We start from the raw sequence: 50,198 nt of genomic DNA on the forward strand, positions 1-50,198 counted from the left end.
AACCTTTTTCAGGAAGGGACAAGGTACATTGACTCTTATATAGCGTATCAAATTTTCATTGAAATATGATCGATATAAAAAACATACTATTAAACAACTCACACCTGGTTCTACAGAAATGAGGCCAGGGTGAATACAGCAAGATGCATCATCATATTGCTATTAAATGAAAAATAAGGATGGACAAAAATGAAATCGGTATGTAAATCAACATTCAACTGATCTTGTGATAATATCGGGATAATATAAAAACCATCATTTGTTCATCTAGGCTTATTCATAAGGAAACATAGAGCTCTTTACTTTGAATAAATAATTCACCATGATAAGAGTTGCTTTTTTTGCCGAAATCATGATTCCAGATTTTGATGGAGCTGCACGTACAATTTTTCAGCTTGTCGACCGCATCGATAAAAATAGATTTGAGTTTTTGTTTATTTATGGCACAGGACCAGATCAAATACAAGATTTTGAATGTATGAAAATACCGTCTTTAAGTATTCCCATACAGCAAAACTATACTATGGCTATTCCAGCCTTGGTAGACCAACGTATTCGGAAAAGACTACAAGATTTCAATCCTGACATTATTCATATCGCCACACCTTCACTTTTAGGATTTTATGCACAGCGCTATGCTCTAAAAAACCAAAAACCGGTGATCAGTATTTACCACACACACTTCGTAAGCTATATTGATTATTATCTTAAACATTTTTCTTTCTTAGTCGGACCAACAAAGAAAAAGATTATTCAAACACAGAATAAATTCTATAATAACTGTGACAAGGTCTATGTACCTACAACTAGTATTGTATCTGAACTCACAAAAATGGGTATCAACCCGACCTTGATGCAGATCTGGAAACGAGGAATTGACAACAACTTGTTTTCACCGAACAAAAAAGATGAAAATTGGATGGCAGAAATAACGGGAAACAATTATCCAACAATACTATTTGCCAGTCGTCTTGTATGGGAAAAGAACTTAAAAACACTGATCGACATCTACAGCTTATTAAAGCAACAATCTATTCCCTTAAATTTTATTGTTGCGGGTGATGGTTCGGCGATGGATGCATGTCGTCAAAGTATGCCCGATGCACTTTTTTTAGGTAAACTAAATCATGATGATCTCGCGAAGTTATATGCTTCCTCAACTTTATTTGTTTTTCCTTCTCATTCGGAAACTTACGGCAATGTTGTGATTGAGGCTATGGCATCGGCTCTTCCTTGTGTTATTGCAGATGGCGGTGGTTCTGCAGACCTCGTAACTGAAGGTGTTAACGGTTTTAAGTGTAAACCTAAAGATGCCGCGATGTTTGTCGAACGCATAATACAATTTTTAAAAGATAAACAACTTAGAAATGACATTGGAAATGCTGGATTGCGATTTAGTAAATCAATGGATTGGAATTCATTAGCAGCTGTATATTTTGAGGAACTCGAACAAATGAGTATGGATGCGGCAGATTCCATGATTAAATTTCAGGCAGGTTGATACGGATAAAAATTTTAAAATCAATACTTGTTCTGCTCCTTATTACTTCTTTATCTGTTTTCATTAGCCATATCGATCTGGGAGCAGTATTAAAGGAAGTTGCTCATATGGGTTGGAACCTAGTTTGGATTATCGTTATTACTGGTCTGGCTTATCTTTTTGGAACTGCTGGATGGCAAAACTGCTTTATTGAAAAACCAAAAAGATTATCTTTATGGCAGCTATTTTGTATTCGGCACATTGGTGAAACGATAGGCTTATTCAATCCAACCAGTATAATAGGTGGTGATTATATTAAAACCGTTCTCCTAAAACCTACGGGTACCTCTCCACAAGAGATTGTCAATTCTGTGCTCATATCCCGCTTTTTAGCCATTACAACACAATTTTCATTATTTGGCATTACCGGTTTTTGGTTCTTAACCAGCTCTTTTAATAAAAATATACCTGACCAAACGCTTGTGATCTTATGGATATTGGTCATCGCACTCTTTTCAATTCCTCTGATTATCTTTTTTCTACTCAAAAGGTCTAAAAAACTACAGGTTGCATCGGCATTATCATGCAAATTTTTCAGAAGGCTCAGTATACGCCTTCAGCACGTGCTCAATGCAGTTTTGGTATTTCATCAAAGTCAACCGTATAAATGTTATCGGGCTTATCTTTATTTTTTTCTGCACTGGGTTGTTGGAGCTTTTGAGCTTTTCCTTATTCTATATTTTTCTGGCATTACGATTCCGATTGTACTGAGTCAATTTATGGACATGGGTATTGTGATTATCAAAAGTTTTGGTGCTTTTATTCCAGCTCAGATCGGTATTGAGGAATTTGGCAATAGGTTACTATTGACTAGTGCCGGTATTTATACGATTCAAGTATGGTTGATCATCGCTTTAATCAGGCGTTCACGACAAGTTTTTTGGATCATTTTTGGTTTTTTTGCTTATCTCGGACTTAAAAAAAGGTTGTCGACATCCTAAAATGGAAATTCTCTTCATCAGTCACAAGTTTCCACCAGCTATCGGAGGTATGGAAAAACAGAGCTTTGAGCTCATTAATGGGATGAGCTCTCTCACTCCAGTTCATCAAATCGTTTATCAAGGGAATGAATCTATTCTTCGATTCTTTTTTCTACTGAATAAACGAATTTTAGCAGTCTTGGATAGACATCCGAACGTCCGACTTATACACTTTAATGATAGCTTAGTTGCGAGCTTGTCTTTACGGCACCGAGGGTATGATCACTTAAAAAAAGTTGTGACGATTCATGGTCTTGATGTAGTGTTTCCTTTGAGGCATTTCCAGAAGAAAATTATTCCTCAGTTCAATCGTTTTGATAAAATTATTGCTGTCAGTCAAGCGACAAAACAAGCTGCTATTGATCGGGGAATTGACCCAAACAAAATTGATGTTATTGCAAATGGTGTGGACCATCATCTCGTTATGGATCCTCACGTTGCGATTGATGTTATTTTAAAGAAATATAAAATTGACAAGGATGCTAATAAATTGATCATTGCACTTGGAAGACCTGTAAAACGGAAAGGCATTTCTTGGTTTATAAAACATGTTCTTCCACAATTACCTGCCGGCTATAAACTTATTTTAATCGGTCCTTTTGCCATGACCGCAACTTGGAAAGAGAAATTACTATATGCCTTGCCACAGCCTGTGCGACATCTTGTATTTTTATTCCTGGGATTTCCATCAGACCAGAAGGTCATACGTCAATATTTAAGAAATCCTGATTATGAAGATCGATTACAGCACATCGGAAAAATTCCCCTTGTAGATGTACAGTCTTTGCTTTGTCATTCTGGACTTTTTATCATGCCTAATATCAAAGTTGATGGCGATATGGAAGGTTTTGGTTTAGTATGTCTGGAGGCAAGTATCTGCGGGGCGACCGTATTTGCTTCGGATCTTGAAGGTATCTCTGATGCTATTGTTCATCAGAAAAATGGATTTCTACTTCCTACGGGGGAGGCTGATCGCTGGATTTCGGAAATCAGAGATGCCCTTGATGATCCTTTGCTTCTACAGAATAGAAGCAAAGAATTTCAAGCGTATTCATTACAACATTATAGCTGGGAGAAAATGTCTAAAGCTTATTTCTCTTTGTTTCAAGATATCATTCAATGTGGATAGATCATCCACTATAAGGTGGCATCGAAGTACTTTAACCCTACAAACTAATTTGGATTAACACATTTCGATACATTCGCCTTATCATCGCTCATTAGGCGTGGTATTACAATCTTAATCCTATTATTAAATCCAACTTAAAAAGCACTTAATCCCGTGATATCATTGCCGGTGATCAATAAGTGGATATCGTGTGTTCCTTCATAAGTAATGACAGATTCTAAATTCATCATGTGCCGCATCATCGGAAAATCACCGACAATCCCCATCGCTCCTAGTATCTGTCTTGATTCTCTAGCGATTTCTAGCGCCATATGTACATTATTGCGTTTTGCCATTGAGATCTGTGCCGGCGTAGCTTTTCCTTCATTTTTCAGTACGCCCAAGCGCCATGCTAATAATTGGGCTTTTGTTATTTCTGTCAGAAATTCTGCGAGTTTTTTTTGCTGTAATTGATAAGAGGCTATTGGCTTGCCAAACTGTTCTCTTTCCAAAGCATATTTTACTGCGGTTTGATAACAATCAATTGCTGCTCCAATGACTCCCCATGAAATGCCGTAACGCGCAGAGTTTAAACAGGAAAATGGACCACGGAGTGAATTTACTTCGGGTAAGATATTTTCTAAAGGTATTTCTACGTTTTGAAAAATCAACTCGCCTGTCTTCGATGCACGTAGCGACCATTTATTAGCTGTTTCAGGAGTCGTGAATCCTTCCATATTGCGCTCGACGATACATCCTCTTATTTTATCCTGTTCGTCTCTTGCCCATACGATCGCGATATCACATATTGGGGCATTTGTAATCCACATCTTGGCGCCATTGAGGATATATTTTCCATCCTTTTTGAGCAATCGCGTTTCCATCGCTGCAGGGTCTGATCCGTGATTGGGCTCAGTCAAGCCGAAGCTACCGATGTAGGTTCCGCTGGCTAGTTTTGGGAGATAGTTTTGCTTTTGTGCTTCACTTCCAAATGTAAAGATAGGATACATGACTAATGATGATTGTACAGATGCTGCCGATCGGATGGCTGAATCACCTGCCTCCAATTCCTGCATGATGATTCCATAAGCTATCTGATCTAAACCTGCTCCACCGTATTGTTCTGGAATATATGGTCCTAATGCTCCAATAGCTCCAAGTTTCAACATCAAATTGGGAATATCATGATGATGTTGAGCCGCATCGTTTATGACTGGTTTTATTTCCGTGCTGACGAAATCGCGAATGGACTGGCGAATGAGCTTGTTTTCGTCTGATAAGAGCTCATCTATATTGAAATAATCGCATGTTAAGTTCATACTAATCATAATTTAATATCTAAATATAGCCAATATTTCGAATATAATTCACTATATTTAAAATATTAACGAACAATATAAACCAATATGATAATACAAGAATTAAAAGAATTGGGCATCCTATCGACCAATTTGGGTTCGTCTACAGGCCAAAATTGGTTTGCAACTGGTCAAAATATTATTTCCAGTTCTCCTGTCGATGCGCAGGCAATTGCTACAGTGACTTGTTCTTCTCATGATGATTATAATCAAATATGTGCACAAGCACAACAAGCGTATGCCACTTGGCGATTAGTACCTGCTCCACAGAGAGGAGAAGTGATCCGGTTATTTGGCGAGAAATTGAGAGCGTTAAAGCCTGCTCTTGGTAAACTTGTTTCTTATGAAATGGGTAAATCCCTGCAAGAAGGTATGGGTGAGGTACAGGAAATGATTGACATCTGTGATTTTGCTGTTGGTTTATCGCGTCAGCTCTACGGTTCAACGATTCATTCGGAGCGCCCCTCTCATCGGATGTATGATCAATACCATCCTTTAGGGATTGTGGGTATTATTTCTGCTTTCAACTTCCCTGTGGCTGTTTGGGCATGGAATACGGCTCTAGCCTTAATTTGTGGAGATGTCGTGATTTGGAAACCCAGTGAAAAAACACCTTTATGTGCAATCGCGTGCCAACGGATTCTAGCGGATGTGCTCAAACATAAAAATTTACCAGAAGGTATTTCGAATTTAGTAATTGGTGATAAGGTCGTCGGAGAATGGATGGTCAATGATCGCCATATCCCCTTAATATCGGCTACTGGCTCTACGCGAATGGGTAAAATAGTTGCTCAACAGGTTGCTGGAAGGTTAGGAAAAACTATTTTAGAACTCGGCGGCAACAATGCCATTATCATTACGCCTGATGCGGATCTGAATATGACCACCATTGGAGCTCTGTTTGGCGCCGTTGGTACAGCAGGCCAGCGCTGTACTTCTACCCGTAGACTCATTATTCATGAACATGTCTATGAACAGGTGAAAGCTTCATTGGTAAAGGCCTACGCTCAACTTAATATTGGGGATCCACTACTTCCCGAAAATCATGTCGGTCCACTGATTGATAAGATGGCGGTTGAACATTATTTAGATGCACTTTCGGAAATCGAGAAACAGGGCGGTAAACTTATTGTTGCAGGCGGAGTGTTAACAGGCAAAGGTTTTGAAAGTGGCTGTTATGTTAAACCTGCTATTGCAGAGGTCGAAAATCATTATGAAATCGTCCAAAAAGAAACTTTTGCTCCTATTCTTTATTTAATCAAATATAAAGGGGATGTTTTGGATGCTATCGCCATTCAAAATGATGTCAAACAAGGGCTATCCTCAGCCATTATGACCAACAATCTGCGAGAAGCTGAGCTGTTTTTAAGTGCGCAGGGTTCGGATTGCGGTATTGCGAATGTCAATATCGGAACTTCTGGAGCTGAGATTGGTGGTGCTTTTGGTGGTGAAAAAGACACTGGAGGTGGACGGGAGTCGGGTTCAGATGCTTGGAAAGCATATATGCGCAGACAGACCAACACCATTAATTATAGCACGGAGCTCCCCTTAGCACAAGGGATTACGTTTAATCTTTAATATTGACTTTTTAATTGATAACAGTATGAGTACAGTTCACGAAATATTATCCAAACATTTACTAGCCGATGGCTTTCCAATTGTCATGGATATGGAAAAATCACACGGCTCTTATTTAGTTGATCAAAAAGGAGATGAATATCTCGACTTATTTAGCATGTTTGCTTCGGTCGCCATTGGTTATAACCATCCTCATCTCTTAGCACAAAAGGAATTTTTAGGTAAAATGGCGATTAATAAACCTGCATTATCCGATATCTATCCTAAAGAGTTCGCTGATTTTATGGAAGTCTTCGAACGTGTGGCTATGCCCAAAGAATTACAGTATTGCTTTTTTATTGCTGGAGGAACTTTGGCTGTAGAAAACACGTTAAAAGCTGCATTTGATTGGAAAACAAGATTAAATTTGGCGCAAGGTATCGAAAAGGAGGCTTCTCAGGTTATTCACTTTAAAGAAGCATTTCATGGCAGATCGGGTTATACCCTTTCGTTGACCAATACGAAAGACCCAAGAAAATACATGTATTTTCCAAAATTTAACTGGCCAAGGATTACCAATCCAAAATTGACATTTCCGGTTACGGAAACAGTATTACAAGGAGTCATTGAAAAAGAAAAAATGGCCATTCGAGAAATCAGAAATGCACTTGCTCAATATCCGAATGATATCGCCTGTATTATTATCGAGCCGATCCAAGCGGAAGGTGGTGATAATCATTTTAGAAAAGAATTTTTTCAGTCCTTACGCGATATTTGTGATGAGCATGATATTCTATTGATTTTTGATGAAGTCCAAACAGGGATTGGTTTGACCGGTTCGATGTGGGCTTATCAGCATATTGGAGTTGTTCCCGATTTAGTTGCATTTGGCAAGAAAACTCAGGTCTGTGGATTGCTTGCTAACAAGGACAAGTTTGATCGAGTAGAAAAACATGTTTTTCAAGAATCTTCGCGCATCAATTCAACATTTGGAGGGGACTTTACGGATATGATGCGTTTTAAACTGATATTAGAAGTCATAGAGCAGGAAAACTTAATTGAACTTATCACGCAGAAGGGAGCCTATTTTATGCAACAGCTCGAAACGTTAGCGATTCATCATCCGCAGATCAGTAATATTAGGGGACAAGGTTTATTTATTGCTTTCGATTTTGAAAATGAACAGGTAAGAGATCAATTTATTAAAGATGCATTTGCAGAAAAACTGATCTTATTGAGGTGTGGAAAGCTTTCTATTCGTTTTAGACCACATCTCAATATCCTTATGGAGGAAATTGATGCAGCCATTGCGATTATGAATCGCATCTTATAACAGGTTCTTCTGTATAAAGCTTCGCCATATTCAATGAATCTCTTTACATTTGCGTTTATTATCAATATAACATATGGATGCAGGTAGATTAGCTTTGGTTCAATTGGTGACTATTATTCATTTTGCTTTAATGGCCATTGCATTATTCCGATTATTTAGACTCAAGGATGTAACTGGAGGATTTGTTATCTTATCTATATTGGGATTATGTGTTCCCATACTTGGCCCTTTTGGCCTGATCTTAATGGTCAATAAGAAGAAAAAAGAAGCAGATCTGGAAGAAGCTAAAAAAAGAAGCTTTCCAGTACAAAAAAAGAAAAAAGCCCGTAAATAATCTTTAAGGGCTTTTTCTTTTTATCCTAATGGGAGTTCAATTGCTTCACGTGGAACGAAATTTCCATTTTCATCCGTAATAAAACTCATGGGTTCATCTGGGTTCTTAATGATTTCAAATAAAAGAAATCCCCAAGGTTTCCAAAAATTCTCTAATACTTGTCCATAAACCTTTACCTGCCAATGATCGAAGATTGGTTTCATCGACATATCGGCCAGGGGCATCGGTTCGACATAAATCATCTTTGGTGTATTCAAATAGGTATATTCGGGAAGGCGATTAAATAAATAAACAGAATAAAAATAGCGCGCTGCCAGTTCTTCAAATTGAATGGGATGCAATGTTTGATTATCGACCAATCTTAATACATCTTCGTGATAGATATTATTGGTCGCATTGTCTTGCAAACAAGCCACGATTCCAAAATCCTTCATTCTCAACGAGAATATCAAGGTGTTGATTTCATCGCGATAATTGAAGGTCTCTAGCGGATTGTCGACTTTGCTGATGAAGATCGAAAATGGATATGTTCCTTCAAATTCCATGGGTTGCAATAGCGATTGCAACATGGCATGTAGGTTTTTGAATTTTTGAGCTAGAACTTGTGAAAAATTCATTTCCTCTCCCGTCAAGGTTTGTTGACGAATACCGGTTTGAATTTCATTGAAAACTACGCCGTACAATATTTTCGACATCCACTGAAATAAGGTAATTTGAGGTAATGCACGCACGGCATCGTAGCCTGCTGCAAAAGCACGCTCTACTTCAGATTCCATTTTTTCAATGGCTAATGCGGCATCTACTGAACAAGGAAACTTTAAACTTTTATAAGTAACGATGGATTCGTCCAACATCTTAAAAGGTTTTTCCTCGAGATCAAAAGCACGCATCATCCATACAGGGAAAACCTGAATTTGTTCGTCTAAAGAGGAAAGCTCCTGCCCTGTCAAAAAACAGGTTTTATTATCAAACTTAAATGTTTTAAATGGATTGTATAGTGATGTTGACATATAGTGGACAAAGGTACAGGTTTTATAAAAAGTTAAGTCATCACAAAATAAAAATTCAAATTATGAAAAAATGATTTGATATAAATTGACCTACTGTACTCCAACTTTGAAATTTTCAAAGATTAAGGTTCCTTCAACAGTATTTCCTTCTTTGGTCTTAATGCCTTTTAATGTTGATGTTTTACCTTTTTCAAGTAGATTTTTCATCTCCTTTTCTTCCAATAAAACACCATTTAACGTACGCCATATTTTAAAATCACAGCCTCTAGCATAATGGTCACATTGCGCAACTTTGTCAAATAATTGAATTTGTCCTGCTGCACATTTTGGACATTTTATCTTTCCTTTTTGCAGGGGCTTGATCTCTTCATGTGCGATAGAGATGCGCAGTTGGAGTAATTCTTTTGTGATGCGTTCGGTATAGTCTTTTATATGCTTCATAAAGACTTCGTATGAAACCTTATTAGCACGCATTTCTTCTAATTTCTGTTCCCATTTACCTGTTAAGGTTACTTTGGCAATGGAACGATCTTTGACCAAATTGTAAACGGTCAATCCCTTATCTGTGGGGATGAGTTTCTTTTTATCGCGTTTAATGTAGTCTCTTTGAAATAAGGTTTCGATTGTTGCTGCACGTGTAGCTGGTGTACCCAATCCACAATCTTTCATGGCTTGACGCATCTCATCGTCATCAATTTCTTTACCTGAAGTTTCCATTGCTTTTAGCAACGATGCTTCCGTATGTATGGGTTTTGCTTTGGTAAATCTTTCGGATAATTCCAGCGATAAGATTTCCAATAGCTCATTGGCTATCAATTTGGGCAATTGCGCGTTTTCATTATCTTGATCTTCGGTGTTTTTATCTTCGTCCGGCAATTCAACCTGATCTGCGGAGAGCCTCCATCCGTACTGCTTGATTACAGTTCCTTTTGCAATCAATTCGACCCCTGCTGCGTTGATCACAACTGTGGTAATATCTTTTAAGCATACATCAGAAAAACTTTCAACCATACGCTTAGCGATCATATTGTAGATATTCCGCTGTTCTTGTACTAAAGCCCCTGGTTTTTCGTCTGTTACCAAAAGGGCATGGTGATCGGTTACTTTCTTTTCATCTACGGATCTTTTATTCAACTTTGCTCCAATGAGATTTCGCGAAATCGTTGCGATACCCTCTTCCGCTGTATCGGCTAAATGCTGGAATAATTCTTCAATCTGTTCGAACACATCTTCTCCTATATAACGTGATCCAGTACGTGGATAAGTAATTACTTTTTTCTCATAAAGTGCCTGTGCTATATTCAAAGTTTGATCTGCAGAATATCCATACTTTTTATTGGCGTCCTGCTGTAAGGATGTTAAATCAAATAGTAACGGTGGTTGTTCTTTGGTTTCTTTTGCTTCAACTTTAGTTACTAAGGCTTCTGAGCCAACTGTAATTTTAGCAATCGATTCTTCTGCTAGCTCTTTTTTATCTATTTTTTCGGAAGTGGCTTTGAACTTGATATTCTCTTTTTCAAAGCCAGCTTGAATTTTATAAAATGTTTGAGGTTTAAAATCTTTATTTTCTAAATAGCGGGAACAGATCATGGCCAATGTCGGCGTCTGCACTCGACCTAGAGAAAGTAAGCCGCGATTTCCGGCAGCAAGCGTGATAGCCTGGGTGGCATTGATACCAATAAGCCAATCTGATTCTGAACGGGAACGCGCCGACATATACAAACTATCATATTCTGTTCCTTCCTTCAGATTTGCGAACCCTTCTTTAATTGCTTTGTCCGTCTGCGAGGAAATCCATAAGCGCTTAAAGGGAACTGTTGCTCCGAGGTAATAGTAAATATTCCGGAAAATCAATTCTCCTTCTCGTCCAGCATCGGTTGCTACGATCACTTCTTCTGCTTTATCTAACAAATATTTAATGGTATTCAGCTGTTTTAATGCACCGGCATCATCGATTTGCTTACCATCGCGTTTTAGCTTTTTAGATTCCAATTTAAATTCTGTTGGAATAATAGGCAAGTTAGCGATTGACCAATTATGAAATCCATAAGCTTGTGGTGTGCATAATTGCACCAGATGTCCAAAAGCATAGGTGAAAGCATAACCATTTCCTGAAATATAACCATCATTGGTTTCTTTTGCTCCCATAACTCGGGCCAAATCTCGTGCAACGGATGGTTTTTCGGCAATAACGACTTTCATATTTTATGTTTAGATAAAAAACAAGATTGCAAAAACAGATGTTTTTACAATCCTGCTATTTTTAATATTGTATTGTATTAAGCTTAGTCTATGGAAGGAATAATGATTCCTGTTATCTTACGATATAAATCTATCGCATAGACATCTGTCATTCCTGACACAAAATCCAAAACGGATCTAATTTTAGAATAAGAATCCTCTTGGTCTGTATAAAATTGATGAGGGATTAGTGCGACTAATTTTTCATCATAACTGTTTTTATTTTTTTTGAGATAAGCTGGAACAAATTCAGACAACAAAGCATTCATGACTTTATAACCTGCGACCTCAATCTGTACCACTGTAGGCGCATTGTAAATCTTCGCTACTGATATTTTATTAATCTTTTTAAGATGTGCTACAACTTCTGCATCTAACGCATCCATCAAGGCACTAGGAAAAGTTCCTTTTAATAATTGATCTTGCTCATTATAAAATACTTCAACACATGCTCTAGTTAAAGTATTGATTGCTTTTGCTCTCAAAAGCGCTACTCGGCTAGCGGTGTCGTAAAGCGAATCCAAACGAGCTCGTAGATCTTCTCCTCCACAAAGGGGGAGTAATAAATCTTCGACCTCGGGATATGATAATATTTTCAAATGATGTGCATCTTCCAGATCAATGATATTATAACAAATATCATCTGCAGCCTCTACCAAATAGACTAAAGGATGGCGTAAGTAGCCTTTGGTATTGGTCGGATCTTCCAATAGTCCTAACTCTGCTGCTATTGTTTCAAATGTTTCCCGCTCGGATGCAAAGTAACCATATTTTTTACGATGATGATTTTTTTTAATGTGTCCATCAATCGCGGCGCATGGATATTTCACAATAGATGCTAATGAGGTATATGTTAAAGCGAATCCTTTATCATCTTTGCCATTAAAAGGATGGGTCAATATCCGCAATGCATTGGCATTACCTTCGAAGTGTGTCAAATCTGCCCACTCTTCTTTGGTTACTTGCTCTTGATACTTACGACCGTCCCCCTCTGTAAAATAAGTTGAAATAGCCGCTTCTCCCGAGTGTCCAAATGCGGGGTTGCCCAAATCATGTGAGAGACATGCTGCAGAGACCATATTTCCGACTTCTTGAAGGTAGGGATAGTGTTCATCGATTTCAGGATCTGCATCTTTCATCTTGGTATAGAACAGACGCCCCAGAGATCGACCGACACTGGCTACTTCTAAACTATGGGTCAATCTATTGTGTACAAATACAGCGCCTGGTAAAGGAAAAACTTGTGTTTTATTCTGCAATCTTCTAAATGGTGAAGAAAAAATCAATCTATCGTAATCACGTTGAAATTCTGACCGTGCTATTAAATGACTATCGCTAACACGATGCTCATAACCCCAACGTTTTGCGGATAGTAATTGTTTCCAATTCATACTTGTATTTACAGACATATTGCAAATATACATTTTTTGATTTTCTAACTGCTGTGGGTTTTTGCAAATTGATTTTTTATAAATATCCAGAATCGTTTTTTAAAAAGTTAATAATCTTTATCTTTAACAAGGAATCAAAAACAATCACCATCATGAGTCATTATCATTTGCCTTCAATCCATAATTTCACCAGTACTTTAAACGAAAAAAACACCCATCTCATTATTTTGAAAAATACAAGGGGCATGCAAGTTGCTTTGAGCGATTATGGTGCTCGAATTGTCAGTATTCTTGTTCCTGATAACACAGGCAAACTTAGAGATGTTGCTTTGGGATTTAGCAATATAGGACTTTATTATCGGGCTGACGAGCAATTTCACGGCGTGACAGCTGGTCGATTTGCGAATCGGATCGCTCATGGAAAGTTTGAGTTAAATGGACAGGTTTATCATCTTCCTATAAATAATGGAATCAACTGTTTACATGGTGGTCCGAATGGATTTCACACCAAAATATGGGACCGTCGTGTGGGTTATGAATCTGAGGCAGAATTTTACCTGGTCTCGAAAGACGGTGAAGAGGGATTTCCTGGCAACCTGAACGTATCTGTCACGTATACCTTAACAAATGATAATGAAATCATCATAAAATACCGAGCGGATAGTGATCAGGATACGGTGATCAATCTCACGAATCATACTTATTTTAATTTAAATGGTGAAGGTTCGGGTGACATATTGAGTCATCAGTTAAAAATAGATGCTGATGCTTACCTTGCTGTCGATGAAAATCAAATTCCGATAGCGACTATTCCTGTAGAGGGAACACCATTCGATTTTAAAGAATTTAAATCAATAGCTCAGGATATCATTGCCGATGATGAACAACTGATTGGAGCGAAGGGTTATGACCATTGTTTTATCAACAATAACCCCATCTCTATGGCTTGTGCAACTGCCTATTCACCGAAATCGGGTATTCGTTTAGATGTTTTTACGACAGAACCGGGTGTACAGTTGTATACTGGAAATTGGATGACTGGAAATGATATTGGAAAATCGGGAACAGCTTATCTTCCTTATGCTGGTTTTTGTTTGGAAACACAGCATTTTCCGGATAGTCCAAATCAGCCTGAGTTCCCATCCACCTTGCTAAAAGCGGGATCAGAATTTACATCGGAGACACATTTCAAATTTTCTATCGAAAAATAGTATTAATTTGGTTAGAAAGTTAGATCACTTGTTTGCTTACTAACTTTCTAACCGATTAACTATCTACGATTTCACCAACTGGCTTAAAGCATTTTCTACTTTTTCAAATCCAAATGCAGATTTTACTTCTTCAAACATGCGCTGGATCTGGTCATTACCCAAGTTGCCGATACTTCCTTCGTGGGTATGGTTTACTTCTTTGGATGGTTGAAATTCGCCAGCGTCAATAGCAATTCCAATATTTTTATAGGCTTCACGGAAAGGGACACCTTTTAGCACTTCATTATTGACAACTTCTACGGAGAATAAATAATCGTATTTAGGGTCGTCTAAAACATCTTTTTTTACTGATATATGCTCGAGCATAAAAGTTGCTATTTCTAAGCAATCGTTTAATGACTTGAATGCTGGAAAAAGATTCTCTTTGAGCAGTTGCAAATCACGATGATACCCTGATGGAAGATTTGTTGTCATCAATGCAATTTCATTGGGCAATGCCTGAATTTTATTACAACGAGATCGGATCAATTCGAAAACATCAGGATTCTTTTTATGAGGCATAATACTTGATCCTGTTGTCAAATGTGCAGGAAATGAGATAAAACCAAAATTTTGATTGATATATAGCGTTACATCCATCGCAAACTTTGCCAATGTTGCCGCGATAGAACTCATCGCTTGTGCTAAAATACGTTCGGTCTTCCCTCTCCCCATTTGCGCATAAACAACATTGTAATTTAAGTCATCGAATCCTAGTAGGTTGGTGGTCATAGTCCGATTTAATGGAAAAGAAGAGCCGTAACCTGCTGCTGAACCTAATGGATTTTTATTGCAGACCTTCCATGCTGCTTTCATCAATTCTAAATCATCTACTAAGCTTTCGGCATATGCTCCAAACCATAATCCAAATGAGGAAGGCATCGCAATCTGCAAATGGGTATATCCGGGAATAAGAATATCTTTATATTGCTCGCTTAGGGAGATCAATTGTTGAAAAAACACCTCTGTGTTGCCAACCATATTTTGAATCTCGGTTCTGAAATACAATTTTAAATCGACCAATACCTGATCATTTCTAGAACGTCCTGAATGAATTTTCTTTCCTGCTTCTCCAATGCGTTGGGTCAACAGCATTTCTACTTGAGAATGGACATCTTCTACAGAATCTTCGATCTCAAACTTTCCAGCACTTATTTCTTGATAGATGTTTTTCAATTCTTTTTGTACAACAGCAAGATCTTCATCGGTCATCAGTGCGATACTATTTAACATACGAGTATGGGCCAAAGAACCTAATACGTCTGCTGCTGCTAATTGTAAATCCATCACGCGATCATTACCTACAGTAAATGATTCGACAAATGAATCAACATCTATATTTTTTTGCCAGATTTTCATTTTTTCAATACGCTATTTAAGTGCATGACAAAAATACCATTTGCAAACAAATAAAACAATTGAACTTCGGATCATCGTGCATATCGCAGTGTTTGATGTGTAGATTGTAGACATTCATTTGATAGATGAGTAGGTGAAAACGTGGAAATAAAAAATATTTTTATGTTAAATGTTTGTTAAAACTCTTCAAACCGCGATAGTGAGTAAGTAGTTACTTTGTTTTTTGTTTACCCATTGTAGCAACAATTTAATTTTTATATGTTTGTATCATAAGGGAGAGTGAAAGATAAAAATATAAGTTTTAAAGTTAGCAAACACTTACTTTTAAAACCGCACAAAAACCAAACTATGATAGACCATAAAAGTCTTTAAACTTTAAGAAATTTAACCTTAACTAATTATAAACCAAAATTATATAGGCATATCCATCCAAGGTATGCCTTTATTCTTTTTTATATTTATCTTTGTACCATAATAGTGTGAATTTTCACTAAACAAAAACTAATACGATGGGAACAGAAAGTAAAAGACAACAACGTTTTGCTGGAGTATTGCAACAGGACTTGGCCGAATTACTCCAACGTGAAGGCAACAGTTGGGCTCCTGGTGCATTTATTACGGTAACACGTGTACGCGTAACGCCAGACTTAGCTATAGCGCGAGTATATTTAAGTTTTTTCAATACCAAAACGGCTCCTGAGGATTTAAAAGCCATTCGCACTAAAACAACAGAGATTCGATACAAATTGGGTTCTAAAATTAAAAATCAGGTTCGTATCGTGCCACAACTGGATTTCTTCTTGGATGATACCAATGAGTATGTAGAGCATATGGACAAAATATTTGATGAAATCAGCAAAGAAACAAGACAACCAGATTAAACAATCTGGTTTTTTTGTCTATTTTTAAAAATGGTTTTCAATTTAGATTTTGACAGTAGCCGTGTTAGCTTTCCTCATCCAAAGCTAGCTGATGAGGATGGCTTGCTTGCAATTGGGGGAGACTTAAGTGTGGATCGCTTAATCTTAGCTTATGAAAATGGCATATTTCCTTGGTTTAGTGATGATAGTCCAATTATGTGGTATGCGCCGCATGAACGATTTGTCATCTTTCCTGAAAACCTTAAGATCAGTAAGAGCATGCGTCAGACCTTGAGAAGTAATAAATTTAATATTACTGTTGACCAAGCTTTTGGGGAGGTTATCGAAAATTGCGCTAAAATAAACCGCAAAGATCAAGATGGAACCTGGATCACAGCAGATATGATCCATGCGTATAGCGAATTGAATAAAATCAATTACGCTCATTCGATAGAGGTCTGGCAAAGCAATGAATTGGTCGGTGGACTTTATGGTGTTTATATCAACGAAGTTTTCTGTGGCGAAAGTATGTTTTCTATCGTATCTGATGCTTCAAAGGCAGCTCTTATTTATTTACTCACTCATTTTAAATTGAAATTTGTAGATTGTCAATTCCATACGCCGCATTTAGCTTCTATGGGAGGAACAAGCATTTCTCAACAAGAATATTTGTCTATTTTAACTGAACAGCATGCAAGTAAATTATAAATCATATTTTGATATTCCGGATGATGTTTGCTATTTAACGACGCCAGGATCAGGTCTATTACCGACAGCTTCCAAAGATTGGCGAAAAGAAAGAGATGCTGAATTTTTCAGTGCGATGACCGATTTACGGGAAAAACAAGGTGAATTTAATCAAGCTGTAAAAAAGAGCATTGGCGATTTTTTCACCATTGCACCTGACCATGTTTATAACACGTCTAACTTCTCGACAGGTTTTAATGCTTTACTGGGAAGACTCCCGCAACAGGCAAAAGTGCTGCTACTGGAAGGTGATTATCCTTCGGTCAATTTCTCCGTCATCTTGAGAGGTTTTGAATATGTTACTGCTCAAATTGACGAACAATTGGAGGATAATATCATTGCAGCAATAAAAAAACATCAACCTAGCATATTTATCTTCAGCATCGTACAATATATTTCAGGTATTAAAATCAATCTTGAATTTATTAAACAGTTGAAAACTCAATTTCCTGAATTGCTTATTATTGGTGATGGCACGCAGTATTTCGGCACTGAAGTGTTTGACTTTTCCCAATCTGGATTTGATATAGTGGGGGCTAGTGGCTATAAATGGCTACTAGGGGGATATGGAAATGGTTTTATTCTTGCTAGTGACTACGCAAAACACATTCTTTTTCCGGAGCTATCAACAGAGAACATTGAAATCGACAGCATGTGGGTGGGTAAAAATATCGATCAGCTGTATTTTGAGCCTGGACATATCGATACACTTGCACAGGGAACCTTACAGAAGGGATTGCAATTTCTTACTGAACTAGGCCTGGAAAATACAGCTGCTTATACGCATCGATTGGTACAGCTGGCGAAGGACGAATTGAGCAAAAGAGGGATACTGAGCCAAACTGTCATAAACAGAGCTGAGACGAGCACCATCTTTAATTTACAGATCGATCAGGGACATTTTAATATGTTAATGGAACATCAAATCAAATGTTTCCCACGAGGCAATGGCATTAGAATCGGTTTTCATCTCTACAATGATGAGTCTGATTTAGAAAAATTATTAAAAATTATTGACACTAAAATTTTAAAATAACATGGGTTTCAAAATAGGAGATTTAGTCCGGTTTGTAGATGAACCAATTGAAGGTCATATTACATCCTTTCAATCCAATGACCTGATTGGTGTAACAGATGATACGGGGTTTGAAATACCTGTACTGGCAAGTAAATTGACATTGGTACATGGCAACATGCGTCGTGATGATGACGAACTTGCTGAGCATGCAGAGGAAGTTCCCTCAAAATTTATTGAAAAGGGTATACTATTGGCTATCTCCGGTGATCACAAAGATGGTTTAGCGAAACTGCACATCATCAATGAAACATCTTACGAACTGTTGGTGAGTATTACCGATACGAATATCAATAAAGCTAAGGGCATATTTGCCGAGAAGGTTAGCAAACATGATTCTGTCCAATTTTATTCTGGAAATTTTGCTACTGTTGGTAAATGGCCTACATTTCGTTTTCAAATCATCAAGCACAGCAATACGTTACAATCCATACAGAATCCTATTGTGAAAGAACAACGTGTTCGCCCGGTTGATCTGACCAACCCCAAGGAGGTCAACAATATTCTGGGTGAAAAAGTATGGATCTACGAACTTGATAAAGAAGAGGAGGATCTAGGTCTAGATAAATTAAAATCTCATTTTATTTCGCATCGTCCGAATAAAAAATAAGCTTGGAAAATTTCCAAGCTTATTTTTTTATTCCTCCATTTGCTTGAGCTTCTTAATACTAAGCAATAAGAGGATAATGCCGACTAAATAAACAATCCATCCCCAACGCATGTGCAAAGATTTGGATAGTAAACGATCTGCAAATCCCCATCCGAAGTAATTATTGATTTTAAAATATACTGCGGATATACTGATCAAGTACCAAATGCCTAAGACACGTGTCATCCAACTGTACGCTACTAACTGCCTTACAAAAAAAAGCAAACCCGTCACTCCTATCAGCATATAGGTAATAAAAAACAAGGCGGCATCGGTCTGATAGAGATTCCAATTTCCTTTAATAGGGACTTTCAGCATGGGTAGCATTCCTGCTAAAAGACACAATATCAAACCTGATAATGCTAGGTTTTTCCTTATAATAATCATAATATACAAATTAATATCAGCAAAAATAATCATCTGCTCGTTCAGTTTTAATATTTATTTGCTAAAAATTAATGTGTTAAAGACATCATCACATTGCCTATCCCTGCTATCATGTCAAGCCTAAGATCAACTTCTCATTTATTCCATTGTATTTTCATCCTACTTAGATAATTTCGACTGAAAAAAGCGAAGATACCTTACACAGACCTCTAATCTGATGCTGCCTATACCGTTTTTATTGTGTGATCTTGCGCATATATGCAGAGGTTAAATATGATATTCATCACATAATTTTTGAGCTATCCTTATAAGTGAATAAAAATCAGATGTTTAACATTAATTTAACACTATTTGTAATCGTTCTAAATTCAGCTGTTTGACAGATTTTTGACATATAGCAAAAGCTTTTAAACTACATTTGCAGAGTTAAAATTAATCGAGGGTATTGCTTTGAAGAATCTTAAGGTATTAGCATTCACACACAAACACGTAGAACTTAAAGACTTAGGTAATCTAGTTATTTGTAATGAGGAATTAGAGAGTAGACTAATGAATCTAAAACATAACTTAGATATTCCTGAGGTTTTTTATATTGGTACTTGTAATCGTGTTGAATTTGTGTTTTATGGTGCTCATGACCTGACAAATGAATTCATTGCACAGTTTATGGAAAAACTCAATTTCTGTGTACCCCAAGAGAGATTGCAATGCTATTTAGGTCAAGTTAACAAATATGAGGGCATGGATGCTTTAAACCATCTTCTTCGTATGTCTTGTTCACTAGAAAGCCTAGTCGTTGGTGAAAAAGAAATTCTAGCGCAAGTACGTCGCGCTTATGAACGTTGTAAAGAAGCTGGTTTTACAGGTGATTTTCTTCGTTTATTGATGGATCGCCTCGTGAAAACTGCGAAAGAAGTTTATACGCATACAAAAATTTCTAGAAACCCTATTTCTGTTGTTTCTTTGGCTTACCGCAAATTAAAGGAAATAAAATCTGTTGAAAATCCAAGGATCTTGATTATTGGTTCTGGCGAAACAAATCAAAATTTAGCGAAGTATTTTCAAAAGAAACAGTCCAGCAATTTTGTAATTTTCAATCGCACGGTTGAAAATGCTGAAAAATTAGCTACTGAATTAAATGCGCAAGCTTTCCCATTATCAGAACTGATCAACTATAAAGGTGGATTTGATATCTTGATTACTTGTACTGGCGCTACAACAGCCATTATTGACAATACCTTGTATCAATCATTATTAAATGGAGAAGTCGATAAGAAGATCATTATAGATCTCGCTATTCCAAATGATATCGATGCTGAAGTTTTGGCTAAAAATGCTGTTCATTATATTGAAGTAAGTTCACTGCAAGCTATTGCAAATAAAAATATTGAGGATCGTTATAGTGAACTGTCCAATGCTGAAAAAATCATAGCGGATAATATTCAAGAATTTTTACCGATCATCAAACAAAGACGTGTTGAAGTCGCCATGCGTCAAGTTCCACAAAAAATTAAAGAAATCAAATCTGTTGCATTAAATGAAGTTTTTGCTTCTGAGGTTCAGGCCTTAGATCCAGAGGCACGTGATGTACTTGAAAAGATTATTAATTACATGGAAAAAAAATACATCAAGGTTCCCATGGTCATGGCTAAAGAGATATTAGTCAAGGTCAATGAGAATGGTGTAAATTAACTTCTCTTTACTCTTAAGGCTCTTTTTTTCATTACTTTCGGATTTATTCTGACAGTTACGTGTCATCTAATCGATACTATTTATTTATTTTTGCTTATCTTAATTAATAAAATAAGGTAAAGTATATAGATTGTGAATAGAAAACTTATCATTGGTACTCGTGGAAGTGCACTTGCGTTATGGCAAGCAAACTTCATCAAAGATCGTCTCGCTGAAATTGGCATAGAATCTGAATTAAAAATCATCAAAACTCAAGGTGATATCATTCAACATCTTCGTTTAGATAAACTGGAAGGTAAAGGTTTTTTTACTAAAGAATTAGAAGAAGAATTACTTCAGGGAACTATTGATTTAGCTGTTCACTCTCATAAAGATTTACCTACAGTCAATCCTCCAGGATTGATTATTGCAGCCGTTTCTGATCGCGAAAATCCTGCTGAATTATTAATCATTCATAAAGATTGTGTTGACATTAAGAAACGTCTTTCATTAAAACATAATGCTACGGTTGGCACTTCTTCTAACAGACGTAAAGCACAACTTTCTGCTATAAGACCTGACCTTGAATTTGCTGATCTACGTGGAAACTTACAGACGCGGATGCAGAAATTGAGAGATGAGCAATATGATGCTATCATGTTAGCAAAAGCTGGTATTTCTCGTATTGATATGGATATTTCAGATTTTCATATTGAAGAGATACCTCCTGTAGAATTGGTCCCTGCTCCTGCTCAAGGTGTATTGGCTGTTCAAATTCGTGAACTAGATGTGGAATTATTTCAGGCATTGCAACCTATCAATAATGAAGAAGTTCAAAGAACAATTGCGGTTGAACGTAAAGTTTTAAATCTCTTTGATGCAGGTTGTCACGCTCCATTGGGAGCTTATTGTCGTAAGGTTGGTGATACATACGAAGCTTGGACTTCCATCGCTGATACGAGTGATGATTTTCCTGATCGTTTTTACGTGAAAGGAAATGACCCTGCACTATTGCCTGAAATTATATTTTCTAAGTACGCTAAAGACAGAAAGCTTCCAAGTTCGGTTTTCATTAGTCGCGATTTGGATGAAAACTCTTATCTATCTCGTTTCTTTGCTAAACATAATATTCAGGCAGATGCACGTTCTTTAATTAAAATATTCCCCATTATCAATAAATTGGATCCATATATCCTAAAGCATGTAGATTGGATCTTTTTCGGAAGTAAAAATGGTATCGAGCATTTTTTTAGCTTAGAACCTCGCTTAAGTAAAAAGACAAAAATTGCTGTTGTTGGTCGTGGTTCGGAAGAAACATTGCGCAAATTTGATCGTGTAGCTGATTTTTCGGGTGAACAGTTCGGGATTAATATGGAGGAAATCGGTGCTAATTTTGCTGCAGTGGCAAATGGTGGTACCGTTTTAATTCCTCGTGCTAAAGGATCTTTAGAAACAATTCAGAAAGCGCTTAGTCCAGAAACTAAGGTGATCAATATGCCTGTGTATGAAACTGTACTTGAGGACAATGTCAATGCTACAAGCGCTGAGGTCTTAATATTTACAAGTCCGAGCAATGCTGAGGCCTATTTTGTCGACAATTTAATTGAACCTGAACAACAAGTCATTTGTATCGGCCGCTCTACTGCTGCGATATTTGATGAAATGGGACTTTCCTATACACTTCCTTACTCACCCGATGAGATCGGATTGGCGGAGGCTATATTTGGATTAGATTATTCTTCATAATACGATTGGAAGAACTTGATGTTCTTCCAATCTTCTTTAAATACATATATCATGTTACAACGTCCGAGAAGAAATCGTAAATCTGCTGTGATTCGCGATATGATTCAAGAAAACCGTCTAAGTACGGGTAATTTAATCTTTCCACTCTTTATTGTAGAAGGGCAAAATCAAAAAACAGCAATTTCATCTATGCCTGGTATCTATCGCTATTCGATTGATAACTTATTGCGTGAAATTGAAAGTTGCATGAAACTGGGATTAAATTCATTTGATCTGTTTCCTGCTGTTGAGGAGTCTTTGAAAGATAAGTTCGCCACTGAAAGTTATAGAAAGGGTACTTTATATCTTCAAGCCATTGAAGAGGTTAAGAAAAACTTTCCTGAAGCTTGTGTGATTACTGATGTTGCGATGGATCCTTACAGTTCGGACGGTCACGATGGTATCGTCGAAAATGGTGAAATCTTAAATGACGAAACATTAGTTGTTTTAGGAAAAATGGCTTTGGCTCATGCACACGCTGGTGCAGATATTATTGCTCCCTCTGACATGATGGATGGCCGCATTGGCTATATCCGTAATATCTTGGATGAAAATGGATTTACAAATGTGTCCTTGATGTCCTATACGGCAAAATATGCTTCATCATTTTATGGGCCATTTCGTGATGCCTTGGGTTCTGCTCCTAAAAAGGGAGACAAAAAGAGCTATCAAATGAACTATGCTAACAGTAGAGAGGCATTGATCGAAGCTCAACTTGATCTGGAGGAAGGTGCAGACTTTTTAATGGTAAAACCTGGTTTGCCTTATCTGGATATCATTAAATCACTGCATGATAACTTTGATCTACCCATTGCCGCTTATAATGTTTCTGGCGAATATGCGATGATCAAAGCCGCTATCGGTAACGGCTGGCTGCAAGAGACGGCTATACTGGAAACGTTAATGAGTTTCCGCCGTGCAGGTGCTACAGCAATTTTAACCTACCATGCCAAAGAAGCAATAGAAAAAGGTTGGATTAAATAAGCAACTTTAGATATAACAAATAAAGCCCAAGTGCAATGCTCTTGGGCTTTATTTGTTATATAAGCATAGCGGATTATAATGACCTATATCGTGTTTATTATTATGCTATTCCTTACACTGAAATGAGAGATTTTAGTAAATAATTGGATACTTTTGTAGTGTAAAAATGAATCAATATGACACAACAAAATAGCGCTCACACGAAAACTGCTGATATTTCTAGAGAAAAGTCTGCTCAACTTTTTGAAAAAGCGAAACAATATTTTCCTGGTGGAGTAAATTCTCCTGTCCGTGCTTTCAAATCTGTATATGGTACTCCTTTATTTATTGAAAGAGGAGATAAAGCTCATATCTGGGATGCGGATGAAAATGAGTTTATCGATTTTTGTTGTTCTTGGGGTCCTCTTATTCTAGGCCACAACAATGATCAAATTCGTGAGGCTGTAACGGCACAGTTGAGCAAAGGCTTAAGTTTTGGAGCGCCTACTGCTTTGGAAAATGAATTGGCAGAATTGATTATTTCCAATAATAGATTTATCGAGAAAATTCGTTTTGTAAGTTCGGGAACAGAAGCTGTTATGTCGGCAATACGTTTGGCTAGAGGCTATACTAAACGTGATAAAATCGTAAAATTTGAAGGTTGCTATCATGGTCACTCGGATTCTCTTTTGGTAAAAGCTGGATCTGGATTGGTTACTTTTGGTGAGACTTCTTCTGCTGGTGTACCTAAAGCATTTGCGGATGAAACTATTGTGATAGCATTAAATGATGAGGAGGCTTTGGCAGCTGTTTTTGAGCAATTTAAATATCAGATTGCTGCTGTTATTATTGAGGGAGTCCCTGCCAATAATGGTCTTTTACTTCAAACAAAAGAATACATTCATTATTTAAGAGAGATCACCAAACAAAATGGGGCTTTGCTCATCTTTGATGAGGTTATTACTGGGTTTCGTTTAGGTTTTGAGGGCGCCGCAGCTTATTATGAGGTGAAACCTGACATCATCACTTATGGTAAAATTATCGGTGGTGGTATGCCGGTAGGTGCCTATGGTGCCTCTCAGGAACTGATGAGTTGTATATCTCCAGATGGTGCCGTATATCAAGCGGGTACTCTTTCTGGCAATCCTGTTGCTATGGCTGCTGGAATAGCAACATGCAAAATCTTAACACAGCCTGATTTTTATAAAAACCTGAATGCAACAACTGCTTCTTTTGTTTCGGATATTCGTAACTACATCGAGGAGAAAAAATATGAAGTAAAAATCTTTACGATAGCTTCTATTTTTTGGTTTGCTTTTACGGATCAAGATGCCATCCTAAAGGCGAGTGAAATCGACCCTAATTCGATGGATTTTTACAAAAAAATGCACCGAGAATTATTAAACCGTGGTATCTATTTTGGTCCTTCAGGTTATGAGGTTGGCTTTATTTCTCATGCGCATACGGATGCTGATTTAGCTACTGCTAAGGAACATATTTTCGCTGCTTTGGATTTAGTTTTTGGATAATTGTAAACTTTTTCATGATTTAACTGTTTATATTTATTGTAAGATCAATACATAATAATTATGAAAAAAAATATCTTAAAGTCTGCTGTAGCTGTTTTAGCTATCACGGGAACACTAGCTTCATGTCAAAATACCGCAACTAAAACAACTACGGGACAAGATTCTATTGTATCGCATGATACTACTGCTCATACAGAAATTACAGTTACACCTGTCGCGGACTCAAAAGCATTCCCTGGAGCAGATCTAAAAGTTGCATCAATTACTTCTGAAAAAGTGGGAACAGATTCGGCAAAAGTAATGGTAAAATACACGGTTAGTAATTTTAAACTAACGGAGCAAACGGCTCATGATCATCATATGGCTAATTCACATGATGGTCAGCATATTCACTTTATTTTGGACAATAAGCCATATGCTGCTCTATATAAACCTGAACATACGGTGACTGTAGCATTGAATTCTGAGCACTATCTGATGTCATTCTTATCTCGCTCTTATCATGAGTCGATTAAAACAACTGAGGCATCTAAGTTGGTCAAATTTAAGGTTGATAAAGATGGTAAAGTGGTGCAGGATGCTGCAGTTACGGCTCCTTCGCTATTCTACAGCCGTCCAAAAGGTGAATATAAAGGTGAGGATACAAAAGTATTATTGCTAGATTTTTTCTTAGTTAATACGACTTTAGCTGCTGATGGAAACAAGGTACTAGCGGATGTAAATGGAAAACAATTTACATTGGATAAATGGGGTCCTTACGAAATCAAAGGTTTGCCTCTTGGCGATGCGAAAATAAAATTGTCTTTAGTTGATAAAGATGGTAATGCCATCACGGGAGATAATGTTTCAATAGAAAGAGATATCAAATTGTTAGCGCAATAGACTCTATCCAATAAAATTAAAAAGCTTCGAAATATTTCGAAGCTTTTTTTGTTTTTAAGCTGTTTTTTATAATCTAATTTTAAAATAGTTAGTTGAAAAAAAATCAGATGGATTACTTACAACTTCATGATATATCTTCCTTTGATATTTATTCTTTAATTAGCAACTAGATAGCTTGTTCTCTTAAAATCATAAGTATCCACACAATTATTAAGATTTTCATAATTATACCTCTGTAATTGATCTTGCCATCAACGAATACTTCAAATAACTAAATAGTCAAAGGGATATTGTAATTTTAACTCTCAAAATTATACTTATAAAGTGTTAAATACTAGATTATTACACCAATCATAATAAGCTAATATTGCAAAAAATATAATAAGTCCACTTAGATTAAATATTTTAACCGCTAAGAACTTAATACAGCATTACTTCAACCTAATCTTTAAAATATCAACATTTTTTAAATAAATATAAAGGAAGATTAGTTATTAGCAATCTATATTATTTCTTTAAAAATTCAACTTCAAACTTGTTCAGATAAGGAATACCATCAAAACCAAAATCCTTCAAAATGGGGATATTCATCCAATACAGTGTTAAAGCAGAAACGTCATAAGCGGTCGATATAATGGAATATTTTTCAACTTTTGCATCAGGCTTCGAGCTTGGCGGAAAATCATCTCCAAAACTTACCCACTTGTAAGAGCCAGTAATTGGAATATTACTCCCTCCCGGAAGTTTAGTAAAGAATTTATCCTCAAGTCCCTCGTCCATTGGCCAATAACCGATTACATTAGAATAATTTGGATGCTTAGTGATATCTGTGAGTCTAAATGTATTCTTAACCGTTTCGTCACTTAAGGCAGTATTAAAATATGTAAGGTTTGCTCCATGAAAAGATGTAGGAACGTCATTATCACCTGCACGGTGTCCTATTCTAAGGGCTTCGGTAGTACTTAGACTTTTATTTCTGCTGATATTCATACTCTTAGATTGTAACTTACCGTCCATGTAGATCTTTAAAGTACGGGTGTTCGCATCTAGGTAATCGACTGTCATCGTTAACGTATGCCAATCTGTACCTGGTTTATCATCCGCAGTTATATCCGATTTACCTACACCCCCGTTTAATGTTCCGCCTACAGTCACTACCCATCCCCCACCTGGATAATACGCCCATTGCCAACCTGTTATATTACCACCATTTAGATTGGTACTATGGCCGAAAAAAGAAGAATAACCACCAGGAACAGCATTAAATTTAACATCCATCTGCACCGTAAAGCTTTTAGTTTGACCCGCATCAAACAAACCTTTATCATCTGGAATGATTGCTTTTGAAGTTTTCTCTGCAAAAAGAACAACATTAAAACCAGATTTCTTCAATTCATACTCCTGAAATGCTGGATTGTATAGCATAATAAAACCATTTTGACTATCACTTTTTCCTCCTCCATGATTAGTGGTTACGATAATTAACCAATCTTCTTGATCATAATTCTTTCTCGCTTTCACGGCATCTAATAGATTTCCAATATAAGTATCCGTTTGATTAAGCGCCGTAACGAAAGCAGGATTACTCGTATTAAAACCATCCTTAATTCCAGCTTCCTGTACTGCTTTAAAATCTACTACAATGGTTCCTAAACTATTCTGGCTCAAAATCGACACAGCACTATCCTTCACCGCTAAATCTGTAGTAACTATTGGAGCATCATCCGCATTACGAATATAATCCCTTAAATTATCTGACGTAGTAACCATAGCAGTCGTAACTGTTTTATATTGAGTAACATAATCAAGCACATTTCTATAATTGACCACGTCACCATGATCTTCATTATTATCATCTTCTGTACGTTCAAAACTATCATCGCTAATGTGATGTTTCATTAAAGATGTGCCCGTCAGCATCGACACCCATCCTGAAGTGCTAGTAGATGTTGCCAAAGTATTAAAGGTATACTTTGCATTCTTTTTCATCATCGCCATATTTGCTGGCAATGATTTCTGTAATTCCGCGCCGGGAAGGCCATCAATAGTTATGACCAAGACTTTACGCTGAGCCGTACTCAAATCCTTAATTTCTTCAAATACAGGTGGTGGATTATCGTATTTTTTACATCCTGCAATAATCGAAACACCAATCAAGAGCAAGGTAAGAGTTGTATATAATTTAAAATTTAATTTCATATGAATAGCTATTTTAATTTTATCAATTATGGCTTAATTAAGTTCAATTCACCAAACACAACGTATGGGTTCGTTGTATATCCATCCTTTACAATAACTTTAAAATATTTAGCACTTATATTTCCATTGGGAAATATGTATTCGAATTTACTGTTACTATTTGGTAAAACTGCATTACCGACTTTTTCATAGTTTACATTATCTCGGCTGTAATAAACCTCAATATTTTTACCATCTCCCGCTCTATTGCCACCAGGTCTGTTATAAAAATACATTCCCTTAATTGACTGGGTGGCACCAGCATTTAAAACGAACGTGAATGGATAAGATTCGCCTGCTTGAATACCTGAATATTTAGAATGATAGAAGGTATTTAGATCGCCGTCAACCAAATTTGCTATAGATCCCTCCTGTGCAGGACAACTCACATAATCAACCGTTGTCTTATATACTATTGGACTTGTCCCACCTGTTTTAGTCAATGGATTATACGTCCATATCTGCTTTGTTAGCAGTGGAAATCTAGCTGATACAGCTGCTGCTACATTCGGACTATAGTCAATTCCCCACGCATCAAAAAATGGTGCTAAATCTGTTTTAGTATATTCTGATAATTTTTCATAAACCCAGTTATGTTTAGTGATATCAGTGGGGTTGGTTCGACTTGCCCGACGAGCTTCTGTATAAAGATGTGCCATCGCATCATATCCATATACTTCAAAAATCTGTACAAAAGGTGTCATTCTTTTAAATGGATCATCCATTGCGGCATCCTTATCAAAATTTTTAGCAGTCGCAGTAACACTGGGATTACTCGCATATTTAATTGCTTCAGGAAAACCTCCAGTTACACCAGGATGCAACTTAGAATAATTAGCACCTATACGATTCGCTACTTTGAAATTAAACAAATTGTTTGTAGTTTCACCTAAGGTACTCCAGCTCCAAATGCTTCCCTGTTGACAGTTGTGTCCAAATTCATGATATGAACCCCACATCCCTTCGCTTGTGCTAATCTCTTTTAAGCTTGTCATTCCTCTAAACCATTCGGAATCATTATAGCCCACAAATGGAAAACCGTTGTGACCATAACCAGCAGTTAACTGAATATCCAATACTCCTCTCCATGCACCTTGAGGACTACGATCCTTCTCGTTTAGTGCATCGTCTGAAAGTCCCATCCAACCATTAAAGTCTTTTTCAAAGACATCATTCCAAAGCGTCATTACTTTTGTCGGATCATTAATTGGCTCAGATGAACTGAAAGATTTTATAACACGATCTCTTGGAATTAAAAAAACAACACGTTTTGTCCTAAACTCTAACCAAGGTACATTGGATGCTTTCACTTTAGCGATCCATTCGTCATTGCTCATTTCACCCAGAACAAAATCCGGCGATACACAAGCATTAGTAATCGTAAATTCAACAGGTTTTTCATATGCTCTATTAGGCTGAATATAAATGGTTCCGCCATATAAGTTACGAACGTAGTTTGCGCCAGCATATAGGCGTTGCCGCATAAAAATAACTGGATCTCGCAATAATGGATATTTACCACTTAAATTATCCGTATGTCCACCTATTTGGACAGTAAGCCCTTCAATTCCTTCAGGTACGACGATTTTAACAAGCTCTCCTGGAGCGGCATAAAAGCCCGTACTATATTGTGGCTGAGGGGCTACAGATATGCGTAAATTTTGAGTTGTTTGATTTGTAAAATTAAGATCTAATGTAAATTTAGCATCTACTACACGAGGTTCTTTCTGATCAACTAAGCCTGGAAAAACCCTTGCTTTAGCATACATAGATTTATCAATATTTCGCATATTTGTATCGATCTCCCCATCTGCTACATTTTTAGAATCATCAGGATAACCATCTGAAATATTATACCCATATTTCTTGCATGATACAGCGCTGATTAACAACGCCAGGCTACATATTATTGTTATGATTTGATTATTTTTCATCACTTAGTCTCTTGGTAAATTAAAAGAAGGATTATAAAATTTCCCCATTAGTCCCCAGTTTTTAGGTACCGAGATGTTCATCCAATTATAAATCATGACTGGAATATCGACACCGTTTGGCACTACCTTAAAAATTGATTGTGAAATAGTTGGTGTAATATTTGGCGAAAAATCACTGAAGTTAACCCAATTAATTTTATTTTGAATATAAAAGGGTGTTGATTTACCTGTAACGTCATTCAATACCTCTCCTTCACCTTCATTACATTTCCAATAACCCGTTAATTTATTGTAATAAGCATCATTTTCTTCATTCAACGGAGTTGTCTTACTTTTCGCAATTATTACGTCATTAGGAAGAGCCATGTTATAAATTGCAAAGTCACTAATCAAACAATTGACATTCCCATCCCCGATAGAACCCAATCGTAGCGGGCTCGATGTATTCAGGTTTCCAAGATTCGTAATATTCAGATCACCTCCTGGTGCGGGAATCCCATCGATAAACAAAGTCAAATAACGAGTAGTGCCATTTTTCCAAAATTTCGCTGTAATATTATGCCAAATACCATCGGCAATATTTCGCGTATGTACCCGCTGCGTATTAACTTGACCAACTTGACTTAGATTGATACCTACTGTACCTCCAGATTCCATAAAGAAAAGCCAACCAACTACTCCTCCACTAAAACTTGCTCGTTTTGATACAAAAGCGGGATAAATCGTACTACCCTGATCCCATCTGATATTAAAACGAATCGTTGCATCTTGATCAGCTCCAAAATTTGCTAAATCGGCATTACGTTGTTCAGCTCTTGAATTTGCTCCTTGATAGCGTTGCGTTGTACCGACATAAGGCAAAGCATCCATCTGGGGCTTATCATACTTATTGGACGTAAATTTGGGGTTATAGAATGCATAAAAGGCATTTCTTGATCCATCCGCATAGATATTGGATCCAGATTCTCCTCCAGATAGACCTCCACCGCGACTAGAGGCGATAACAATCATCCAATTCTCACCTTCATAGGTTTTACGGGCTTTTAAAGCTTCCAAAATTTCTCCTATATAATTATCTAACGTTTGAATGGCTGCGACATAAGCAGAATTAGACGCTGAAAAATCAGATCCGCCAGCAAGAGCTGCGGCATCAAACTGACCAACTAAAAGGGATGCATTACCTGTCGTCAACTCCTGTACAACTGCTTTTTTGACATCAGCGTCATTCGCTAATGTTTTCGTCTCCGTAGCGTCTTTTGCCAAATTAACATTTATCTCCGAATTGCTAGTAAACGAAACCGTTCGCGCATTTTTCAATTCATCTTTGATACGAGTGAAGATTGTTGGTGTTGCCGCATTATTGAATTCTTCAAAACTACTCGAAGTAACCTGATGTTTTGTGTAATCAACACCAGTCAACATAGTAGTCCACGCAGCGGCTTGTGTATAAGGATGATAATTATAGTCCGCAACACCATCATACGTATATATGGACCGAAGGGTAATTTGTGTCAAATTTTTGGGAGCCAACTCTTGAATCACCGAGCCTTTCACTCCATCTAGAATTAAGTATAATACACGCTTAGAGCCATCTCCTACTCCGAGCGTATCGTTTTTAGATGAGTCAGGTAAACTATTGATAAAATCTTTATTACATGCCCCATTCATGAACAATGCTCCCATAAAAAGGATACAACCCAATACCCTTATGCCGACTCTTGATTTCTTATTTCTTTTCATATCTTTTAAATTTGGGTCTTATTTTTTGATCAGTAAACGTAAAATATTACCTGGTAACGTCGAATTAAATCGTGAAATACTTCCCACCAAGATCACCTTCGATTCGTTTGACATTTCCGTTTCAATCATGTCATATATGCGCCCTTTGAAGCCACCTGTATTATTATATCCAGTAGCTAACTTCCCATTAGCGTCTAAAATCATAAAACCTTGCCTCAGATAATCCCCATAGCGATTAAAGGTTCCTGATACAATAATTTTCCCACTGTTCAACTGTGCTGCGAAAGTCACTGCACCACCGCTTATTTTTTCACTGATAAAAGTATCATCTACGGTACCATCGCTATTTAATACAATAACAGCATTAGCAGATTTACCGTTAAATGAGGTAAACAAACCGCTTAAAACAATCTTTTTTGTTACTTCATTATAACGGATTGAATTGATATCCCCATCGGATCCTTGACCAACATTAAACGACTGGTCGACTGAACCATTCAAATTTAATCGAACAATACGATTAGCTGTGATTCCATTGAAACTTGTAAAATTACCGACCAAAATTAATTTACCATCACTCTGCATCATTGCATCGTTGATCGAACCATTCCCAGCTGTCTCACTTTGTCCTGTAGCAGGATTATAATGAAAAGTAGAATCCATCGAACCATCTAAATTTAATTTAGCTATTTGCAACATACGTGTCACATCATAAACTTTATCATCATAGGATGAATTAGGATAATAAATACGTTTATAGTTTTGGAAATTTCCTATGACATACAGTTTTTCACCAAAGATGAAAGTCTTGCGTACGACACCGTCAACACCTCCATTAAAGGCTGGAATAGTATCTGCATTTTTCCATACTTTTTCTGGGGTAGGATTCACTATATCTAAAGTGCGTATCGTGTCCAAAGATCCATTATCATTCAGTCTTGTAATATTATTTATCGTTTGTCGGGTTGGTCTTTTCGAATCATACGCCGAAAAATTACCCGATACAATAAATTTACCATTGTAAGATCCAGTATTAATTCTGTTGATTGAATATATTGTCTTGCTTGCACCAAATGCACCAATCCCAAACCTCATATAATCATCATCATATCCCCCCTCTGGACCCATTTGCACAATACCCGCTTTGGGTTTCTCTTCCGTTGCTTTCAATTCAAAACTATCAAAAGCCCCACCTAGCCAAAATTTACTATTTGGTAATTGAATAATATCATAAATACTTGCATCTCCACCAGTCCCCAATTTGCTAGTACCATTAATTGCTTTAAATGATACATCGACTGATACCTTGCCTCCAATTTTGATTACTGGGCCAAAGAAAGACTGTTCGTTTGCTGTAACCCATACTGATCCCGTACTTGCCATTGCGGGGACAACAAAATTCAAGGTGGAATCCGTGTAAGTTAATACCTCCGCCTCAAGTTCGTTGACGAAGACCTTAAACTGATCTTTATATTTCAGCAATCCATTAACTTTCAATTCTAAGGATGCTCCTGCATTTACAATATCTGGATCTGTTGTCTTTGAAATAAATTGGATATCTAAAACCTGTTTGCCACCTGCATAAGGATCTTCTGCTAAGTCCTTACTCTTAGAACACGAATTTGTTATGCAGGAAAACCCCAGCCCAACGACCAGCAATAAACCTATTCTATATTTTATTTTATGTAACATTTCTTAAATGATTTATAAATTAGCAAATTCATTAAGGAGTGGCCGGAGAAATGCCTCCAGAGATAACCAGATCTATAAAGCTCTCCGTATCAAACCCTAGGGTATGCTTCACGCGATTAAGAACGTGAACAGCGCCATTGTTCGTTTGAACATCTGACATCGATACCGGTACATTAACTAAACGAACCTGTGGATTTGATAAGTCTGGTATGTAAGCCAAAAATAACTGCCTATAACCCGCATACTGCATACCTCCAGCATTATTGTAAATAACACCGACATTCATCAGCCGTCCATCAAAACTGGTGTAATTTTGACCTGGAAAAGTGGTATAGGCTAACGTATCTCGTTGTGGATAATCCTTTAAAAGATTTGTTCCTTTAAAAATATATTGAGATAATACAGTACGCCATACCGTTGGTTTAATCTGTGTCAATTGCGATACCGTATCCTTACCATTAAATCGCAAAGTTTTATTAAGACGCATAATTGCTTTATTTACAGAACCCCCTGGCGGAACAAAAAAAGTAACATTCTCATTTTGAAGAACATCTTCTAAACCTGCCAATTTAATAATGGTCAATGTACTATCAAATACAGGACCCTCTGACTTCAGAAATTCGATCGTGGTCCCATTAAATTTTGGATCATGAATACCTGAATCGTAATAATATTTTTTACAGCTCGAAGATAATAACACGACTATCGCAACAATCAATAGGGATATTTTATTTTTAACGTTTATCATAATTAGTTCCAAAAAGTATTACTGGTTAAATTAGGGTTTGCTCCACGCTCTTCCGCCGTGATAATTAATGGCCATGTCCATGCCCCACGGTTGAAATCTCCAACGGACATCACGGTTTTCGCAAACTCTGTATCTATCACTCGTTTTGTTCTAACCAAATCGAAATAATAATGACCTTCCCCAATGAGTTCACGACATCTTTCAGCGAAAATATCATTCTTTAAAGCTAAACCAGTACTCAGAATATCTGGAGCACCCGCTGCTTGCCTGACCTGATTCAAATATCTATGTGCTGTTGCCTCATTATTCAATTCTGCAGCCGCTTCTGCTGCGAGCAACAAAGCGTCTGGCAACCTAAAAATAATGGCACTATCATCACTATACATCGTAATATTAGTTCCTGAACCCTTCGAGTAGGTATTGATGAATTTCTTAAATTGAAAAGCACTACTTTCTGTACTCATATTCTCAAACCAAGTCGAGCGTCGAAGATCAGCGTTTGATTCCGGAAATAATTTATCAATGTATTTCTTATCGTAGGTTAAAAAGCTTTTGGTCTTATCTTCTTTTCCTCGATAAGGGTAATGTGAGAAGAAAAAAGAATAATTTGCATAATCAGAGAATGTCTCTCCATAATTAAAGTCCTGCAACAAGCCGAAAAGATTTTCAGCAGAACGACCTTTAAAGATACGTTTCGTATTCTCCGTTGAAATAGTCAACAGCGAATAATCCTGATAGGTCGCCATCTCTTCCGCAAGTGAAAGTACAGCAGTATAATACCCCTCTTTGCTTTGCGTGTCCCAAGCTGCTGCCCACATATTCAAATGCATCAATAAAGCGACTGCACTTGCGCGAGTCGGACGAACACCAATCATATTGGAGGAACTCTGTCTAATCGGCAAATCATCTTTTACGGCCTGCATATCAGCAATACATTTTTTCATCACTACAACTTGATCTTCACGTGGAAGCGCTTTGCTATTATATGCATCAGTGTAATATATAACATCTCCAAACATGCGACATAAAAATAGGTAGCTTAAATTTCTTGTAAATACAGCTTCGGCCTGATATTGCTTTCTGTCTGTTTCTGAAAATCCCGGAGCATCTAAACGGCCCGTTTCGTAATACAAAATATTACTTGCCGCAATGACATCATACCAAGCTTTCCAATTCATATTATCTTTTATTCTATTATGATAAGTTGTCGAGCCATTCATTACAGAAGTCATATTATTGGAGATCAAACTATTAACTGGACCACTACCATCACTATCCAGATTTTCAACCACCTTAACATAATTACCGCGCATATCCAATGACGGAATTAACATAGTTCCTCCAAACTTATTTTTCAATTTCAGGTATATACCATTCGTATAGCCTTCAACATCTTTTTTAGTTTTCCAAAAGTTATTACCCGACAAAGCGTCAATGGGTGTTACATTTAGAAACTTTTCACAGCTTGACATTGACAGCAACAATGTTGATGCTATCAATAAATAGGTTATTTTTTTAAATTTCATGATCTCAAACGTATTAAAACTCGATATTTAAACCCAAAGAAAATAATTTAGGCAAAGGATAGTTGCCCCCAAAGTCACGTCCTAGTGCACTTACAGTTTCCGGATTAGCTCCAGAATATCGTGTAATATATCCTAAATTTGCTGCTGAAAAATTCATGCTCATTCTATTCATGCCATATCTTCTTGTCAAGTTTTGATCGAAGTTATAATAGACTTTTATGGAATTGAGCTTTAAGTATGATCCATCCTCTTGGAATAGAGTTTGATTGTAACGGAATGGATTAATACGACCATTACGCACAAAATCCATCGGATTGCCATAGGTTGCAACATCACCATCCTGCTTCCAATAATCAATCATTGATAAAGGAACGATACTACCCATAGTAGTCGGATTTCCGAAGCGCGAGAATTGGTAAGCTAAAGTATTATTCAGAACGTCCCGTTTTAATGTAAACGAAGCATTCACCTCTACACTCCACTTTTTATATTGTAAAAGAGAAAATAATCCCCCTGTTATTGCCGGTTGCGAATTACCTGCTATAACACGGTCATTATTGTCCAACACATAGTTACCATCCAAATCTGTGAATATAGGATCGCCTCCTTTAAAATAATTTAAGGGATCATTTCCGCCCACCCGGTAAGGTAACCCAGTAACAGGATCCACAGGTACTTGTCCATTGGTTGCGTAAACTCCCTTCGTATTGAACAAGAAATTAGACAATGAATTAATCCCCAGTCTTTGATAAATATCTTGACCATCACTGCCCGTAGAAATTATTTTTTCACGTAAACCATCTGGTAATGCTGCCAAAATCTCTCTATTGATAGCAAAACTTCCGGACATGGTCCACTTAAATGGACTTGTAGGTGCTAACGGACGTCCTGTAACTTGAAACTCCCATCCATAATTCACATTACTGATCTCAGTTGATGCAATTTTGTTAAAAGAATTGGTTGATGAAATGACTTTATCTTGGAAGATATTATCATTTTGCTTGTAATAACTATCCATCGATAATGTAAATCTATTGCTAAATAGTGAGAAGTCTATCCCAGCATTATAAGTGGTCGCCTTTGACGGCTCTAATGATAAATTCGGCAAATAATTTAGATCAGTTACCACAGTTGGGTTATTATTGTAGCGATCAGAACCATAGTATTTACCATAAGTGTAATAGATATTACCATTTGGCGAAATATTAGAACCATAACTTAAACGTACAGAGCCATAATCCAACCAAGTAGCGTCTTCCATAAAACGTTCTTTTTCAATATTCCATTTGATTGCAATAGCAGGATTTTTGATATAACCAGCATTAGGACCATTGGTCGACAAACCATCCGCACGATAGTTTAAGTCTAATACATACCGCTGTTTATAGTTATATGAAAACTGCCCAGCAAAAGCCACCGTACGTAGATCATTATACTCAAGCGTTCCTCCTTTGGAACTTGCATAACCTGTCTGCTTGACAATTGGACCTTGCAATTGATCGTTCACAACGCGATCATTTTTCATCGCATCCGACTTAAAAGCTGAGGCTCTTAATTCTGAGAATGCAAACAATGAAAAATTATGGGCATCTTCACCATGCTCTTTAAAAGAAAAGACATAAGATAATTGATTTCTATTGTAAATAGTTGTCGCACGGTCATTATAGGTATAATACAATGCTTGATTATTATTCAATGCCGCCGGTGTAAAATTATCTTTCGTACCTGACTGACCATTATAATTCAAATACGATGATGCTTTAAAGTTTTTAAAGAAATCATAACTTAAATTAACAGTTGCTGTTGTAATCAATACTTTATTATCATCTTCCGTTTTCAAAGCACTTAAAGCACTGTTCACAGAAGAAAATAGCGTTGGAGCAGGCAACAAAGAAGAAGCATCTGCCGCTGCTGCAACACCTGTATTAAACAATCCATTACCACTACCCATACGTTGCTGTTGGATCGAATTGTTTAATTGCGCTTCCAATTTAAACCGTGGATTTGGATTATAGATCATATTCATGTTCAAATTATACCGACTATAGCCTGTATTTTTTTGAACACCTGTTTCATCATAAATCCCTAATGCTACTTTATAATTAAATTTAACATCACCCCCCGATACGTTCAGATTGTGTGTTTGATTATATGTAGGTTTGTAAAAGTACGATTGCCAATCAGTGGAATTATTATAATAAGGGTTATAGCGATCGGACAAAAATGGTGTATTGGCGATCATATCCAACGCATGATAATAAGAAGTATCGTATTTCATAATTTGATCAATACGTAACAATCTTTCATCCTTCCCTCCTATTACAGTTCGTAATTGTGGGACTGTGGATAGGAATGCTGACCCATTATAACGAACAACCGGAACTTTCGAATTACCACGTTTTGTCGCAATTAGTATAACGCCATAGGCACCTCTAGAACCGTACAGTGCTGTTGCTGCTGCATCCTTTAATACAGTAATGTTCTCAACATCCTCCGGAGGAATCTGTGATGCTGGCGAAACGCCAGGCCCCGCTTGTTGAAATCCATATGAAAAATTAGCATTATCATCCACAGGCACCCCATCGATCACATATAAAGGTGATGTCGGCGTCAGGAAAGCCGCATTACCATCACCTGATACACTAATATTAGAAATACCACGAATCGTCACACTCCCTCGCACACCTGGTGCACCAGAAGTATTCTGAATATTAAGACCAGCTACTTTACCTTGCAGTAAACTCATGATATCCGATGCAGGTACACCTTGGATATCTTTCCCTGAAATTGTAACAGCAGATCCCGTACTTAAAGCTCTATTTTTAGTTTGATAACCTGATGTAACTTTCGCTTCATTCAACATTTGAGTTGTTGCCTGTAAAGTCACTGCGATATAGGTTTTGTTATTAACAGCCACTGCAACCGTTTTATAACCCAGAGATTTAAATGTAATCTCTCCATTATCAGGCACGGTGATTGTAAACTTACCATATCGATCAGAACTTCCTATGGCTTTTCCTCCTAAGGAAATACTTACTCCCGATATTGTCTCATTAGAACTCGAAGAGCCACTCGTCACGACTCCCGTCACCTTGATCTGCTTTTGAGCATAAACAAGACTATGCGAACCTAAAGCCAATATGATACCTATCGTATATATATACTTCATTTGAAATACTTTTAATTTAAGTTTAAATTGATTTATTAATCGTTGGTGAATTTCGGTTGATCTCGTTTAAACCAAAAAGTCAACTCCCAATCACCTTTTTGGTAAATATTAAAATTAAAATTTAGGTAATTATTTTGAAGTATATTTCCAAAAGCCATACGATGAAATTTGAATGCAACTCGAGCTTGTCCTCCTGAGGAAGTTGTATATTTTGTAGGATATGCACTTAAAGGAATTGGATAAGCAACATCATATTTCACCTGAAAATTATCCTTAGTCATATTAAAACCGTGCACCAAATTATTCCAATCCGTATCTGCGAACTTATTGGGATCTATTGGGTTAGATAGTGAATCCACAAACTTAAAGGTCAAACTATTACCGTTACCTGTTTTTTTGAATAATACTTGTATATCAGAGCTCGTATTAAGGGGCTGTCCTCGTTCACCAATGATATTCGTACCTGAAGGATTGACAGATATGTTTGTTCCTTGTCCAGTAATCGGATCCAAATTAGAAGGCTCATAAGGTCTTTCTCTAAATGGAGTTAAGCGCATACCCTGAAAATACCGTCTGCCACCAGAATTGGACATTTCTACGTCAAAAACGTAACCCGAGTCCGGTTGAGCAACCACCATATTAGAGTTCGCTGCAGACCACATAATGAAATCACCTGAACGAGGTCGAATTTCAAATAAAGGATGATTCTCTATTTTACGTTTCGCTTCAATTTCCGCTAGCGATTTTTCAGTACCATCATAAATACCTTGCCATACAAGGACAGGATAAAGCTGTGTCAGTTCTGGTGCGGGATCCCCATTGAACCTCCTCATATTCAATATCTTAAAATCAAGAGGTAATGATGAATTTCCATATTGAAATATATTAGTAAATAAGGTATTTCGGCCTAATACAGGCTGGTAAAGCGTCTGTGTATATTTAGAATTATAAGCGATAGACAAGGTCTCTTCAGGTAGATTTTTTTTACAAGAAGAGAAGATAGCTATACCTAAAAATACAGGCAGACCTATTTTAACTATATTTTTTATTCTTTTCATAATTAAGTCTTAATTGTTTAGTCTTTCCGTAAACTCCTTAAAGCCGAAGTTATGAATGGATTCCAAAATATTAATTGTAGCATTGTTGGTTTTGATATTTACCGTAGTCGCTTTTGTTTTACCCCAATCTTGGGTAAAAACAGATCCAAAAGGATTACTAAAATTTAAGGTACTTGCTCCACCACCGATATAACCAGAAGAACTCTCTTTCGAATATTTAATATGCATGGGGTAATCAAATAAAATAGATTGTGCAATGATGCCATCCGAACTATTAATATACGCATCTGTCGTTCTATTACCACGAATGATGTATTTACATATAATCTCTTCTAATCCTTCAAGATCTAAATCTCTCAAGAATAAAGCATCATTTCCTTCCAACTCACGCTTAATATTCAAATACTTAATGGCTGTTTCAAAGTTTTTATTAACTGGTGCAAACAGTGTTATTTGTTGATTAGTCAATGAGTCTTTTAAATCTGGAAAACGGCCCAATACGACTAATAGGGAATCGAAGGTACCCTGCGGTTGTGCTTGGAGATATCCCAATGCAGACCCATTGAAGGATTGCACCTTGTTTTCATAATTGTAATAAGGTGACTCACTTTTAGTACATGCAAACATCCCTAGTGAGACAAGCATTAAGAAAAAGCGTATGCTATTATTTTTTTTTATACTTTTCATGTTGCTATATCTATTATTTCCAATACGGGTTCTGGGTAATACCTGGATTTGCGGTTATGACGTCTTGAGAGATTGGCCAATAAATACCTCCAGCCTCTTCAAACTCGCGAAAGGTCATTGATTTACCATCTTTATTGGCAAAAATTGTCTTTTGTTTTTTAATCCTATTGTAACGCACGAGATCATACCATTTCCAACCTTCCGCCATTAATTCACGTCTACGTTCTTGAAAAATAGCATCTATGATATCTGGGTTTTTAACGGATGAAAAAGTAATTCCTCTCAAATCAGCGGCTTTATTTAAAGATTCAAAAGCTCCATTTGTATCTCCTAGTACTGCCAAAGCTTCTGCATGCAATAAACTGATCTCCTCCAAACGACTAAATAAAAGTGTCGAACTAAATAAAGTAAGGTTACCTGAAGTACTTTCCGGCGAAATGACCTTAATCTTATTAAAAACAGGCATTTCTGATTCAAAATTATAGAAGTAATTGGTACGATATCGTTTGGTTTTTGGGTCAATTCCAAAACGAAGATCTTTAGGATCAGTAAAGATATTCATGATACTATCTTTATTGACAAACATCTCAGGTTTTGATTTCGGAATAAATGGTAACGCAAGAGTCAAACCCTCAATATGCCCATTATTGGTTGCTAATCCATTTCCTGATTCAAAAGGAAATCCAATTAATACTGTTGCGCGTTTAAAAGCGAATGGACTGTAACCATTATCGTTTTCTGTCAGATGAGCCATATTTAGATAAGTAGTACCAAAAGAACCATCGCCATTCAATTTCGTGTGGTTATCAAGTATAAACTTCGTATATGCTGCAACATCTACATAATTACCTTGCCATGCGGCAATATGCGCTAAAATACCATATACGGAAAGACGTGTAAATATGTTACCATTCCAAGAAGCCCATCCTTCGTTATAATAATCTCCAGGTAAGATCGGATCGGTACCACCATATCGAAATGGAACCACCTGAGCTGCGGTCAATAATTCTTTGGTTGCAAATTCAAGAACTTTATTTTGCGATGTTCTATTTTTAGCCTCAAAACTACCATCATGAGAAGAGGTCAGTAAAGGTACATCACCCCATATACGTGTCATATAGAAATAGGCAAAAGCGCGTAAAATTCTTGCTTGTGCGACATCCACATTATTATTGGTTTTAGTGTATCGTACATCCTCATTCATAATTTCTGAAGATCGCTCAATAAAAAGACTCGCGGCACTGATGACGGCATAAAATCTTCTCCAATTCGTTATTCTACTTATAATGGGATAAGATGCATTGAGCTGACCATTAACAATTGCTTTTAGATCACTACGATTGGTAATCGTAAAATCCCCCTGTCTAAGGTCGCCCATTAGCCAGTGGCCATTATCAGAAACAGTAGCAGAACGCATCAAACCGTATACAGACATTAAATTGGCTTTGGCATCCTCCAGCGATTTCCAATTTGTTTCTTCTGAAGCCAACCTATTCGAAGAAACATCATTTATTTTATTACAAGAATATGTGCTAGCAACTAATATTATAGTTAAAAGAGCTAGAGACAATTTACCTGTCCATAATTTTATTTTTATTATTACCTTATTCATGTCTAATAATCCTCTCGTTTATAAATCCAATTTAAATCCTACAACAACAGTTTTCGGAATACTTAAATTAGCGCCATCATAATAACCATTGAAATTAATTAACTCCGGGTCAGTTCCTGTAAATTTTGTTATAGTCAAAAGATTCATTGCTGTGACATAAAGATATAATCGTCTGATCGGTTGATCAGATTTTTTAAAAATTGTAGCCTTAGTCAAGTCATATCCTAGTGTTACAGATCGTAACTTCAAATAAGATGCATTCTCTAAAAAGAGATCTTGATCCACACGGTAAGGATCTACATCACTCCAAGGGTTATAGATCGGATAATTCTTTTCATTATTAAAACTTTGCCATGAAGACACTTCGCGTACCGAGTTGATGTCATTACCCGCTTCTCGGTTAATAAATCCATATCGTTTAGCCTCATATTGATTGATTGCTTTATGACCCGCTGCAAAAATGAAATTAAAATTCAAATCAAAATTTTTGTATGCTAAGTTATTATTCCAACCTCCGACAAAACTTGGGAGACGATCTTCCATTTGGACTTTATCATTGTTGTCAATACGATTATCCTTATTATGATCTTTCCAAATTGGATCACCTACTTTTATAGGAATACCATTAAATGTCAAGCCAACAGGGATCTCAGATTCAGAATTATAAATACCTTCATTATTATACAACCAGTAACTCCCAACGGACTTACCAACTTCCAATCTATTATCCCCGTTAATTAACTCCGTATAACCTTGAGGTAAAGACGTTACTTTATTTTTATTGTAACTCACATTAATTGCAGAATTCCAATTAAAACCGTCTTTATTTGCAATAATAGCTCCATTAAGAGTGAACTCTAGACCTTTGTTATTAATATTTAATCCTGATTTATAATTTAAACTATAGCCTGTTTCTGTCGGTACTGGTACTCCAACAACTTGATTTTTATTATTTCTGTTATAGGCAGAGATTGAAGCATTGATACGATTATTAAAAAAAGTTCCATCTAATGAAACGCTTGCGCGTTCTGCAATTGGCATCTTAATATTGTAACCAATAAAACCACTGTCATAAGGTCTATTGATACCTAACACCGGGCCATACCCTGGGATAGTAGGCTCTTCATACCAACCATTTTCCGACCGATATTGTGGTCCAGCTGCGTAACGGTCATCCAAAAATGGACTTACAGTCTTACCCCAACCTCCTACAATATTTAATTTATCGATGTAAGAATAATCCGCTAAAAACTGATTTTTCAAATTATAATTGATATTAAAGGCTGGTGTGGTTACCCATCTGCTATCTGGCTGACCATTTGATGATCCATCTCTTCTCACGATAGCACCAATATCAAGTATGTTTTTGTATTTATATTTCGCCGAACCATAGAAGGAGAGCATATTATGTACCTCTTTATCAATATATCTAAACACATAAAACTCAGTTGCATTCAGATCGGAAAGATTTACTTTATTCAATTTCACATAATCATTTGGTCCATTATAAGCACGAGCATAATTGTATTTATAGGTATCGCCTTGAAAGATCTGTCCAGCCTCTAGTGCTAACTGACTATCATCAGAAAAATCAAATTCATATGATGCTGAATTGTTAAGGATCAGTCGTTGATTATACCCAAAGTAACTAGATATATAACTTACACCATCCAATAACGTAGAGGGAGTAAAATAATCACGAGTGCCTTCATTGTAATCAAACATAAGAGAACTAGACAAAATCAATTTATTGATGTTTGCACTTAGTGTCAAGTTACCACCTAATGTTGTCACACGATTATTGTCAACATTTTTCTTGTTTTCATCTAAGAAACCATTGTAGATTTCTTTGTTGGGAGATAATGGCGTGGATAAATCTGGAATATAGCGTTGCTCCGCAAACCGATCTCTTAAGCTTTTGTTTCTTTTGCGGTCTAAGCGTGTTGCGTTTACGTTACTAGATACAGTCAGCCAGCTAAATGGTGCCATATTAATTCCAAAAAAAACATTATAACGGTTCAAATTTGTGTCATCTGCATTACCAGCATTTTTAGTTCCTGAACCAAAAAATCTAAAATTTGCACGATCATTTCCACCAGTTATACCCATATCAGCTGAATAAGTAGGTGTATTTTTGTAATATGAGTCACTCCAATTTGAAGGGCCAAAATAAGCCGTATTTGTAGAATCTCTTAAATAAGGCGCATAAGCATCAAATCTTTCTTGATTACCATACTTTTCATAAAAAGGTCTTCTGAAGATATTCTCATAAACACCATTTACTGTATTTACCTTAGGCGCTGGTGCAAAACCAAAGTAAGAATTGATACTAATATCTTTTTGGCCCGATTTTGCATTTTTTGTGATGATATAAATTGCACCATTTGCAGCATTTGGTCCCAACTTAGTTAATTCGTAAGGATCTTTAATAACAGAAATAGATTGAATATTACTTACATCAATTTGCGACAATAAATTTGTAGAAGGACCAATCCGGTTATAATCATACTTCTGAACATCGAATGCAAAAGGATTCTCAGCAACTATAGGAACACCATTTACATAAATAGCAGGCTGTAATGCGTAAACATCTCTTTTAGAAAATAAGATTCCAGAAGCACCTTGTACAATGATGCTTTGCTCCGTACCCGGTTCGCCATTTGGCTTTTGTACATAAACTCCTGCAAGATTTCCTTTGATTATCTGTTGAATAGATAAATTAGGTACGGGGGTTGCAGAGCGCATATTGATCGTATCTCTAACAGATTTAAATTTCTGCATGGCCTGCACCATTTGGCCAATTGTGTCAGTTTTCACATTATAATCGGAATCCTCATTTTTTATAGTATCCAGCAAAGTATATGAGCCAATTTGAACGGGGAGTTTAAATGGGCTTTTTTTTGCGTATAAAGATTGAGTCCCAACAATAGATAAAAACAAAGCACATGAAACGCTTGTGTAAATTTTAACCATTATTTTAATTTAATTTAAGTTTATTCATTAATACTGATGCGCATATTTCACCCTAAACTTGTAAAACTGACCTAAATTGAATTAACACAACAAGAATCACCGTAGTATTTGATATGAAATTAATTTTTTTGGCACAGCAAACTACATTTATTAAACTTCAAAAACTGTTCGAAAACGTTGTTAAATGAAATAGAGTTTTTGAAATTCTACCCGCGCTAAAAATTCTATAATATGTCAGTACTAGTAAAAGGCTAGGTTTAAAAAAAATTTAAGAAATAACACTATTGGTTAGGATAGCAGCTATTACTCTTTGATTATTAAAACATTAATAATTATTTGCTTTACAATAATAGGATAATAATTAACATAAGTTTATAGCACACAACAACGAAATCGTTTGCGCAATCTACACAATCGATTGCAGAAAAATTATGTATAACATAACTGATTTATGCTTAAAATTAGCACTTCATATTATCTGAATATGAATTAAAGGTCGATTTAATAGATTTTTGCAACTATCTTGATTCAAGACTTTTATAATCAAACGAATATAAAAATCAGTCGTTCGTGCAAATAGTATATGGACACTGATTAAATAACTTTGTAGAGAATAATGCATCAGCAAGATAATTACTACACAAGATCTAACTACTGCGGGAACAAAGTGAGGAAGTCTTGATTAATAATCGTAATTAAATGAATAAGATTATTATTTAATTGCTTATGCAACAAAAAAAAGCGAAGCCCATGATGGTCTTCGCTTTTCAATTATATAATATTTTGGAATAGATTTAAAACCCTACACTTTTTAAATTTAAGCCCATTCTTTCGTTTAAACCAAACATTAAGTTCATATTTTGTACCGCTTGGCCTGATGCTCCTTTTAACAAATTATCAGTTGCATTTAAGATTAATAATTTGTTGCCGTGTTTTTCTAAATGAATAATACTTTTATTTGTATTGACAACTTGTTTCAGATCGATATTTTCTCGGCTCACATGTGTGAATGAATGTTCTTCATAATAAGTCTCATACAACTCATAAGCTTGTTCTTCAGATAAGTCTGAATCGACATATATCACTGAAAATATTCCTCTTGTAAAATCACCTCGTTGTGGGACAAAGTTGATTTTCGCTGCCGCACGCTCTAATAATGTTTGATCGGACTGAGGAAGGAATCCATCTTGCAACTGTGCTAAAGATTCTGATATTTCCTGTAAATGTTGGTGTTCAAATGATTTATAGGCTGATAGATTATTATTTCTCCATGAGAAGTGTGTAGTTGGTCCAGGTTTCTGACCCGCTCCTGTCGATCCTGTTGTTGCATTGATATGGATCTGCTCTGGTAATAATCCTTTGTATGCCAATGGTAGAAGCGCTAATTGAATATTGGTGGCAAAGCAACCTGGATTGGCAACATATTGTGCCGATTTGATCACTTCTCTATTTAATTCTGGCAATCCATAAACAAATTGTTGACCTTGATAAGAAGTATTCGCTTTTAAGCGAAAATCCTGAGATAAATCAATAATTTTTACCGATGCATCTACTGGATTTGCGTCTAAAAATTTCTTTGCGTCGCCATGACCTACACACAAAAATAACACGTCAATATTGGAATGAAAATCTGAAGAAAAAGTTAATTCGGTATCGCCAAATAGGTCATTGTGCACTTCATAAATTTTATTTCCTGCATTGGAAGCGCTATTTGCAAATACAATTTCAACTTCTGGATGGTATATCAATATCCGTAATAACTCACCTCCTGTATACCCCGCTGATCCTACTATTCCTACTTTTATCATTTTTTAGTATTTAGATTATTAATTGGACTAGGCCATGCATGTACCTAATATCTGCTTTCATTCCATGATCTATCAGTGAAACCAATGGATGTTAAAAATGGATCCCTATCTCAAATGATGAGTTTGGGATCCATTACTTTTTTTAATAGAAAATTAATGACTTCGAATACATTGTATCTATATATCTTTATTTTCCGTTGACTTTATGCCAAATAATGGTTTGATTACCAAATATTTTAGAGAATCCTTTTACATCATCTCCAGTATACCCAGCATTCATCTCTCCATATGTTCCAAATTTATTAGACATCAAATCATGTTCCGATTCAATACCGATCATAATAAAACGATATGGATGCAACTCGACAATTACTTTTCCTGTAACTGCTTCTTGTGTTGATGTTAGGAATGCTTCGATATCACGCATAACGGGATCATGCATCTGTCCTTCGTGCATATAATTGCCATAGAATCCTGCAATCTGGTCTTTCCAAGATAGTTGCCATTTTGTCAAGGTATGCTTTTCTAAAGCATGATGTGCTTTGATCAATACTACTGAAGCAGCAGCCTCAAATCCTACACGACCTTTGATACCAATAATGGTATCTCCTACATGGATATCACGGCCGATACCATAAGGCTGAGCCAATGCTTGCAATTCTTGAATAACACTTACTGCATCTAATGTTTTGCCGTTCAAGGCTGTTGGTTCACCTTTTACAAAATCAATAGTGATCTGTTGAGGTTCTGTCGCGGTAACAGGTGTTGGCCAAGCAGACTCTGGTAAATATTGATTAGAAGTCAATGTTTCTGCCCCTCCTACTGAAGTTCCCCAAAGACCTTTGTTAATGGAATATTTGGCTTTTTCAGCAGAATATTCAACTCCATGTTTATTCAAATATTCGATTTCATCTTCACGTGATAATTGTAAGTCACGTATCGGTGTTATGATCTCGACTCCTGGAATTAATGTATGGAAGATCATATCAAAACGTACTTGATCGTTACCTGCTCCTGTAGAACCGTGTGCTACGCATTCGGCTCCAATTTTCTTTGCATAATTGGCAATAGCTGTGGCCTGACAAACACGTTCTGCTGAAACGGATAATGGATAAGTTGCGTTTTTCAATACATTACCAAAAATTAAATATTTAATAGTTTCGCGGTAATAGTCTTGCGTTTCATCAATAGCTGTGTGCGATTTTACACCTAAAGCATAAGCTCTCGCTTCAATTTGTTTTAATTCCTCCTCTGAGAAACCACCTGTGTTAACTACTACTGAGTGAACTTCTAAACCTAAATCTTGTGTCAAATAAATACAGCAAAATGATGTATCTAACCCGCCACTAAATGCTAAAACTACTTTTTTCATCTTTTTGGATTAATTCGTTGATCAACCTCACACAGAGGCTAAATCAAAAATATAAAAAACTTAAAACTCCTTAACTACTTTTTTACTCTTATGGAAATTGACCGCAACGAACTTTTTTGCTGATTTCCATAATTTTGCTTCTATCCGCTTCAATAGGGATTGTTTTTGCGTAATACGCTCTAATCTTTCTTTTGCTTCTGCCTTTCGCTGAATTTTTTCTTTCAACTCACGTTCTTTATCAACAGGATCCCAAAGCATCGCTGTACACATGCAGTTCTTACGGTCCTTACTCAATAAAATATCGTAATTTACGCAGCTTTGGCAGCCTTTCCAAAACTCCTCATCTTGTGTCAATTCGGAATAGGTCACCGGCTCGTAACCAAGTTCTGAATTGATTTTCATCACCGCCAGACCTGTTGTTAAACCGAATATCTTAGCATGTGGATATTTTTCTCTAGATAATTCGAAAACTCTTTTTTTAATCGCTTTTGCCAAACCTACTTTTCGAAATTCGGGATTGACAATTAATCCGGAATTGGCAACATAGTCGCCATGTCCCCAGGTCTCGATATAGACAAACCCCGCCCATCGACCATCTTTATGTAAAGCAATAACAGCTTTACCTTCAACCATTTTATTGGCAACATACTCTGGTTTGCGACGAGCAATACCAGTCCCCCGAGCTTTTGCAGACTCGAACATTTCATTGCAAATCTGCTCAGCATATGCAACATGCTCAGGCTTTGCTGGAATAATTAAAAATTCTGAAATAGTCATTGACTTACGACCCAAATAATAAAACGAACAATCGAAATTGCGTTTTGCTATGAAAAAACAATTAATAAAATCGTGGAGCGCCATCATCGGACCTGATGATATTACTAAAAAGAAAGATCACTACCTCATATCAAGCCCGAGGTAGTATGGGTCGTCGAAAGCGAAGAACCGGAATCTCCATAAAAATAAAAGAACAATATCCCCTTACGGCAAACTTTTCAAAAGCATGCAGCTGAGAGAACTTATATATATTGTTATTCTTCATTTTCTAGTTATTGTCTTCCTATGTGACGCTGCAAATGTATAAAATAATTTTTTTCTTTTCGGCAATAATACTGCTCATTTTTTATAAAATGACAAAAAACAATAAAAAGAAGAAAATATTGGACATAAAAGCTATAAATCAACTACTTAAATCAATTTACTACAATGAATATCGGATAAATAAAAAAACCATTATTCTAATAAAAATGAATATTCTTTAATAACTTACCATCAATGTTTTAAAAAAATAAAGAAATAGAAACTTTTAGTATTCTCATTAAAATTAGATAATTTTGTACTTCATCGGTGAATATATAAAGTTTACCATTAGTACACAACGTCATATGAGCACACCTAGTATCATTTTCTATTGCATTTTTGGTATACCGTACTTTATTTTTATGTATTGGTTAGTTAAACAAGATAAACAAAAGTATGCTTGGGGAATAGCACTTATTACTGTAATCGCTGTCCTTGCTATATATGTATCGCAAAAAGCGAGTAAAGTGGCGATCGATAATTATCAACAGCATCAAATTGATTCTAGACAAATAGAACATGATGAAAAAATGGATAGTTTAAACCATAAAT

Annotated in this window: 37 protein-coding genes; 17 read left to right on the plus strand and 20 right to left on the minus strand. The window is 36.5% G+C overall.

Translation table 11 applies throughout. From position 1 onward, the window contains the following. Positions 1-322: 322 nt before the first annotated feature. From B3P23_RS16875 to B3P23_RS16885, 3 genes are read left to right on the plus strand one after another with little or no spacing between them, the layout of a single operon-like run. Entirely contained in the window at positions 323-1,501 is a 1,179-nt protein-coding gene (locus B3P23_RS16875; protein WP_293928329.1) for a glycosyltransferase family 4 protein, read from the plus strand. Beyond that, entirely contained in the window at positions 1,498-2,481 is a 984-nt protein-coding gene (locus B3P23_RS16880; protein ID WP_293928331.1) for a lysylphosphatidylglycerol synthase transmembrane domain-containing protein, read from the plus strand. The genes B3P23_RS16875 and B3P23_RS16880 overlap by 4 nt, the downstream gene beginning before the upstream one ends. A gap of 1 nt (position 2,482) precedes the next feature. Beyond that, complete coding sequence (locus B3P23_RS16885; protein WP_293928333.1) at positions 2,483-3,649, plus strand: glycosyltransferase family 4 protein; 1,167 nt, start codon at positions 2,483-2,485, stop codon at positions 3,647-3,649. A 134-nt stretch (positions 3,650-3,783) separates the two neighbouring features. Here the strand turns inward: B3P23_RS16885 and B3P23_RS16890 are convergent, their stop codons facing one another. Continuing rightward, on the minus strand, positions 3,784-4,947 hold the full coding sequence (locus tag B3P23_RS16890; protein WP_293928335.1) for an acyl-CoA dehydrogenase family protein: 1,164 nt from the start codon (positions 4,945-4,947) through the stop codon (positions 3,784-3,786). An 87-nt stretch (positions 4,948-5,034) separates the two neighbouring features. Here B3P23_RS16890 and B3P23_RS16895 point away from each other — a divergent pair, with 87 nt between their 5' ends. The 3 genes from B3P23_RS16895 (at position 5,035) to B3P23_RS16905 (ending at position 8,210) form a co-directional block, all read left to right on the plus strand. Continuing rightward, entirely contained in the window at positions 5,035-6,564 is a 1,530-nt protein-coding gene (locus B3P23_RS16895) for an aldehyde dehydrogenase family protein (RefSeq protein ID WP_293928337.1), read from the plus strand. A 25-nt stretch (positions 6,565-6,589) separates the two neighbouring features. Beyond that, positions 6,590-7,876 (plus strand): L-lysine 6-transaminase, encoded by a 1,287-nt coding sequence (gene lat, locus B3P23_RS16900; RefSeq protein ID WP_293928340.1) that lies wholly within the window; start codon positions 6,590-6,592, stop codon positions 7,874-7,876. A 73-nt stretch (positions 7,877-7,949) separates the two neighbouring features. After that, a complete protein-coding gene (locus B3P23_RS16905; protein WP_108159091.1) occupies positions 7,950-8,210 on the plus strand; it encodes a hypothetical protein in 261 nt (86 codons plus the stop codon). A gap of 20 nt (positions 8,211-8,230) precedes the next feature. Here B3P23_RS16905 and B3P23_RS16910 read toward each other — a convergent pair whose 3' ends face one another. The 3 genes from B3P23_RS16910 to B3P23_RS16920 form a co-directional block, all read right to left on the minus strand. Then, entirely contained in the window at positions 8,231-9,220 is a 990-nt protein-coding gene (locus B3P23_RS16910; protein ID WP_293928342.1) for a hypothetical protein, read from the minus strand. 90 nt (positions 9,221-9,310) lie between these two features. Next, positions 9,311-11,422 carry a type IA DNA topoisomerase gene (locus tag B3P23_RS16915; protein ID WP_293928344.1) on the minus strand — a complete coding sequence of 704 codons (2,112 nt, stop codon included), beginning with the start codon at positions 11,420-11,422 and terminating at the stop codon, positions 9,311-9,313. An 83-nt stretch (positions 11,423-11,505) separates the two neighbouring features. Next, positions 11,506-12,870, minus strand: coding sequence for a deoxyguanosinetriphosphate triphosphohydrolase (locus B3P23_RS16920; protein ID WP_045754927.1), 1,365 nt, complete (start codon positions 12,868-12,870; stop codon positions 11,506-11,508). A 134-nt stretch (positions 12,871-13,004) separates the two neighbouring features. Here B3P23_RS16920 and B3P23_RS16925 point away from each other — a divergent pair, with 134 nt between their 5' ends. Beyond that, positions 13,005-14,063 (plus strand): aldose epimerase family protein, encoded by a 1,059-nt coding sequence (locus B3P23_RS16925; RefSeq protein WP_248754883.1) that lies wholly within the window; start codon positions 13,005-13,007, stop codon positions 14,061-14,063. Positions 14,064-14,126: 63 nt separating this feature from the next. On the opposite strand, the gene argH is transcribed toward B3P23_RS16925, so the two are convergent. Then, positions 14,127-15,461 carry an argininosuccinate lyase gene (gene argH, locus B3P23_RS16930; RefSeq protein ID WP_045754928.1) on the minus strand — a complete coding sequence of 445 codons (1,335 nt, stop codon included), beginning with the start codon at positions 15,459-15,461 and terminating at the stop codon, positions 14,127-14,129. Between the two features lie 509 nt (positions 15,462-15,970). Between argH and rbfA the strand changes: the two genes are divergently transcribed. Genes rbfA through B3P23_RS16950 form a run of 4 tightly spaced genes read left to right on the plus strand, consistent with a single transcriptional unit; the run spans position 15,971 to position 18,753 of the window. Further along, positions 15,971-16,342 carry a 30S ribosome-binding factor RbfA gene (gene rbfA / locus B3P23_RS16935; protein ID WP_045754929.1) on the plus strand — a complete coding sequence of 124 codons (372 nt, stop codon included), beginning with the start codon at positions 15,971-15,973 and terminating at the stop codon, positions 16,340-16,342. 30 nt (positions 16,343-16,372) lie between these two features. Beyond that, positions 16,373-17,029 carry a leucyl/phenylalanyl-tRNA--protein transferase gene (gene aat / locus B3P23_RS16940; RefSeq protein ID WP_293928347.1) on the plus strand — a complete coding sequence of 219 codons (657 nt, stop codon included), beginning with the start codon at positions 16,373-16,375 and terminating at the stop codon, positions 17,027-17,029. Next, positions 17,013-18,104, plus strand: a complete 1,092-nt coding sequence (locus B3P23_RS16945) for an aminotransferase class V-fold PLP-dependent enzyme (protein ID WP_293928349.1) — start codon at positions 17,013-17,015, stop codon at positions 18,102-18,104. Before aat ends, B3P23_RS16945 begins: the two co-directional genes overlap by 17 nt. Position 18,105: 1 nt before the next feature. Next, positions 18,106-18,753 carry a hypothetical protein gene (locus B3P23_RS16950; protein ID WP_045754932.1) on the plus strand — a complete coding sequence of 216 codons (648 nt, stop codon included), beginning with the start codon at positions 18,106-18,108 and terminating at the stop codon, positions 18,751-18,753. Positions 18,754-18,780: 27 nt separating this feature from the next. On the opposite strand, the gene B3P23_RS16955 is transcribed toward B3P23_RS16950, so the two are convergent. Then, a complete protein-coding gene (locus B3P23_RS16955; protein WP_045755671.1) occupies positions 18,781-19,179 on the minus strand; it encodes a hypothetical protein in 399 nt (132 codons plus the stop codon). A gap of 450 nt (positions 19,180-19,629) precedes the next feature. On the opposite strand from B3P23_RS16955, the gene hemA reads away from it, so the two are divergent. The 5 genes from hemA (at position 19,630) to B3P23_RS16980 (ending at position 26,009) form a co-directional block, all read left to right on the plus strand. After that, the gene (gene hemA / locus B3P23_RS16960) at positions 19,630-20,871 is read left to right on the plus strand and encodes a glutamyl-tRNA reductase (protein ID WP_260947230.1); all 1,242 of its coding nucleotides are present in this window, start codon (positions 19,630-19,632) and stop codon (positions 20,869-20,871) included. Between the two features lie 132 nt (positions 20,872-21,003). Further along, positions 21,004-22,596: a hydroxymethylbilane synthase gene (gene hemC / locus B3P23_RS16965; protein ID WP_248754888.1), complete on the plus strand. Its 1,593-nt coding sequence runs from the start codon at positions 21,004-21,006 to the stop codon at positions 22,594-22,596. Positions 22,597-22,647: 51 nt separating this feature from the next. Beyond that, entirely contained in the window at positions 22,648-23,619 is a 972-nt protein-coding gene (gene hemB / locus B3P23_RS16970) for a porphobilinogen synthase (RefSeq protein WP_293928355.1), read from the plus strand. 176 nt (positions 23,620-23,795) lie between these two features. After that, the gene (gene hemL, locus B3P23_RS16975; protein WP_293928357.1) at positions 23,796-25,127 is read left to right on the plus strand and encodes a glutamate-1-semialdehyde 2,1-aminomutase; all 1,332 of its coding nucleotides are present in this window, start codon (positions 23,796-23,798) and stop codon (positions 25,125-25,127) included. Positions 25,128-25,187: 60 nt separating this feature from the next. Continuing rightward, positions 25,188-26,009, plus strand: coding sequence for a hypothetical protein (locus B3P23_RS16980; protein WP_045754937.1), 822 nt, complete (start codon positions 25,188-25,190; stop codon positions 26,007-26,009). Between the two features lie 507 nt (positions 26,010-26,516). Here B3P23_RS16980 and B3P23_RS16985 read toward each other — a convergent pair. The 14 genes from B3P23_RS16985 to B3P23_RS17050 form a co-directional block, all read right to left on the minus strand. After that, the gene (locus B3P23_RS16985; RefSeq protein WP_293928358.1) at positions 26,517-28,208 is read right to left on the minus strand and encodes an alkaline phosphatase family protein; all 1,692 of its coding nucleotides are present in this window, start codon (positions 28,206-28,208) and stop codon (positions 26,517-26,519) included. Positions 28,209-28,234: 26 nt separating this feature from the next. Beyond that, positions 28,235-30,181 (minus strand): M60 family metallopeptidase, encoded by a 1,947-nt coding sequence (locus B3P23_RS16990; protein WP_293928360.1) that lies wholly within the window; start codon positions 30,179-30,181, stop codon positions 28,235-28,237. Positions 30,182-30,184: 3 nt separating this feature from the next. After that, the gene (locus tag B3P23_RS16995; protein ID WP_293928361.1) at positions 30,185-31,921 is read right to left on the minus strand and encodes a LamG-like jellyroll fold domain-containing protein; all 1,737 of its coding nucleotides are present in this window, start codon (positions 31,919-31,921) and stop codon (positions 30,185-30,187) included. Between the two features lie 18 nt (positions 31,922-31,939). Continuing rightward, positions 31,940-33,613 (minus strand): DUF5008 domain-containing protein, encoded by a 1,674-nt coding sequence (locus B3P23_RS17000; RefSeq protein WP_293928363.1) that lies wholly within the window; start codon positions 33,611-33,613, stop codon positions 31,940-31,942. 31 nt (positions 33,614-33,644) lie between these two features. Next, complete coding sequence (locus B3P23_RS17005) at positions 33,645-34,361, minus strand: fasciclin domain-containing protein (RefSeq protein WP_293928365.1); 717 nt, start codon at positions 34,359-34,361, stop codon at positions 33,645-33,647. 2 nt (positions 34,362-34,363) lie between these two features. Next, the gene (locus B3P23_RS17010) at positions 34,364-35,887 is read right to left on the minus strand and encodes a RagB/SusD family nutrient uptake outer membrane protein (RefSeq protein ID WP_293928367.1); all 1,524 of its coding nucleotides are present in this window, start codon (positions 35,885-35,887) and stop codon (positions 34,364-34,366) included. A 13-nt stretch (positions 35,888-35,900) separates the two neighbouring features. Next, the gene (locus B3P23_RS17015) at positions 35,901-39,056 is read right to left on the minus strand and encodes a SusC/RagA family TonB-linked outer membrane protein (RefSeq protein WP_293928369.1); all 3,156 of its coding nucleotides are present in this window, start codon (positions 39,054-39,056) and stop codon (positions 35,901-35,903) included. Between the two features lie 35 nt (positions 39,057-39,091). Continuing rightward, on the minus strand, positions 39,092-40,114 hold the full coding sequence (locus tag B3P23_RS17020) for a DUF5007 domain-containing protein (protein ID WP_293928371.1): 1,023 nt from the start codon (positions 40,112-40,114) through the stop codon (positions 39,092-39,094). A 9-nt stretch (positions 40,115-40,123) separates the two neighbouring features. Beyond that, complete coding sequence (locus B3P23_RS17025) at positions 40,124-40,801, minus strand: fasciclin domain-containing protein (RefSeq protein ID WP_293928373.1); 678 nt, start codon at positions 40,799-40,801, stop codon at positions 40,124-40,126. A 13-nt stretch (positions 40,802-40,814) separates the two neighbouring features. Further along, entirely contained in the window at positions 40,815-42,413 is a 1,599-nt protein-coding gene (locus B3P23_RS17030; protein ID WP_293928375.1) for a RagB/SusD family nutrient uptake outer membrane protein, read from the minus strand. A gap of 18 nt (positions 42,414-42,431) precedes the next feature. Further along, positions 42,432-45,230 carry a SusC/RagA family TonB-linked outer membrane protein gene (locus B3P23_RS17035; protein WP_293928377.1) on the minus strand — a complete coding sequence of 933 codons (2,799 nt, stop codon included), beginning with the start codon at positions 45,228-45,230 and terminating at the stop codon, positions 42,432-42,434. A 950-nt stretch (positions 45,231-46,180) separates the two neighbouring features. Then, positions 46,181-47,194 carry an N-acetyl-gamma-glutamyl-phosphate reductase gene (gene argC / locus B3P23_RS17040; RefSeq protein WP_293928379.1) on the minus strand — a complete coding sequence of 338 codons (1,014 nt, stop codon included), beginning with the start codon at positions 47,192-47,194 and terminating at the stop codon, positions 46,181-46,183. Between the two features lie 187 nt (positions 47,195-47,381). Further along, positions 47,382-48,566, minus strand: coding sequence for an argininosuccinate synthase (argG, locus tag B3P23_RS17045; RefSeq protein ID WP_293928381.1), 1,185 nt, complete (start codon positions 48,564-48,566; stop codon positions 47,382-47,384). A 60-nt stretch (positions 48,567-48,626) separates the two neighbouring features. Next, positions 48,627-49,343, minus strand: a complete 717-nt coding sequence (locus B3P23_RS17050; protein ID WP_045754610.1) for a GNAT family N-acetyltransferase — start codon at positions 49,341-49,343, stop codon at positions 48,627-48,629. Positions 49,344-50,008: 665 nt separating this feature from the next. Here B3P23_RS17050 and B3P23_RS17055 point away from each other — a divergent pair. Next, positions 50,009-50,198: hypothetical protein (locus B3P23_RS17055; RefSeq protein WP_248754904.1), on the plus strand; the 190-nt coding region annotated here is incomplete at its 3' end.

It is taken from the genome of Sphingobacterium sp. UBA6320 (assembly GCF_002440335.1).
In the GTDB taxonomy this organism is placed as follows: Bacteria; Bacteroidota; Bacteroidia; order Sphingobacteriales; family Sphingobacteriaceae; genus Sphingobacterium.

Bases quoted from the DNA above. Each gene is read 5' to 3' on its own strand.
- B3P23_RS17050 (WP_045754610.1), bottom strand. From the start codon at position 49,343: ATGACTATTTCAGAATTTTTAATTATTCCAGCAAAGCCTGAGCATGTT.
- B3P23_RS17025 (WP_293928373.1), bottom strand. From the start codon at position 40,801: ATGAAAAGTATAAAAAAAAATAATAGCATACGCTTTTTCTTAATGCTT.
- B3P23_RS17010 (WP_293928367.1), bottom strand. From the start codon at position 35,887: ATGAAATTTAAAAAAATAACCTATTTATTGATAGCATCAACATTGTTG.
- aat (WP_293928347.1), top strand. From the start codon at position 16,373: ATGGTTTTCAATTTAGATTTTGACAGTAGCCGTGTTAGCTTTCCTCAT.
- B3P23_RS17015 (WP_293928369.1), bottom strand. From the start codon at position 39,056: ATGAAGTATATATATACGATAGGTATCATATTGGCTTTAGGTTCGCAT.
- B3P23_RS17000 (WP_293928363.1), bottom strand. From the start codon at position 33,613: ATGTTACATAAAATAAAATATAGAATAGGTTTATTGCTGGTCGTTGGG.
- B3P23_RS16905 (WP_108159091.1), top strand. From the start codon at position 7,950: ATGGATGCAGGTAGATTAGCTTTGGTTCAATTGGTGACTATTATTCAT.
- hemB (WP_293928355.1), top strand. From the start codon at position 22,648: ATGTTACAACGTCCGAGAAGAAATCGTAAATCTGCTGTGATTCGCGAT.
- argH (WP_045754928.1), bottom strand. From the start codon at position 15,461: ATGAAAATCTGGCAAAAAAATATAGATGTTGATTCATTTGTCGAATCA.
- lat (WP_293928340.1), top strand. From the start codon at position 6,590: ATGAGTACAGTTCACGAAATATTATCCAAACATTTACTAGCCGATGGC.
- B3P23_RS16990 (WP_293928360.1), bottom strand. From the start codon at position 30,181: ATGAAAAATAATCAAATCATAACAATAATATGTAGCCTGGCGTTGTTA.
- B3P23_RS16875 (WP_293928329.1), top strand. From the start codon at position 323: ATGATAAGAGTTGCTTTTTTTGCCGAAATCATGATTCCAGATTTTGAT.
- B3P23_RS17030 (WP_293928375.1), bottom strand. From the start codon at position 42,413: ATGAATAAGGTAATAATAAAAATAAAATTATGGACAGGTAAATTGTCT.
- B3P23_RS16915 (WP_293928344.1), bottom strand. From the start codon at position 11,422: ATGAAAGTCGTTATTGCCGAAAAACCATCCGTTGCACGAGATTTGGCC.
- B3P23_RS16980 (WP_045754937.1), top strand. From the start codon at position 25,188: ATGAAAAAAAATATCTTAAAGTCTGCTGTAGCTGTTTTAGCTATCACG.
- B3P23_RS16955 (WP_045755671.1), bottom strand. From the start codon at position 19,179: ATGATTATTATAAGGAAAAACCTAGCATTATCAGGTTTGATATTGTGT.
- B3P23_RS16885 (WP_293928333.1), top strand. From the start codon at position 2,483: ATGGAAATTCTCTTCATCAGTCACAAGTTTCCACCAGCTATCGGAGGT.
- B3P23_RS17005 (WP_293928365.1), bottom strand. From the start codon at position 34,361: ATGATAAACGTTAAAAATAAAATATCCCTATTGATTGTTGCGATAGTC.
- B3P23_RS16890 (WP_293928335.1), bottom strand. From the start codon at position 4,947: ATGAACTTAACATGCGATTATTTCAATATAGATGAGCTCTTATCAGAC.
- B3P23_RS17020 (WP_293928371.1), bottom strand. From the start codon at position 40,114: ATGAAAAGAATAAAAAATATAGTTAAAATAGGTCTGCCTGTATTTTTA.
- B3P23_RS16895 (WP_293928337.1), top strand. From the start codon at position 5,035: ATGATAATACAAGAATTAAAAGAATTGGGCATCCTATCGACCAATTTG.
- B3P23_RS16925 (WP_248754883.1), top strand. From the start codon at position 13,005: ATGAGTCATTATCATTTGCCTTCAATCCATAATTTCACCAGTACTTTA.
- B3P23_RS16995 (WP_293928361.1), bottom strand. From the start codon at position 31,921: ATGAAAAGAAATAAGAAATCAAGAGTCGGCATAAGGGTATTGGGTTGT.
- hemL (WP_293928357.1), top strand. From the start codon at position 23,796: ATGACACAACAAAATAGCGCTCACACGAAAACTGCTGATATTTCTAGA.
- rbfA (WP_045754929.1), top strand. From the start codon at position 15,971: ATGGGAACAGAAAGTAAAAGACAACAACGTTTTGCTGGAGTATTGCAA.
- B3P23_RS16945 (WP_293928349.1), top strand. From the start codon at position 17,013: ATGCAAGTAAATTATAAATCATATTTTGATATTCCGGATGATGTTTGC.
- B3P23_RS16950 (WP_045754932.1), top strand. From the start codon at position 18,106: ATGGGTTTCAAAATAGGAGATTTAGTCCGGTTTGTAGATGAACCAATT.
- argC (WP_293928379.1), bottom strand. From the start codon at position 47,194: ATGATAAAAGTAGGAATAGTAGGATCAGCGGGGTATACAGGAGGTGAG.
- B3P23_RS16920 (WP_045754927.1), bottom strand. From the start codon at position 12,870: ATGTCTGTAAATACAAGTATGAATTGGAAACAATTACTATCCGCAAAA.
- B3P23_RS16910 (WP_293928342.1), bottom strand. From the start codon at position 9,220: ATGTCAACATCACTATACAATCCATTTAAAACATTTAAGTTTGATAAT.
- B3P23_RS16985 (WP_293928358.1), bottom strand. From the start codon at position 28,208: ATGAAATTAAATTTTAAATTATATACAACTCTTACCTTGCTCTTGATT.
- argG (WP_293928381.1), bottom strand. From the start codon at position 48,566: ATGAAAAAAGTAGTTTTAGCATTTAGTGGCGGGTTAGATACATCATTT.